The sequence below is a fragment of the Neisseria lactamica genome, assembly GCF_901482445.1.
Lineage (GTDB): Bacteria > Pseudomonadota > Gammaproteobacteria > Burkholderiales > Neisseriaceae > Neisseria > Neisseria lactamica.
In genome coordinates this window covers 1150911-1208581 of sequence record NZ_LR590477.1, presented here as the reverse complement: position 1 = coordinate 1208581, position 57671 = coordinate 1150911, and the positions used below count along the sequence as shown (strand labels likewise).

Genomic DNA, 57671 nt, shown 5'->3' with positions numbered 1-57671 from the left:
ATTGCCCAATAGCGCGAAATGCCTGCCGTGCAGCGATTTCACATTGGCGGAATAGCCTTGGATGGAGCGGAACGGAAAATCGTTTTCCCAGACGGCTTTATCCAGAATTTCGTTCAGCATCGGGCATTCGTAAACAAATTTTTTCAACACCGTTTCCGATTCGCCGGTAAGTTTGTCGGGCGTGCCGACCACGCCGATGGAGCAGCGGTTGTCGCCGAAGGGAATCAGCCAAATCCACACGTCGCGGTGTTGCGGGTGGGTGGTAATCAGGATTTTGTTGCGGTCGAATTTCGGGTTGGTGATGTTGTCGTCGATGTGCGTGAAATGCGCTTGGCGCGGCGGCAGGTGCGAGGGCGTTTCCAAATCCAGCAGGCGCGGCAGCACGCGTCCGTAACCGCTTGCGTCCAAGACGAATTTCGCGGTCAGTTCATAGCGCTTGCCGGTGTCGGTTTCGATGTTCAAGCGGGCAAAATCGCCGCTATTGTCGAACGCGGTTACGCCGTGCCCGAAACGTACTTCAACGCCTTGTTTGGCGGCTTCGCCAATCAGGATTTTATCGAACACGGCGCGGCGCACTTGATAAGTCGTGCCGGGGCCGTCTGAAAATTTATCGGTAAAGTCAAATTCCGTATAACGGCTGCCCCACGAAAACGCCGCGCCGTTTTTCAACTGAAAGCCGGGCTCGGCGCGCACGGCATCGGCAAATCCGGCTTCTTCCAGCATTTCCATACAGTGCGGCAGCAGGCTTTCGCCGATGACGAAGCGCGGAAAGTGCTGTTTTTCCAACACGCAGACTTGATAACCTTTTTTGCGGAGCAGGGCGGATGCGACCGAGCCTGCCGGACCTGCGCCGATTACGGCGACATCGAATTGGGTGGACATTGGGAAATCCTGATGGTTTGAGTGGAAAAGGAAATGATATTGTACAGGCAGCAAATGCCGTCTGAAACTGTTTGCGGAAGAAATTTATCCGGTGTGGGCGGTTGCGCCCAATGCGTCAGTCCGGTTTGAAAAATGCCGTCTGAAACGGGAAATGTTCAGACGGCATTTGATTTTCAGGGCTATTTTACGCCGTAACGCGGTTGGAGCAGGGCGCACGTCCGGTGTTCCCGACGGCTGCGGCGGCTGCGTCCGGCAATTTTTCCGCAAGCCGCGCCCGCATCGTTTGCCGCATTTTCCGGCCGGGTGTTTTTTTCGCGTTGCGCTTTGGCGGATTCGTAGCGGTTGCGTTGTCTCGGTTCGCTTGTTTCGGTTTTTTCCGGTTTTGAGCCTTCCTGTTCCCACCATCGGGGCTCGAAGCCTTCGATGCGTTCGATGAGCAGCTTGTTGCCGGTCAGTTCTTTAATGGCTTCAAACATTTTCTGTTCGGATTCGTCCATCAGGGAAATCGCCACGCCGTCCGCGCCCGCGCGCCCCGTACGCCCGATACGGTGGACGTAGTCTTCGGGCTGGGCGGGCATTTCGTAATTGATGACGAAGGGCAGTTCGGCAATATCCAGCCCACGCGCGGCGATGTCGGTGGCGACGAGGACGCGCAGGCTGCCGTCTTTGAAGGCGTTGAGCGTTTCGAGCCGGCTTTGTTGGGAACGGTCTCCGTGTATCGCCTGTGCGGACAGGTTGCGGCGCACCAGTTCGCGCGTTACGCGGTCGACGCTTTGTTTGGTTTTGCAGAACACGATGACCTGGTTCATATGCAGATCGACAATCAGCCGTTCGAGCAGGTTGCGCTTTTGGAAGGTATCGACCGCGATGATGTGCTGCTCGACGTTGGCGTTGGTGGTGTTTTGCGCGGCGACTTCGACGGTTTCGGGCGCGTTCATGAAGTCTTGCGCCAGTTTGCGTATCGGGGCGGAGAAGGTGGCGGAAAAGAGCAGGGTTTGGCGTTGGCGGGGCAGCATCTGCATGATTTTGCGGATGTCGTCGATAAAACCCATATCCAGCATACGGTCGGCTTCGTCCAAAACGACGATTTCGACTTTGTTCAAATGGATGTTTTTCTGTTTCACGTGGTCGAGCAGCCGTCCGACGGTGGCGACGACGATTTCGCAGCCGGCGCGCAAATCGGCGGTCTGTTTGTCCATATTCATACCGCCGAACAAGACGGTATGCCGCAGCGGCAGATTTTTAATGTAGCCCTGCACGTTTTGGTCGATTTGGTCGGCAAGTTCGCGCGTGGGGGTGAGGACGAGCATACGCACGGGGTGCATCGCGGGCGAGGTGCTGGCGGTGGCGTAACGTTTGAGGCGTTCGAGCGAGGGCAGCATAAAGGCGGCGGTTTTGCCCGTGCCGGTTTGCGCGGCGGCAAGCAGGTCGTGTCCGGCCAGCGCCTTCGGAATGGCTGCGGCCTGAATGGGGGTCGGGGTTTCATAGCCTTGAAGCGCGAGTGCGGAAACCAGTTCCGTACCCAAACCTAAAGAGGAAAATGGGTTGCTCATAATTGTAGTCTTTCTTTCAGACCTTATGCCGTCTGAAGCGGGAAACTGATAGGATGGGGAAAGTATAGTGGATTAACAAAAATCAGGACAAGGCGACGAAGCCGCAGACAGTACAAATAGTACGGAACCGATTCACTTGGTGCTTCAGCACCTTAGAGAATCGTTCTCTTTGAGCTAAGGCGAGGCAACGCCGTACTGGTTTTTGTTAATCCACTATAAACTGCCCTCCTGTGAGTGGCGGGGCAGGGAATCTGTGTGCGGATTATGCCATAAAACGATGCCCGCCCCAATCGCGGATGCAGGCGGAGATTGGAAATTTTGCTTAAAAAATGTACAATGTCGCACTTTTTTGGAACGCGGGCCCATTATGCACATCGGCGGCTATTTTATCGACAACCCCATCGCACTTGCGCCGATGGCGGGCATTACCGACAAACCCTTCCGCCGCCTCTGCCGCGATTTCGGCGCAGGTTGGGCGGTGTGCGAAATGCTGGCCAGCGACCCGACGCTCAGAAATACCAAAAAGACCCTGCACCGCAGCGATTTTGCCGATGAAGGCGGCATCGTTGCCGTGCAGATTGCCGGCAGCGATCCGCAGCAGATGGCTGATGCCGCGCGTTACAACGTCAGCCTCGGGGCGCAGCTTATCGACATCAATATGGGCTGTCCCGCCAAGAAAGTGTGCAACGTCCAAGCCGGCAGCGCGCTGATGCAGAACGAGCCGCTGGTTGCCGCCATTTTGGAGGCGGTGGTCAAAGCGGCGGGCGTACCCGTTACCCTCAAAACCCGTTTGGGCTGGCACGACGACCACAAAAACCTGCCCGTTATCGCCAAAATCGCCGAAGATTGCGGCATCGCCGCCCTTGCCGTCCACGGACGCACGCGCACGCAAATGTACAAAGGCGAAGCGCGTTACGAACTCATCGCCGAAACCAAATGCCGTCTGAACATCCCGGTCTGGGTCAACGGCGACATTACTTCGCCGCAAAAAGCCCAAACCGTCCTCAAACAAACCGCCGCAGACGGCATTATGATAGGGCGCGGTGCGCAAGGCAGGCCGTGGTTCTTCCGCGATTTGAAACATTATGCCGAACACGGTGTTTTGCCGCCTGCCTTGAGTTTGGCAGAATGCGCCGCCGCTATTTTGAACCACATCCGCGCCATACACGCGTTTTACGGCGATAGTGCAGGCGTACGCATCGCACGCAAACACATAGGTTGGTACATCGGCGAAATGCCCGACGGCGAGCAGACGCGCCGCGACATCAACCGATTGGACAGTGCGGCGGCGCAATACGACACACTTGCCGGTTATCTTGAAAGAGTTGCCGGAAAAACCGACGGTTGGGCGTGCGCCTACCGCCAAAATGCCGTCTGAACACCCGATTATCCTTTTGAAAGCGCGATTATGCCCCATACCCTTCCCGATATTTCCCAATGTATCAGACAAAATTTGGAACAATATTTCAAAGACCTGAACGGTACCGAACCTTGCGGCGTGTACGATATGGTCTTGCATCAGGTGGAAAAACCGCTGCTGGTGTGCGTGATGGGGCAATGCGGCGGCAACCAGTCCAAAGCCTCCGTGATGCTGGGGCTGAACCGCAATACCCTGCGTAAGAAGCTGATTCAACACGGTTTGTTGTGAATATGGCTGCAACCGTCCGTATCTTGGGCATCGACCCGGGCAGCCGCGTAACGGGTTTCGGTGTCATCGATGTCAGGGGGCGCGATCATTTTTACGTCGCCTCCGGCTGCATCAAAACGCCTGCCGATGCGCCTCTGGCAGACAGGATTGCCGTGATTGTGCGGCATATCGGCGAAGTCGTTGCCGTTTACAAGCCGCAACAGGCGGCGGTGGAACAGGTGTTCGTCAACGTCAATCCGGCATCGACGCTGATGCTGGGGCAGGCTAGGGGCGCGGCATTGGCGGCATTGGTCAGCCATAAGCTGCCCGTTTCGGAATACACGGCCTTGCAGGTCAAACAGGCGGTAGTCGGCAAGGGCAAGGCGGCGAAAGAACAGGTGCAGCATATGGTGGTGCAGATGCTCGGCTTATCGGGAACGCCGCAGGCGGATGCGGCGGACGGTCTTGCCGTCGCGCTGACCCACGCCTTACGCAACCACGGGCTTGCCGCCAAACTCAATCCTTCGGGGATGCAGGTCAAGCGCGGCAGGTTCCAATAGTTTCAGACGGCATTTGTATTTTGCCGTCTGAAAAGAAAATGTGTATCGAGATGAAATTTATATTTTTTGTACTGTATGTTTTGCAGTTTCTGCCGTTTGCGCTGCTGCACAAACTTGCCGACCTGACGGGTTTGCTTGCCTACCTTTTGGTCAAACCCCGCCGCCGTATCGGCGAAATCAATTTGGCAAAATGCTTTCCCGAGTGGGACGGAAAAAAGCGCGAAACCGTATTGAAGCAGCATTTCAAACATATGGCGAAACTGATGCTTGAATACGGCTTATATTGGTATGCGCCTGCTAAACGCCTGAAATCGCTGGTGCGCTACCACAACAAACATTATTTGGACGACGCGCTGGCGGCAGGGGAAAAAGTCATCATCCTGTATCCGCACTTTACCGCGTTCGAGATGGCGGTGTACGCGCTTAATCAGGATGTTCCGCTGATCAGTATGTATTCCCACCAAAAAAACAAGATATTGGACGAACAGATTTTGAAAGGCCGCAACCGCTATCACAACGTTTTCCTTATCGGGCGCACCGAAGGGCTGCGCGCCCTCGTCAAACAGTTCCGCAAAAGCAGCGCGCCGTTTCTGTATCTGCCCGATCAGGATTTCGGACGCAACGATTCGGTTTTTGTCGATTTCTTCGGTATTCGGACGGCAACGATTACCGGCTTGAGCCGCATTGCCGCGCTTGCAAATGCCAAAGTGATTCCCGCCATCCCCGTCAGGGAGGCGGACAATACGGTTACACTGCAATTCTACCCGGCTTGGAAATCCTTTCCGGGTGAAGATGCGAAAGCCGACGCGCAGCGCATGAACCGTTTTATCGAGGAACGCGTGCGCGAACATCCCGAGCAGTATTTTTGGCTGCACAAGCGTTTTAAAACCCGTCCGGAAGGCAGCCCCGATTTTTACGGATTACACGAAGTAACAAAATAAATCAGGCGTTTCAGAGCGAATCCGCCGATTGTTTTTGGAAATTTGAAATTCTGGTTTTGCAAACAGGATGTTCCGGGCGGCGTTAACGCTTCAGCCGTTTGCAAAAACAATGCTTTTTTAAATTGACAAAAACAAAATCCGGTTTAAAGACTGATGCGTACCCGGTCATACAAAATGTAGTAAATAATGCTTTAATGAAATCATTTTAAATCGAGCTAGAAATGAACCTGGAAGATTATAAAGACATTTTAATAAAATTACTTTTTCATCACAACAACTTAGTCAATGAATATTCTTATTTTATTGGGAATAAAAACTTATTTAAAATAGTATCCCGAACTAAAACGAGTAAGGGCTTTTTTTTCACTATAGAAAAACCATTAAATTTTTTAAGCAAAAAAACTTATTTTGAGTTTAATTTTAAATATTTACACTTGGGGAAAGAATGCTTTGGTTCGTTTATGTGCTGGATAAATACTAATTTGATAGAATTTGAGGGAGTTTTTTTTAACGATTCGCTTCCTGATATTATGATAATAAATAACTTTTTTGAAATAAATGATTAACGATACGCCAATAAAAAGAGGCTTATTCTGCGGACAAAGGGGAGGATGCGGAAAATCCGGTTAATATATTAAAATTCAATCAAAATTAAATTTGTTTAAAAACATAATGTTGCAAACAAGCATCTCATATAAGCCTTTTTCATTAAAAAGGTATTCAGATATTTTATGCTAAAAATCCACATAATATTTAAATTAATATCAAATCATACAAAAATATAAAATTTAATTCTGTTTGTTTATCATTTTAAGCAATAATATAAATCAGGCGTTTTGATTCCCCTATTTTGAAAAATGCTTGGCAAGGTGCGAAAAAAGGCGTACATTCCGCTACACGGAATTACAGACGCAGCGAAACAATGCCGTCTGAAAGGATGTTCCGGCCGGTCTTCGGGCTGTCCGGTGTCTTGCCGGAAACGGCGGGACGAAAGTTTGCCGGCGCAGGGTTGAGCTGCGCAGGTAAAGCCGCAGGCGAAAGCCTGTATTGTTTGTGAAGCGTAAATCTCTGATTTGAGGTATTGGGGCAATCCTGTGGGGGGTTGCCTCTTTTTTTACCTGCCTTTTAATGACACAATAGCCATCCGTCCTTTTTGAATACAAGGTGCAGCGATGAATACGATTTTGGCCTTCGATATTGAAACCGTGCCCGACGTGCAAGGGATACGGACTTTATATCATCTCCCGTCCGATTTGCCCGACGATGAAGTGGTGCTGTTTGCCCAGCAAAAACGCCGAGCCCAGACGGGCGGGGATTTTATGCAGCATCATCTCCATCAGGTTGTGGCGGTTTCGTGCTGTATGCGCTGGGGGCAGGACAAAATCCATATCGGCACAATCGGCGAGGCGGACGACGGCGAAGAAGTGGTTATCGCCAAATTTTTCGAGTTGGTGGAAAAACATACGCCGCAACTGGTCAGTTGGAACGGCGGCGGGTTCGACCTGCCCGTACTGCATTACCGCTCCCTGATATACGGCATCAATGCCGCGCGTTATTGGGATATGGGCGAAGGGGAATTTGGCGACAGCCGCGATTTCAAGTGGAACAACTACATCAGCCGCTATCACCAACGCCACTGCGATTTGATGGATTTGCTCGCGCTTTACCAGCCGAGGGCAAACGTGCCGCTGGACGATATGGCGAAACTGTGCGGTTTTCCGGGCAAGCTGGGTATGGACGGCAGCAAGGTGTGGGAGGCATTCCATACGGGCAGGCTGAAGGAAATCCGCAATTATTGCGAAACCGACGCGGCAAACACTTATCTGATGTACCTGCGTTTCTGCCTCGTCAGCGGCAGGCTGGATGCGGACGAATACGAAATGGAAATCAAACGGATGCGGAATTACCTGTCCGCACAAGCCGGGGAAAAGCCGCATTGGGAAGAGTTTGTCCGCGCGTGGGAATAAAGATTGAAATTCAAACCGGTTGTCCGGCGGCGCGCCCGTGCCGCCGCTGCGGCTTCAGACGGCATACGCGGGATGCTCCCGTGCCGTCTGAAGCCTTTTCCAGTCAAACAAAATAACATTGAAAGAAAAAAATGAGCAAAACCGTGCATTATCTCAAAGACTATCAAACGCCCGCCTACCATATTCTCAAAACCGATTTACATTTTGATATTAACGAACCGCAAACCATTGTGAAGTCGCGTTTGACGGTCGAGCCGCAGAGGGTGGGGGAACCGCTGGTGTTGGACGGTTCGGCGAAACTCTTGTCCGTCAAAATCAACGGGGCGGCGGCGGATTATGTGTTGGAAGGCGAAACGCTGACGATTGCAGACGTGCCGTCCGAACGCTTCACCGTCGAAGTGGAAACCGAAATCCTGCCGGCGGAAAACAAATCGCTGATGGGGCTGTATGCTTCCGGCGGCAATCTGTTTACCCAGTGCGAGCCGGAGGGCTTCCGCAAAATTACGTTCTACATCGACCGTCCAGATGTGATGTCCAAGTTCACAACCACCATCGTCGCAGACAAAAAACGCTATCCCGTTTTGCTCTCCAACGGCAACAAAATCGACGGCGGCGGGTTTTCAGACGGCCGCCATTGGGTGAAATGGGAAGACCCGTTTGCCAAACCGAGTTATCTGTTTGCTTTGGTCGCGGGCGATTTGGCGGTCACGGAAGACTGTTTCACCACAATGGGCGGCAGAAACGTCAAAATCGAGTTTTACACCGCCGAAGCGGACAAGCCCAAGGTCGGCTTTGCCGTGGAATCGCTGAAAAACGCGATGAAATGGGACGAAACGCGCTTCGGTTTGGAATACGACTTGGATATTTTCATGGTCGTCGCCGTGGGCGATTTCAATATGGGTGCGATGGAAAACAAGGGTTTGAACATCTTTAACACCAAGTTCGTCCTCGCCGACAGCCGCACCGCCACCGATACCGATTTCGAAGGCATCGAATCCGTGGTCGGACACGAATATTTCCACAACTGGACGGGCAACCGCGTAACCTGCCGCGACTGGTTCCAGCTTTCGCTGAAGGAAGGGTTGACCGTGTTCCGCGACCAAGAGTTTTCCGGCGACCGCGCCGGCCGCGCCGTGCGCCGTATCGAAAACATCCGCCTGCTGCGCCAGCACCAGTTCCCCGAAGACGCAGGTCCGACCGCACATCCGGTGCGCCCCGCCCGCTATGAGGAGATGAACAATTTTTACACCATGACCGTTTATGAAAAAGGCGCGGAAGTGGTGCGGATGTATCACACCTTGCTCGGCGAAGAGGGCTTCCAAAAAGGTATGAAGCTCTATTTCCAACGCCACGACGGACAGGCCGTGACCTGCGATGATTTCCGCGCGGCGATGGCGGACGCGAACGGCATCAATCTCGACCAGTTCGCCTTGTGGTACAGCCAGGCGGGCACGCCCGTTTTGGAAGCCGAAGGCCGTCTGAAAAACAATGTGTTCGAGTTAACCATCAAACAAACCGTGCCGCCTACGCCCGATATGGCGGACAAGCAACCGATGATGATTCCCGTCAAAATCGGGCTGCTGAACCGCAACGGCGAAGCGGCGGCATTCGATTATCAGGGCAAACGCGCAACCGAAGCCGTATTGCTGCTGACCGAAGCCGAACAGACCTTCACGCTCGAAGGCGTAACCGAAGCCGTCGTTCCCTCGCTGCTGCGAGGGTTCAGCGCGCCGGTGCACCTGAACTATCCATACAGCGACGACGACCTGCTGCTCCTGCTCGCCCATGACAGCGACGCCTTCACGCGCTGGGAAGCCGCCCAAACGCTCTACCGCCGCGCCGTCGCCGCCAACCTTGCCGCGCTTTCAGACGGCATCGGGTTGCCGAAACACGAAAAACTGCTTGCCGCCGTCGAAAAAGTCATTTCAGACGGCCTCTTGGACAACGCCTTCAAAGCCCTGCTTTTGGGCGTGCCGTCCGAAGCCGAGCTGTGGGACGGCGCGGAAAACATCGACCCGCTGCGCTACCATCAGGCGCGCGAAGCCTTGTTGGATACACTTGCCGTCCGCTTCCTGCCGAAATGGCACGAATTGAACCGTCAGGCGGCGAAGCAGGAAAACCAATGCTGCGAATACAGCCCCGAAGCCGCCGGCTGGCGCACGCTGCGCAACGTCTGCCGCGCCTTTGTCCTGCGCGCCGACCCCGCGCACATCGAAACCGTTGCCGAGAAATACGGCGAAATGGCGCAAAACATGACCCACGAATGGGGCATCCTGTCCGCCGTCAACGGCAACGAAAGCGATACGCGCAACCGCCTGCTGGCGCAGTTTGCCGACAAGTTTTCAGACGACGCGCTGGTGATGGACAAATATTTCGCCCTTGTCGGCTCAAGCCGCCGCAGCGACACCCTGCAACAGGTTCAAACCTCCTTGCAGCATCCGAAATTCAGCCTCGAAAACCCCAACAAAGCCCGTTCGCTCATCGGCAGCTTCAGCCGCAACGTCCCGCATTTCCACGCAGAAGACGGCAGCGGCTACCGCTTCATCGCCGACAAAGTCATCGAAATCGACCGCTTCAACCCGCAGGTCGCCGCCCGCTTAGTGCAGGCGTTCAACCTCTGCAACAAGCTCGAGCCGCACCGCAAAAACTTGGTGAAACAAGCATTGCAGCGCATTCGGGCGCAGGAAGGATTGTCGAAAGACGTGGGCGAAATCGTCGGCAAGATTTTGGATTGAGGCCGTCCAATAGAAAAAACGATGCCGTCTGAAAGCCCGTTCCGCTTTTCAGACGGCATTTTTGCCTCTTTTTTGTTTACAAATCCTTAAAATCTCTTTACACTCAAACCCGTTCAAAACAAAACAAATATTCCGTTACACACGCCGCAAAGGAGGATAAACCGTGCATCCATTACGCCGGCTAGCCAAGTTTCTTGTCGTCTGCATTCTCGCAGCAACAACAACCATACAGCCCGCCCTCGCCGCAGAATTGGCGCAAGACCCGTTCATTACCGATAACGCCCAACGGCAGCACTACGAACCCGGAGGCAAATACCACCTCTTCGGCGACCCGCGCGGCAGCGTCTCCGACCGCACCGGCAAAATCAATATCATCCAAGACTATACCCACCGGATGGGCAACCTGCTCATCCAACAGGCGGCAATCCAAGGCAATCTTGGTTACACCGTCCGCTTTTCAGGACACGGATACGAAGAACACGCCCCCTTCGACAACCACGCCGCCGACAGCGCAAGCGAAGAACAAGGCAACGTTGACGACGGCTTTACCGTATACCGGCTCAACTGGGAAGGACACGAACACCATCCTGCCGATGCCTACGACGGGCCCAAAGGCAGCGACTATCCCGACCCCACGGGCGCAAGGGACGAATACACCTATCACGTCAACGGCACAGCCCGCAGTATCAAACTCAATCCGACCGACACCCGCAGCATCCGGCAACGCCTGTCCGACAACTACAACAATCTCGGCAGCAATTTCTCCGACCGCGCCGATGAAGCCAACAAAAAAATGTTCGAGCACAATGCCAAGCTCGACCGCTGGGGCAACAGCATGGAGTTTGTCAACGGTATTGCCGCCGGAGCGCTCAACCCCTTTATCAGCGCGGGCGAAGCCTTGGGCATAGGCGACATACTGTACGGAACGCGCTATGCCATAGACAAAGCCGCGATGCGCAACATCGCCCCCTTGCCCGCCGAGGGCAAATTCGCCGTCATCGGCGGCTTGGGCAGCGTGGCGGGCTTTGAAAAGAATACGCGCGAAGCCGTTGACCGGTGGATACAGGAAAACCCCAATGCCGCCGAAACCATCGAAGCCGTCTTCAACGTTGCCGCCGCCGCCAAAGCCGCGAAGTTGGCAAAGGCGGCAAAACCGGGGAAGGCTGCGGTTAGCGGGGATTTCTCAAAATCCTACACCTGCTCCTTCCACGGCAGCACCTTGGTCAGAACGGCAGACGGCTACAAAGCCATTGCCCATATTCAAGCCGGAGACCGCGTCCTTTCCAAGGACGAGGCAAGCGGGAAAACGGGATACAAACCCGTTACCGCCCGATACGGCAATCCGTATCGGGAAACCGTTTACATTAAAGTTTCAGACGGCATCGGCAACAGCCAAACCCTGATTTCCAACCTCATCCATCCGTTTTACAGTCAAGGAAAGTGGATACAGGCAGGTCGTCTGAAAAAAGGCGACACCCTGCTTTCCGAAAGCGGTGCAAAACAGACAGTTCAAAACATTATCCTCAAACAGCAGCCGCTCAAAGCCTACAATCTGACCGTTGCCGACTGGCATACTTACTTTGTCAAAGGCGATAAGGCGGAAACGGAAGGAGTTTGGGTTCATAATGATTGCCCGAGCAAACCAAAACCAACCAATCATGCCCAACAAAGAAAAGAAGAAGCTAAAAATGATTCCCATCGAAGTGTGGGAGATTCCAATCGTGTCGTTCGAGAAGGAAAGCAATATTTAGATGCCGACACAGGAAATCATGTTTATGTAAAAGGAGATAAAGTGATTATTCTAACTCCTGATGGAAGACAGGTAACTCAATTTAAGAACTCGAAAGCCAATACGTCAAAGAGAGTAAAAAATGGAAAATGGACACCGAAATAATCGATTTCCCTTAGAAAAAAGAATTTTTTATCTGGAGCATTCGGGGCAATATCTGATGATTTGCGCCCTATCAGATTACTCCCAAAATAAACATACTGTCGTTATGGCAAATTTTCTCTATCCAAATGAAAAAATGGATTGGAGAAATTTAGATAATTTATTCAATGAGTTGGTTTTAGAGGAATTACAGTCTTCATTTATGGATTGGTATCCGACTATTGAAGAGGCAATCAACCGCCATTTGAAAGACTTTTCGTAACAAGCATAAATCAACGGTCGTCTGAAACGATATTTGCTTTTCAGACGGCATTTTGATGAATGAAACAGGATATTGAGAACTAAGTTCTTCAAAAATCCTACACCTGCTCCTTCCACGGCAGCACTTTGGTCAAAACGGCAGACGGCTACAAAGCCATCGCACATATCCAAACTGGAGAGTACGTCTTTGCCAAAGATGAAACCAGTGGAAAAACTGGATACAAACCTGTTACCGCCCGATACGGCAATCCGTATCGGGAAACCGTTTACATTGAAGTTTCAGACGGCATCGGCAACAGCCAAACCCTGATTTCCAACCGCATCCACCCGTTTTATTCGGACGGCAAATGGATTAAGGCGGAAGATTTGAAAGCGGGAATCAGGCTGTTATCCGAAAGCGGCAGAACCCAAACCGTCCGCAACATCGTTGTCAAACCAAAACCGCTCAAAGCCTACAATCTGACCGTTGCCGATTGGCATACTTACTTCGTCAAGGGTAATTAGGCGGAAACGGAAGGAGTTTGGGTTCATAATGCGTGTCCGTATGGAAATTTATCGGATAATAAATCTGTTGGCGAAGGAAAAAAATTTACACCAGCTCAAAAGAAAGCAATCATCCAAGAAAACATGAATAGAAACGGAGGGGTAGTGAAGTCTGACCAATCTGGAGAAGTTTTGGTTCGTCCTAAAAAGAGCCAAAAAGGTATCACCCCCCCCATCAAATGAATGGCAGATTGACCATGTGCAAGCAAAAAGTAAAGGAGGTTCAAATAGTTATAAAAATGCACAGGTTTTATCCAGAAGAGAAAATATTAAGAAATCAAATAAATAGGTATCAATATGCAATGGAAATTTGAAGATCCTCAAAATACTGCTGTTATTACCACCAGAAGAATTTTGTCTAAAAAAAACGGAATCTTAGAAGTATGGCATGATGCTGATGATGGAATGTGGCAATTCTTAGATGGCAATGAAATTCATGAAGGAGATGCTGTGATAGTTAGTTTAAAAGAAATTGTCACTATTGATTCCTCAGTCAATCTCTTAAGTAATTTACCTCTTGGTGGTTACGCTTGGAGAAATACTATATCGGAAAAATGGAATTTTGATTAGCAAGCGTAGGTTAGGTTAAAAAAACCAACAATCAAAGGTCGTCTGAAACCGTGTTTAGTTTTTCAAACGACCTTTCCTTCAATTAACATAGAATGTTGGGTCTCGACCCAACCTACACGCTTACTAATCTCAAATATAACCTTATGAAATAATGAGTATTTAAAAGATGGAAACATTAGACGAACGAATAAAAAATTTAGGAAAATCTCTTGAAGATAGAATTGACGCTAATCTAATTGATGCCACACTAGAGTACATTACTTTTTCAGAACGTTTGCTAGCTTTTGAAACGCTATGTGATTATATAGAAGATTTCAATATCCAGCTTACGGAAAAAGAATCCCAAGAAATCTCTTTTATTAATAAGGAATTTGGAATTGAAAGTACATCAGATTAATAAATATTAGGTCGGTTTAAAAACCCGGCAATCAAAAAGTCGTCTGAAACTGTGTTTAATTTACAGACGACCTTTCCTTCATTTGAAACAGGATATTGAAAACTAAGTTCTTCAAAAATCCTACACCTGCTCCTTCCACGGCAGCACCTTGGTCAAAACGGCAGACGGCTACAAAGCCATCGCCCGTATCCGGGCCGGCGAGAGCGTCCTCTCCAAGGACGAGGCAAGCGGAGAAACGGGATACAAACCCGTTACCGCCCGATACGGTAATCCGTATCGGGAAACCGTTTACATTAAAGTTTCAGACGGCATCGGCAACAGCCAAACCCTGATTTCCAACCGCATCCATCCGTTTTACAGTCAAGGAAAGTGGATACAGGCAGGTCGTCTGAAAAAAGGCGACACCCTGCTTTCCGAAAGCGGTGCAAAACAGACAGTTCAAAACATTACCCTCAAACAGCAGCCGCTCAAAGCCTACAATCTGACCGTTGCCGACTGGCATACTTACTTTGTCAAAGGCGATAAGGCGGAGACGGAAGGGGTTTGGGTTCATAATTCCTGTCCTCCCAAAAGAGCTCCCGAATACCATGCAGGAACTGTATCTGAATCTAATTTTTTAAATGCAGCTGAGAAATGGCTAGGGGAAAACTATAAGTCATATCCAAATGGTCGATATGTATCGCAAGACGGAATGCGACAGGTACGATATGGTCATCATGAAACAAATTCATCTACACATCATGGTCATTTTGAATCATATGACAAACCCAATGGACGTGTAATAGAAAATAGTGCAGTAACAATTATTCGGGATTAAAAAATTATGAGTGTAAAAGAATTATTCAAAGTTATCTTAGATAAAAATAAAGATTTTCCTATTAGAACGATTCATCGCACGCCAATAGGGATACTTCCCAAACCTGTTGCTTTAAGTATTGTTCAATATGAAGATGACCAAGGATTTTATTTGTTTTATTTGGATGAGACCGGTCAGGAACAAACGGATACTTATCATGACACATTGGATTCGGCATTTAAACAGGCTGAATTTGAATTTGGAATTAGAAAAGAAGAATGGATACAAAGATCTTAGGTATCAAACGTAAGATGGGTTGAAAAACCCAACAATCAAAAGGTCGTCTGAAACCAAGTTTGGCTTCCAGACAACCTTTCTCCGTACCGGCGGACTATAAATTTACAGTTATCGGGAAATTGAGTTATCTCGCTGATACGGAAAATTCCATGCACGAAGCCGTTGACCGCTAGATTCGAGAAAACCCCAATGCCGCCGAAACCGTCGAAGCCCTGGTCAACATCCTGCCGTTTGCCAAAGTCAAAGGATTGGTGAAGGCGGCGAAACCGGGGAGGGCGGCAAAACCGGGGAGGGCTGCGAAACTAGGGAAGGCAAAGGTTAGCGAGGATTTTGCTGTTGCCAGTCAGGCACGCTATGGTTATGACTTACCGTACCACTCCCGCACCGTCAGAACGGAATTGGAACGGCGTTACGGCAAACAAAATGTCAAATCCTCGACAGTACCGCCGTCAAACGGCAAAAATGTCAAACTGGCAGACCAACGCCACCCGAAGACCAACGTGCCGTTTGACAGCAAAGGATTTCCGAATTTTGAGAAGTATGTGAAATATGATACGAAACTCGATATTCAAGAATTCAGGTCTAAGGGTTCGACAGGGCAAATGAGGCTGGCAACCAAGGATTTGGCGGAAGCCATTAAACGAGGAAAAGTACGTAGTTCTGCTTTTACAACAAAGCAACTAAAGGCAATTGAAAAAGGCAAAGACAAAATCCCCGGTTACACTTGGCATCATCATCAAGATACAGGGAGAATGCAATTAATCCGTGAAAACTTGCATCATGATACCGGACATATCGGTTGGAGAGCGATGAGTAAAGGAAAGTAACTATGTGGAAAATCATAAAAGAGGATAGTAATGATTTAGAATTTGCAATTAAATGCTTATTCTCTCAATCTATTGATTTAAATGAATTCAAGTTATGGATTGAACAAGTAATACGAGATATGCCCATCGAGGACATCCCTTTTTATATTTTTGACTTGGCAGATTTCGATGGGGGAATTGGCGACATTGACAATATTGTAGGTTTTGTTTCGAGTTACAGCCTGCCGAAATCGAAAAAAAATGCCTTGACGGGTATTGCCTTCTTAAGGGGGATAGATGTCTATGATCCGCCCGTTTCAAAAGAAAAAGCATTAAAAGCCTTAAAGAAACATCCTGAAATTTATCAGAAGTTTCAGCATTTCTTTCCGTTTGTAGAACTGCCCCCGCTTTAAACAGTCAAAATGCCGTCTGAAAGCCATTTCCGCTGTTCAGACGGCATCGGTAGCAGCCAAACCCTGATTTCCAACCGCATCCATCCGTTTTATTCGGACGGCAAATAGATTAAAGCGGAAGATTTGAAAGCGGGAAGCGGGCTGTTATTCGAAAGTGGTGCGGAGCAGACTATATGTCCATTTGGAAATGGATAGGCCCGAATAAGAAAAAACCACTAACAAATAACCATATTCCCATTAAAGATTAGGGGATGTCTATGGAAATAAAATTCAATACTTTGGGGGTTATCCTGAATGGGGGCAATCCTGAAGAAAAATTCATAAAAATTATTGATGACCAGGAAAATACCGGTGGATTTCTGATACTGTTATCTTCAAATGACAAATTCTCATCATTTGACAGTTACGATGACTGGGTCGAAAACTTAGAAATATTAAAAGAATACCTGCAAGAATCTCATTGGATAATAAAGTGGGCCGGATAGTCGGCAAACGTAGTCCGTCTGAAACACTTTTACTTTTCAGACGGACTTTCTATCAATGGGAACAAGGCGTTTTGTCTCAACCCGGTCTATGATTATTCGATACAGTGATGGGAAGCTAAGAAAAATATGATTAATCATATTGAAAAATATATAGGCACTATTTCTCATGGCTCGAAAAGCGATTCGGGAAATCGGTACAAATTAAATATCGCAGCTATTCCCTCTTCCCCTGACAGCGATTTAAAAACTTATATTACTTTAGGGTTAAGCAAACATGATCTGAATTATAAAAGCAGATTTGAAATACTTTTTGTATGTTCTTTAAAATATGATGAAAATCAGATTTTTCCATTTTTAAGATGGTTGGCAGAAACCATCATTGAGAACAAAAAAATTCTTCTTCGAGGGCAGGTTATTTATTTGCCCAGAAGCATTGTTGATTCAACAAAAATGGACGCACTGTATGTTTCCGCCCCATTTTATTTCGACGATGATTTCCAAGTCTGTCATGGCGAACACTACAATATTGTTTTCCCTTTGCTTGTCCCGTTGTATAAACAGGAAGCAGAATTGGTGGAAAAAAAGGGTTGGAATGCTTTTGAGCAGTTCTTGCTGGATAATGAAGTTGGCAACCTTTCGGATATGAATAGGAAACCGTTTACTTGGTAAATACCTTCTTCAAACGGTCAATGCCGTCTGAAAAACCTTGTTTCAGGTTTCAGGCGACCTTTGAAAACAGGCTAAAAAGCATGGACTACAACCAAACTGTTTTATCTCATTTGCAAAATTTTTGGAAACATCATGAAATTAAAGGATTTACTTGGGCTTTAGGGAGGATTGTCGAAGAACTTCCCGATTTCCAAGTTTTCCAAGTGATTCCTAATCATGAAGATGAGCCTTGGGTTTATGTCAGCTCCGGGATAGGTTCATTTTTAGGACAGGAGTTTTTTATCGTCAGCCCGTTTGAAACGCCCGAACATATTGAGACCTTGGCGATGCTGGCATCGGCAAGTATGCATTATCCCGATCGATTTCAATTAGGGAAAACTGTCAATATCGGCAGACCGTGGGTTGGACAATCATCCTTCTGGCATTTTCTGATTTCTCTGCCTTATCCTTATGGGCAAGAGTTGGAATATATGGATAATGTCCGATTTTTCTGGTTATTGCCGATTACCCGTCAAGAGAGGCTTTTTCTAGATATTCATTCGGTAGAAGAATTGGAAACGAAATTCGATGAAGCGGGTATTGATTATTTAGATATAAATCGTGCGAGTACTGTCTGACAGGCCGGATAAAAAACCGGCAATCAAAATGCCGTCTGAAACGATATTCGTCTTTCAGACGGCATTTTTGTATTTAAAGCCGGGTAACGCTCAATACGCCTTTGACGTCGCCGAGGCCGGCGAGGACGCGCGGGAGGTCGTTGACTTGTTTGACTTCGAGCGTGAACCTCATGCTGGCTTCCAAGTCGCGGGACTGGGTTTGCACGGCGGTAACGTTGAGTTTGTGGCGGGCGAGCGCGTCGGATACGTCGCGTAAAAGCCCTGCGCGGTCTTGGGCGCGGATTTCGATATCGACGGCGATTACTTGTCCTTCCTGCAACGCCGCCCAGCTTGCGTCCAACACTTTTTCAGGTGCGTGTTCGGCGAGGTGTCGGAAAGAGGGGCAGGTTTTGCGGTGCACTGAAATGCCGCGCTCGCGGGTAACGAAGCCGACAATGTCGTCGGGCGGCGCGGGTTTGCAGCATTTGGCAAGCGTGGTCATCAAGCCGTCTTCACCGTCGATGAGCACGCCGTTTTTGCCGCCTTTTTTGATTTTGGACTGTTTGACGATGGTGGTTTCGCTGACGGGCACGGGCGGCGGTTCGTTCAGCGTGCCGCAGGCTTTTTGGATGGCGCGGTTGGAAATTTCGCCTTGTCCGACGGCGGTATAGAGGTCTTCGGGCTTTTTGTAGCCGAGGTTTTCGGCAAGTTCTTGCAGGTTGGGCTTGGGCGTGAGTTTGGCAAGCTGTTTGTCGAGCTGGACGCGGCCTTCTTCGCGTACGGTGTCGGCGTTTTGCTGACGAATGTAGGCACGGATTTTGCTGATGGCACGGTTGGATTTGACCCAGCCTTCGTAGAGCCAGTTAACGGAAGGATGCCCTTCCTTGGCGGTAATGATTTCAACGCGCTGTCCGTTTTCCAAAGGCGTGGACAGCGGCACGATTTGCCCTTCGACTTTCGCGCCCCGGCAGCGGTCGCCGATGCTGCTGTGCAGGGCGTAGGCGAAGTCGATGGGGGTCGCGCCTGTGGGCAGGGAAAGGACTTTGCCGTGCGGGGTCAAAACGTAAATCGTGTCGTTGAACAGCTCGGTTTTGAAGGCGGCGGCGAGGTCTTCCTTGCCGCTTTCCGCCATGTTTTCGCGCCAGTCCAAGAGTTGGCGCAACCAGGCGATTTTCTGTTCGTAGGCGGAATCGCCTTTGCCGCCCTCTTTGTAACGCCAGTGGGCGGCGACACCGAATTCGTTGAATTGGTGCATATCGAAGGTGCGGATTTGCACCTCCACGCCTTTGTCTTCCGGGCCGACGATGACAGTGTGCAAACTCTTATAGCCGTTGCCCTTGGGGTTGGCGATGTAGTCGTCGAACTCGCCGGGGATGGGCTGCCAGAGGCTGTGGACAATGCCCAGCGTGGTGTAACACTCGGGGACGGTATCGACCAAAATCCGCACGGCGCGGATGTCGAACAAGCCGTCGAAAGTGAGCTTTTTCTTCACCATTTTTTTGTAAATGGAGTAGATGTGTTTCGGACGGCCGGCGACTTCGAAGTGGATATTGTATTTTTTCAGTTCCGTACGCAGGATATTGAGGAAGTTTTCGATGTATTCGAGGCGTTCGGTGCGTTTTTCGTCCAAAAGCAGCGCGATTTCGCGGTATTTTTCGGGTTCTTGATGGCGGAAACCGAGGTCTTCGAGCTGCCATTTGAGCTGCCACACGCCCAAGCGGTTGGCGAGCGGGGCGAAGATGTCGAGGGTTTCTTTGGCGACGGCGCGTTTTTCGGGACTGTCGGGAACGTTGCTTAAAAATTGCAGGGTGCGCGTACGCATTGCCAGTTTGATCAGGACAACGCGGATATCGGTAACCATCGCCAGCAGCATTTTCCGCATAATTTCGGCTTGCCGGGCGCGTTCTTCCGGCGTAGCGAGGCTGTCCACGCGGGCGAAGTGGGTGAGCTTCTGCACTTCGTCCACACCTTTGACCAGCTCGGCAACGGTGCTGTTGCAGCGTTCGGAAACCAAGAGATTCCAGTCGGGGACGTAGCGTCCGATGTCGGCAAGCAGCGTCGCGGCGACGGCATCGGGGAGCAGGTCGAGTTCGTTAACCATCTGCGCCGCGCCGAGGAAGTGGTCGGGCAGCGGCTCGCCGTACGGTGTGGCGGCATCGGCGGGGTAATGTGCTTCCGCCAGCGAACGGGCGGCAAAGACAAGTTTTTTATCGTTGTCCGGCAGCGCGGCGCAGTAGCTATCGAACCATTCGCGCAATTCTTGCGGGGTCGCGCTTTGCGTGTCTTGAATCGGGCTGGTGGCGGTCATGATGGGTCTTTCCGTTCCGCTAAAAACGAGTTTATTGTAACAGCTTATTTATTTACGGTGCATAGGCGGGAAGATATAGTGGATTAAATTTAAACCAGTACGGCGTTGCCTCGCCTTGCCGTACTATCTGTACTGTCTGCGGCTTCGTCGCCTTGTCCTGATTTAAATTTAATCCACTATAAACTTGTTTCGGGCGGAGCGGGGTGTTAAGGTAGCCGGTACCGACAGATTGACGAGGAATATTTTGATGAAACTGTATATTTACGACCATTGCCCGTTTTGCGTGCGTGCGCGGATGGCGGCGGGGCTGTTGGGCGCGGACGTTGAAGAAGTCGTGCTGGCAAACGACGACGAGGCAACGCCGATCGGTATGATCGGTGCGAAACAAGTACCCGTCCTGCAAAAAGAGGACGGTTCGTTTATGGGCGAGAGTTTGGACATTGTGCGCCATTTCGACCGCGAAGGCCGTCTGAAAGACGAAGTCCGCCCCGAAATACAGGCGTGGCTGGACAAGGTGGACGGATACAACAACAAACTGGTGCAGCCGCGCGTAATCAAAATCGGGCTGCCCGAGTTCGCTACTGCCGAAGCGGTTAAATATTTCACGGACAAAAAAGAGAAAAGCATCGGCAGCTTTTCCGCCAATTTGAACAAAACCGCCCAATACCTCGAACGGATAAACGCAGATTTGCAAGAGTTGGAGAATCTGATGGACGGTACTTCAGACGGCATCAACGGCGGAATCGGTATGGAGGATATTTTGGTTTTTCCCGTTTTGAGGAATCTGACCGTGGTGCGCGGCATCGCGTTCCCTCGGAAAACGATGGGTTATTTAATCGGTATGAGTGAAAAATCGGGCGTGCCGCTTTATTTCGACAGGGCATTGTAAAACCAAAAAAAAAGCGGCAGGGCAATATGTCCTGCCGCGTTTTTTGGAACGTTTATGCCGTCTGAAAGCCAGTCAGACGAACATCTGCACAAACGCAATCACCAGCCGCACAATCGGTGCAATAAACGCACCCAATACGCCCGTCAGCATAAGCAGCAGGATAATCCACGTCCCATAGGGTTCGATTTTGCGGAATGCGGCGGAATATTTTGCCGGCAGGAAGGTGTCGATGAAGATGCCGCCGTCCCAAGGCAGGATGGGGATGATGTTGAGCGCGAACAGAATCGCATTGATCAGAATACCGTAGTTTGCCATTTGAGCCAGCGGCATCTGATACGCCCCGCCGACATACGGAGTCAGCACCAAAACCACGCCCCACAGAACAGCCATCGCCAGATTCGACAGCGGACCGGACGCGGCAACGCAACGCCATGCAAGGCGCGGGTTGCGGAAGTTGCGCGAATCGATAGGGATAGGACGCGCCCAGCCGAACAGGAAGGGCGTAAACATCAAAGTAAGCAGCGGCACGATGATTGTGCCGACCGGATCGATATGGGGCAGGGGGTTCAGTGTCAGCCTGCCGTATTGTTCGGCAGTGTTGTCTCCCCAGTAGCGCGCCGTATAGCCGCGCACCACCTCCCTGACGGTAATGGCGAGCAGTACGGGCAGGACGGCAAGCAGGAACACGCCCAAGTCAAAGTTCCGAAACATAATTTTCCTTTATAAAGGTTGGTACGCAGCCGCAACCGGCTGCCGGATAAAGGCGGCAATATATCATTTAACCCGATTTTGTTGGAACGGGAAGACAGGCAGAGCCGCCCCATTTGTCCGCAGGCATCTGAGAATTTATCATAATATATTGTTTCAATATGGATTTTGTGAATATAAAAACAGTATTCATATAAAGGCGAATGATAAAAATAGGTTGCAAATAGGAATTGTTGCTATTATTATGCCCGAATTATGGATAAAGAACGAATTTTAACCCCCGCAGTCGTGTTTTCCGTCGCACTGCTGCATTTGGCAATGGTGGCATTGCTCTGGCAGGCGCACAAGCTGCCTGTGACAGAGTCCGGAAATGTCATCGAATTTGTCGATTTGGGCGACTTTGGCGGAGGGGACGGTACGCCCGAGGGCGCAGGTGCGCCTGCCGCGCCCGAGCCGCAACCCGAACCCGAACCGCCCAAACCTGTCGAGCCGCCCAAACCGGTTTTGAAGCCGGTGGTTACAAAAAAGGCGGATGCGGATATCCGGCAGCCCAAGGAAAAGCCGAAGCCTGAAGAAAAACCGAAGCCCGAGCCTAAGCCGGAAGTGAAGCCGGCACCCAAACCGGTGGAAAAGCCGGCAGAGAAACCGTCTGAAAAACCTGCCGAACATCCCGGCAATGCGCCCGCCAAAGCCGGCGCAGGACAGGACGGCGGGGAAGGTAAAGGCAGCGGTACCAAAGGTGACGGAACAGGGCGCGGTGAAGGCGGCGGCAAAGGCAGCGGCGGAGCCAAAGGCGAACACGGGGAAGGAACCGGCGGCAGCGGCGGCGGAACAGGTGCCGGCGGCAGCAAAGGCAATCCTTTACGCGCCAACGGCAGCATCCCGCGCCCGGCCTATCCCACGCTTTCTATGGAAAATGACGAGCAGGGTACGGTTGTTTTGAGCGTTTTGGTTTCTCCGGGCGGCAGGGTCGAGTCCGTCAAAGTCGTGAAAAGCAGCGGTTTTTCCCGTTTGGACAATGCGGCACGCAAGGCGGCGCAAAACGGGCATTTTCAAGCCAATGCCTGGACGGAGTTTAAAGTCCCCGTCAAGTTTGAATTGAATTAGGCGGTTGCCGCAGCGGTTTGCGGCAGCCTGGATGTTTGATTGGTTTTTTCAGTGTTGGAATCATTATGAATTTGAAATTAGTGTTTGAATCGGGCGATCCCGTCCTGATCGGTGTGTTTGTGTTGATGCTGCTGATGAGTATCGTAACGTGGTGTCTGATTGTCTTGCGCTGCATCAAGCTGTATCAGGCGCGTAAAGGAAACGCCGCCGTCAAACGGCATATGAGTGATACTCTGCCTTTGGGCGACGCGGTCGAAAAAGTGCGAGCCGTCGATGCGCCTTTGTCCAAGCTGGTGCAAGAGGCGTTGCAGTCTTACCGCAACTACCGCCGGAGCGAAGCGTCCGAACTGGCGCAGGCTTTGCCGTTGAACGAGTATTTGGTTATTCAAATCCGCAACAGTATGGCTCAAATTATGCGCCGGTTCGATTACGGGATGACCGCGCTTGCCTCTATCGGCGCGACCGCGCCGTTTATCGGGCTGTTCGGCACGGTTTGGGGGATTTACCACGCCCTGATCAATATCGGACAAAGCGGGCAGATGAGCATTGCGGCAGTTGCCGGCCCGATCGGCGAGGCACTGGTGGCGACGGCGGCGGGTTTGTTTGTGGCGATTCCGGCGGTGTTGGCATACAACTTCCTCAATCGCGGCACGAAAACACTGGCTCAGGATTTGGATGCGATGGCGCACGATTTGCATGTCCGCCTGCTTAATCAAAAGGATAGCTGATTATGGCATTTGGTTCGATGAATTCCGGCGACGATTCGCCGATGTCCGACATCAACGTTACGCCGTTGGTGGACGTGATGCTGGTGTTGCTGATTGTGTTTATGATTACTATGCCGGTGCTGACGCATTCCATCCCTTTGGAACTGCCGACCGCGTCCGAGCAGGCAAACAAGCAGGATAAACAGCCTAAAGATCCCTTGCGCCTGACGATTGATGCAAACGGCGGTTATTATGTCGGCGGAGATTCTGCAAGCAAAGTGGAAATCGGGGAAGTGGAAAGCCGTCTGAAAGCCGCCAAGGAGCAGAATGAAAACGTGATTGTGGCCATTGCGGCAGACAAGGCGGTAGAATACGATTATGTAAACAAAGCGTTGGAGGCCGCCCGTCAGGCAGGGATTACCAAAATCGGTTTTGTAACGGAAACCAAGGCGCAATAAAGTTTGACGCTTGAACGAATGCCGTCTGAAAGTCTTTCAGACGGCATTTTGTGTGCAATGCCGTCTGAAAGTTTAACCGAACAACCAGTTTTCCAACAGGTTCCGGTCTGTGATATGTAGGATAGCAGTATCCGCCGCCGCTGCCTTAACCCACAAGACGGTTTGACGCAATACGCCGGCACGGAAGAAGTGGATATTGATTCTTGCCCCGAAGGGGTATCGGGCCCATTGTGCGGCAAAGTCGGTGCAGGCATAACCGTCTAAAGCAATGATTTTGTCTTGCGGGTACAGTTCCGCAGATTCCGCGTTGCCGCCGTTGAAGACATGGGTCAGGACGATATGGTCGGCGTTTTGTTTGAAGCGTGCGCCGAAATCGCCCGTCGGCGGGATGGGGCAGATGTGTTCCGAATATCCGCCGCCGTGTTGTCGGGGAAGCTGCAGGAAGGTCAGTTTCACGCCTGCGGTTGCCAGGCATTCGGCAAGCGGCAAATCTTCGGTGCTGTACAATGCCGTCTGAAAAAAATCTGTCAAATCCAAGCCGGTAATTTCCTGACAACGGATTTGCCAGTGTTTTTCCGGAATACCCGAGTGTGTGTCCCTCCACTCCCGATAGAGTTTGTCCATTACCGTATCAAGGGAATGTCTGCCGTTGCTTCGGTTGCGTATTATCAGATCAAGGCACAATGCGGCAAGCGCGCCTTTCTGGTAGTAGCTGACGATGGCGTTCGGACTGTTTTCATCCGGTTTGTAAAATTTGTTCCACGCGGTAAAACTCGATTCCGCCAAGGTCTGCCTCAAACGGCCGCGGGTTTGTTGTACGCGCGTAATGCCTTGTGCCAGCAGGTTTAAATAAGATTCGGGCGAGATGGTGCGGCTGCGTGCCAAAAACAAATCGTCGTAATAGGATGTAATGCCTTCGAATGCCCATAGTTGTTCGGTATAGTTTTCTTTGTCGAGGTCATAAGGGACGAATGCGGCAGGTTTGATGGATTTGACGTTCCACGCGTGAAAATATTCGTGGGAGAAAAGTCCGAGCAATGTGGTGTAGGCATCGTCGGCATCGGTTATACGGTACGGGTACGGCGGAAGGCTGTGGCGGTCGGCGAGCAGGGCGGTGCTGTCAGCGTGTTCCAAACCGCCGTAAATATGGTCGCCGACATGGAGCAGGAACAAATATTTCTCAAATGGGGCAGGGGAGGAAAACATTGCCAATTCGGTTTCGCAGATTTTTTGGATGTCCCAAACCAGCCTGTCGCGGTCGAAATCGGGATATATGCCGCTTAAGGCAATCGTGTGCGGAATGCCTGCCACCTCAAAATCTAAAAATTCAATCAAGCCCATCTCGACAGGTCGATCGATCAATTCGGCATAAGATGCCGTCTGAAAGTCGTACCGTCCCGTTTCCGGCAGCGTTGTGGCAACACTCCACCCTTCCGGAATACCCGACAATTCCAAGCGGTGCGGCAGCATTTCTTTCCCCTCGACTTTCAAAAACAGGCACGCCCCGTCAAAAAAACCGCGTTCTGTCGTCAGGAAAGAACCTCGAACCGACAAATCGAATGCATATACGGTGTAGCGGATTTGCCACTCTCCGCGTACGGCGGCGGCATGCCAGCGGTTTTTTGCAATTTGTTCGAGCGGTATGGACGTGCCGTTACAGGATGCATGGATAGAAGTGATGTGGCGGGAAAAATCCCGAATCAGATAACTGCCCGGCACCCAATTCGGAAGGCTTATTTCAACAGGAATATCATTATCTTGCACAAATGTCAGCAGGATGTGCCATTCGTGGTCGAGAGGGGAGGGGATTATTCTGTAATGAATCATAACTATCAAATATATCGTTAAACGGGATAGATTAAATGCCTTTAAAATGCAGCTTAACCTACATCAATAAAGTGCCACAAAAAGGGAAAATTGGAAACAAAAGTAATGGCGGTCGGGTTGTAATACATTATAACAATATGATTTATATAGAATAAAAAATGAATTAAGAAACAGGCTCTCCGGTGTCGGGAATGTAATTCCGCTTGGCGTAATAAGGCAGATATGTTAAATTTAGAAAAAATATGCTTGCCTGGATTGCGCCTTAAACAGGTTGCGGAAGCGGCAGGATAAAAATCTTTATTCCCATAAATTCATGGAGACTCTTATGGACACACAAACTTACAACTACAAAGTGGTGCGCCAGTTCGCCATCATGACTGTAGTTTGGGGAATTGTGGGCATGTTGGTCGGCGTTATCGTTGCCGCCCAGCTTTTCGCTCCCGCCCTCGACTTGTCTAATATCGGACCTTGGTTCCACTTCGGCCGCCTGCGTCCGCTGCACACCAATGCGGTTATTTTCGCATTCGGAGGCTGCGGCCTGATCGGCACATCATACTACGTTGTCCAACGTACCTGTAATACCCGCCTGTTCGGCGGCTGGCTGCCCGCATTTACCTTTTGGGGCTGGCAGGCGGTAATCGTTGCCGCCGCCGTCAGCTTCCCTATGGGTTGGACCCAAGGTAAGGAATATGCCGAACTGGAATGGCCGATTGACATTCTGATTACTTTGGTTTGGGTGGCTTACGCCATCGTATTCTTCGGTACGATTGCCAAACGCAAGGTAAAACACATTTACGTTGCCAACTGGTTCTACGGCGGCTTTATTTTGGCGGTCGCACTTTTGCACATCGTCAATAACATCAGCATCCCGGCAGGTTTGATGAAGTCGTATCCCGTCTATTCCGGTGCGATTGATGCCATGGTTCAATGGTGGTATGGCCATAACGCCGTGGGCTTTTTCCTGACTGCCGGCTTCTTGGGTATGATGTACTATTTCGTTCCCAAACAAGCAGGCCGCCCTGTTTATTCCTACCGCCTGTCCGTCGTTCACTTTTGGGCGTTGATTTTCACCTATATGTGGGCGGGCCCGCACCATCTCCACTACACTGCGCTGCCTGACTGGACGCAATCTTTGGGTATGGTTCTGTCCCTGATTCTGTTCGCACCCTCTTGGGGCGGTATGATCAACGGCATCATGACCTTGTCCGGCGCGTGGGACAAACTGCGTACAGATCCGATTCTGAAATTCCTGATTGTTTCCTTGTCCTTCTACGGTATGTCTACCTTTGAAGGTCCGATGATGTCGATTAAAACGGTCAACGCATTGAGCCACTATACAGACTGGACCGTCGCGCACGTTCATGCGGGTGCGTTGGGCTGGGTAGGCTTCGTAACCATCGGTTCGGTCTATTACATGATTCCCCGCCTCTTCGGCAAAGAACAGATGCACAGTACCAAGCTGGTAGAAGCGCATTTCTGGATTGCCACCATCGGCGTGGTACTGTATATCGCCGCGATGTGGATTGCCGGTGTGATGCAAGGTTTGATGTGGGGTTCTTTGAACGATGACGGTACGCTGACTTATTCGTTCGTCGAATCCGTAAAACGCACTATGCCTTATTACATGATCCGTTTTGCAGGTGGTTTATTGTATCTGAGCGGTATGTGCATTATGGCGTACAACGTGTACCGCACAGCCATCAGCGGTAAGGCGGTCGATGCTGAAATCCCTGCGGTTTCCCAAACACAGCATCACTAAAATACTAAGGAAGATAGGCTACCAAAATGAAATTACAACAATTGGCTGAAGAAAAAATCGGCGTTCTGATTGTGTTCACGCTGCTTGTAGTCAGTGTCGGTCTGTTGATTGAAGTTGTACCCTTGGCCTTTACCAAGGCGGCAACGCAGCCGGCGCCGGGCGTGAAGCCTTACAATGCCCTGCAGGTTGCCGGACGCGATATTTACATCCGTGAGGGCTGTTACAACTGCCACTCGCAAATGATTCGTCCGTTCCGTGCGGAAACCGAGCGTTACGGTCATTACTCTGTTGCCGGAGAGTCGGTTTACGACCATCCGTTCCAATGGGGTTCCAAACGTACCGGTCCTGATTTGGCACGTGTAGGCGGCCGTTATTCCGACGAATGGCACCGTATTCACTTGCTGAATCCGCGTGATGTCGTACCCGAGTCCAATATGCCGGCATTCCCGTGGCTTGCACGCAATAAGGTCGATGTCGATGCAACCGTTGCCAACATGAAGGCTTTGCGTAAGGTCGGGACTCCTTACAGTGATGAGGAAATTGCAAAAGCGCCCGAAGCCTTGGCAAACAAATCCGAGCTGGATGCTGTAGTCGCCTATCTGCAAGGATTGGGGCTGGCTTTGAAAAACGTAAGGTAACATCATGGATATTAACGGTATTCGCGCTCTTTTCACGGTATGGGTCTTTATCTGTTTCCTGTTGGTGCTTTATATTGTCTTCAACAGGAGGAATAAGAAAAACTACGATGATGCCGCAAACAGCATTTTTGATGAAAACCAAGATGCGCAAGATAAGAAAAGCGAAAACCGTTAATATTGTGACAACGGAGCAAAACAATGAACACAACATCCCAATTTACCAGTAATTTCTGGAATATATATATTGCAGCCATCGTCTTATTGAGCTTTATCGCTTTGGCTTGGCTGCTGCTGTCTCAAAATGTTGTCAAACGCCCGAAGAAGGGCGAAGAAGTACAAACCACGGGTCACGAGTGGGACGGTATTGCCGAATACGACAATCCGCTGCCTCGCTGGTGGTTTTGGCTGTATGTTTTGACGTGGCTGTTCGGTATCGGTTATCTGGTTATGTATCCGGGTGTCGGCGACTATAAAGGCCTGCTGAAATGGACCAGCCATAACCAATATGAAAAAGAGGTTAAAAAAGCCGATGAGCAATACGGCAAACTGTATGCCAAGTTTGCGGATATGCCGATTGAAAAAGTGGCAAAAGACCCACAGGCCAAGCAAATCGCCCAAAACCTGTTCAATACCTACTGTATCCAGTGCCACGGCTCTGATGCCAAAGGTTCCAAAGGTTTTCCGAATCTGACCGACAGCGATTGGCTGTGGGGAGGCGATCCCGATAAAATCCACGAGACCATTGAAAAAGGTCGTGTTGCGACCATGCCTGCATGGGGCCCTGCTTTGGGCGAAGAAGGCGTGAAAGACGTTGCCCATTATGTGATGTCCCTTTCAAAACCCAAAGGCCAGTATGATGAGGAACGTGCCGCACGCGGACAAGCCTTGTTCAGCGGTCCGCCTGCCAACTGTTTCACTTGCCACGGCGATAAGGGACAAGGTATCCAAGGTTTGGGTCCGAACCTGACTGATGACGTGTGGTTGTGGGGCGGTACGCAAAAATCCATTATCGAAACCATTACCAACGGACGCAGCAGCCAAATGCCCGCGTGGGGACATTTCTTGGATAAAGACAAACTGCATATTATGACTGCTTATGTATGGGGTCTTTCCAATAAAGACGGCAAAGCTCCGGTGAAAAAAGCCGAGCCTGCACCGACTCCCGCACCGGCGGCAGAACCCGCAGCCTCTGCTCCTGCAGAAGCAGCACAAGCCGCTTCTGAAGCCAAACCTGCCGCAGCAGAACCTAAAGCCGAGGAAAAAGCCGCACCTGCCGCCAAAGTGGACGGCAAACAGGTTTATGAAACCGTTTGTGCCGCCTGCCACGGCAATGCGATTCCGGGGATTCCCCACGTCGGCACGAAAGCCGACTGGGCCGACCGCATCAAAAAAGGTAAGGACACATTGCACAAACACGCAATCGAAGGTTTCAATACGATGCCCGCAAAAGGCGGTCGTGGCGATTTGAGCGATGATGAGGTTAAAGCTGCAGTTGACTATATGGTCAACCAGTCCGGCGGTAAGTTCTAATCTCTGTTTCCCGACTTTGTCGGATGTAGGAATCCGGGTTCGGTATCGAATCCGGATTTTTTATTTTGAACGGAAATCCTGTTTTTGATTTATGCCGTCTGAAAGTGTGGATTTTGATGCTTAAGCGGGCAGACCGACTGATATTTTTGTATGGTTTAAAGAATGGTGCAGTTGGGTGTCGGACAGCATTGTTTGATGCTTTCAGACGGCATATGGATTTGTTTCTTCAAAATTGAATCTTTTTTCATATGTTGCAAAAAATATTGATTTTAGTCATAAAGAATTAGTCTTTATTGTTTATAATCGCGCACATTGACAACAGCCCTATTTTCAAAAGGACGATTAATGGATACACAAATCAAAACTGAAGCCGGCAATCAGACCAACCGGCGTTATCTGACCGTTTGGAGGTGGCATTTTTATGCCGGTTTGTTGGTTATGCCCTTCTTGACCCTGCTTGCCGTTACAGGTTTGGGTATGCTGTTGTTTGCCAATATTACCGGCAAGGAGGGCGAGCGTATTCATATCACCCCTCAGGCAGTGGTGCAGCCCCTCTCTGTTCAGGCAGAAGCGGCACGCAGTGCCGTTAATCCGGAGACTTCGTCCGTCGTCCAATATATTGCACCGCGTGCCGATGATATGGTTGCCGTGTTCCGTGTCAACAATGAGGGCAAGGCAACGATGGTCGCGGTCGATCCTTATACGGCACAAGTGGTCAACACCATGCCGCGCAATCAGGGTTGGTATCACACGATGGATGAAATCCACAGCGATATGATGCTCGGCGCGGCAGGCGATTATCTTCTGGAAACGGCTGCATCGCTGACGATTATCATGATAATCAGTGGTTTGTACCTTTGGTGGGTGAAACGGCGCGGCATCAAGGCGATGCTGCTGCCGCCAAAAGGTAGGGCGCGTTCTTGGTGGCGGAATCTGCACGGCGCGTTTGGAACTTGGGTGTCGTTGATTTTGCTGTTGTTCTGTCTGTCCGGAATTGCTTGGGCAGGTATTTGGGGCGGCAAGTTCGTGCAGGCTTGGAGTCAGTTCCCGGCCGGCAAATGGGGTGTCGAACCGAACCCTGTTTCAGTCGTGCCGACCCACGGCGAGGTATTGAATGACGGCAAGGTTAAAGAAGTGCCGTGGATTTTGGAGCTTACGCCTATGCCTGTCTCAGGGACGACTGCGGGTGAAAACGGCATTAACCCCAGCGAGCCGATGACTTTGGAAACTGTCGACCGTTTCGCGCGGGAAATCGGTTTCAAAGGGCGTTATCAGCTGAATTTGCCCAAAGGCGAGGACGGAGTGTGGACTTTGTCTCAGGATTCTATGAGTTACGATATGATCAGTCCGTTTGCCGACCGCACGGTGCATATCGACCAGTACAGCGGCAAAATCCTTGCCGACATCCGCTTTGACGATTACAACCCGTTCGGCAAATTTATGGCGGCAAGCATTGCGCTGCATATGGGTACTTTGGGCTGGTGGAGCGTGTTGGCGAACGTTTTGTTCTGCCTTGCCGTCATTTTTATCGGTATCAGCGGCTGCGTGATGTGGTGGAAACGCCGTCCGACCGGAGCGGTGGGCATTGTACCGCCGGCGCAAAAAATCAAACTGCCTGTCTGGTGGGCAATGGCATTGCCGCTATTGGCAATCGCATTGCTCTTCCCGACCGCACTGCTTGCCATTGCCGTGATTTGGCTGCTGGATACCTTGCTGCTGTCGCGGATTCCTGTTTTGAGGAGATGGTTTAAATGACCCGATGCCGTCTGAAGCGTTCAGACGGCATTTTGTTTGAAGGCGGGCGGGGGAAAGGCTATATAATCCCGAATACTTGACCACAGCTTCTGTTTGAAATCATGTTTTATTTGTATCAATCCAACCGTCTTGAAACGCTGGCGGCACTGTTTGCCCGCATTCAAAAAGTCAAACCGCTGAAATCGGCTTTACAGCCCGAACAGATTATTGTGCAGAGTCAGGGGATGCGCCGCTACCTCAATACCTGCCTCGCCCGCGATTTGGGCGTGGCGGCGAATTTGTCGTTCAGCCTGCCCGCCGGCCTGACGTGGAAGCTGATGAAAAAACTGATTCCCGGTATTCCGGAACTCAGCCCGTTTGCGCCCGAAGTGATACGCTGGCGGCTGCTGGATTTGTTCCGCAGCGAGGCATTCCGGAATACGGCAGAATTTGAAGATGTGAGGAATGTGCTGCAAGACTATCTGGGCAGCGGCGAATCGGCGGATTATCAGCTTGCGGGACAGCTTGCGGACATATTCGACCAATACCTCGTGTACCGTCCTCAGTGGATAGACGCTTGGCAGCAGGGCAGGCTGATCGGTTTGGGCGACGACGAAATCTGGCAGTCCAAACTGTGGCGTTACCTCGACGACGGCAGGCAGAGCGCGCCGCACCGTGTCGCGTTGTGGGAAAAGCTGTTGGAGTCTTTGAGCAGTGATAAGCTGCCCGAGCGTTATTTCGTGTTCGGCATTTCCACGATGGCGCCGATGTATCTGCAGCTTTTGCACAAGCTGTCCGAACATTGCGATGTGTTCGTGTTCGCACTCAATCCGAGCGGGATGTATTGGGGCAACGTCATCGAAGCGGCGCAAATCCTCAAAGGCGGCGGCGATCCCGATTTGACTCAGGCGGGGCATCCGCTGCTCGCTTCATTGGGCAAGCAGGGGCGCGACTTTTTCGACTTTTTGAACGAAATGGAAATAGAAGAAGAAACGCCGGTATTTGAAGAAGGCGGGCGCGATACGCTTTTGCACGCCCTGCAAACCGATATTCAAAACCTGAAAATGCCGTCTGAAACGGCGGGAAGCGTCAACACGGGCGACGGCTCGATACGCATCGTCTCCGCACACAGCCCTTTGCGCGAATTGCAGATACTCAAAGACAAGCTGTTGAAAATTCTGCATGAACATCCCGATTGGCAGCCGCACGACATCGCCGTATTAACCCCGAATATCGAACCCTATACGCCTTTTATCGAAGCCGTGTTCGGACAGGCGCAGCCCGGCGCGCAGGCATTGCCGTATTCCGTTTCGGACGTGAAAATCAGCCGCCGACAACCGTTTTTTTATGCATTGGAATGCCTGTTCGACTTGTTGGAAAGCCGATTTGAAGTCGATAAAGTGCTCGCGCTTTTGGAAACCGCCCCCGTGTTGCGCCGTTTCGGACTGACTGAGGACGATTTGCCGCTTTTGCACGATATGGTTGCCGATTTGAACGTTCACTGGGGTTTGGACGGAGAAATGCGCGGCGGCACGGATCGGCTGTTCACCTGGAAGCAGGCGGTAGAACGCATGATATTGGGCTGGATGCTGCCCGAAGGCGGCAATCCGATGTGGCAGGATGTCAGCGCGTGGTATGCCGACGTGAACCAAACCGACCTGTTCGGACGTTTTGCCGCCTTTATCGAGACCCTGTCGGATATTGCCCGGATATGGCGGCAGCCCGCGACGGTCGGCGAATGGGTGGCGCGTTGCCGGGATTTGCTTGAAATATTGTTCCAAACCGGGGCCGATGACCAAAAGGCAGTCCAAAACCTCGAAAACGAATGGGTCAAATGGCAGGAAGAGAGTACTCTGGCTGGGTTCGTCGGACAGTTGCCGCCGCACACCGTCATCCGCCACATCCGCCGCTTCCTCGACAGCGAAAGCGAAGCAGGCTTTTTACGCGGCGGCATCACCTTTTGCAGTATGGTGCCGATGCGGAGCCTGCCTTTTAAAGTCATCTGCCTGCTGGGTTTGAACGACGGAGATTTTCCCCGCAATACCAAAGCCGCCGTATTCGACCTGATTGCCAAACATCCTGCCAAAGGCGACCGCGCCCGCCGCGACGACGACCGCTACCTGTTCCTCGAAGCCCTCATCAGCGCGCGCGAGATCCTCTACCTGTCCTACATCGGGCGCGATATCCGCAAAGACGAAGAGCTTGCCCCGTCTTCGCTGTTGGGCGAACTCATCGATACCGTTGCCGCTATGGCGGGCATCGGTAGCCGCCAACTTGCACAAAATTGGATAGAACAGCATCCGCTGCAAGCCTTCTCGCGCCGATATTTCCAAGAAGGCGGACGTTCAGACGGCATATTCGGCACGCGTACCGACTACGCCGCCGCGCTCGGACAAACGCCCGAACCGCCACAACCCTTTTTCGACCAATCCGTAGAAAACGCCGAACCCGTTGCCGAAATCGGACAGGACGAATTTATCCGCTTCTGGCGCAATCCCGTCAAAGTATGGCTTCAGCAGCAGCTTGCGTGGAGCGAACCCCATATCGGCGAAGCTTGGGAGCCTGCCGAACCCTTCGAGCCGCAACACGCCGATCAAATCGCCGAAGCCTACATCGAAGCACGGCGCGAAGGACAAGATTTTTCCCAAACCGCCGCCCGCATCGTTGCGGAAAGCCTGCTGCCGTCGGGAGAGTTGGGCAGACTTTGGCAGCAGGACTTCCAAACCGCTGCCAAACAAATCGACACGGCGGTTTTAAACAGCCCCAAACTGCCACCGCTTTCATACGCCATACCGTTGGACGGACAAATCCTGAAAGGCAGTTTGAGCAATTTATACCAATGCGGACAAGTGTTTTACGACTACGGCAAACCCAATGCGCCGCAACGTATCGCTTTTCTGCTGGAACACCTGATATTTTGCGCCGTTATGCCGTCTGAAGCCGAAACGCGGCAAACCTTTATCGTCCAATCCGGAGAAACCGAAATATTGGCGGAAATCGCGCAAGACAGGGCATTGCAGCTATTGTCGGAATGGATGGCATTTTTCAATATCGGGCAAAACCGCCCGCTGCCGTTTTTTGCCAAAACCTCGCTTGCCGCCGCCGAAGCGTTTGCCCAAAAACAAGATTGGGAAGCTGCCCTGAAAAAAGCCCAAACCGCCTACCACGGCAACAAAGTCAGCAAAGGGCAGAAAGACTATACCGAAGTCGCCCTCGTGTTCGGCAACGCAAGCCAAAACCCGCTCGAACAGCCCCTGTTTGAAAACCTCGTCCGCCTGCTTGCCGACACGCTTGCCGCAGCGGAAAAAAGGGAAGGAGCCGGAGAAGCCTGACGGGATGGAAAGGCAAATGCCGTCTGAAAACAGCAAAAAGGTTTTCAGACGGCATTTTTACCAAGGCTTGATTATTTCCGGCGCAGGTTGGGATGGTTTTCCAAGTTGTCCATCATAATTTCGATGATGCGCGGGGCGGTTTTGCCCAAATCGAAATTTTCTCCGGAAGAGAGCCAACGCCAAATCAGCCCGTCCAACGTCGATTTGATGAAGATGACCGCCGTTTCCTTGTCCAAATCGTCTGCCAAATCCTGATTTTCCACCGCTTCGGTCAAAACGGCGGTAATTTTTTCGCGCCAGATTGCCTGATGCTTGCGGGCAATGGCGATAACGGCGGCGTTTTGCTCCGTGTGTTCGCATTTTAAAAACAGGATGTTGTGGAATTTGTAGTGGATGTCGTTGCTTTGCAGCCGCTCGAAAAAGTGCAGCAGCGTGTGGCGGAATACCGTCCAAGATTCTCCTTCGGCATTTGCGGCATCTTGCGCGATGCAGTTTTCGATGTCGTCGCAGATACGTTGGAACAGCGCGTCGAACAAGTCTTCTTTATTTTTGAAATGCCAATAGAGCGCGCCGCGCGTTACGCCGGCGGCTTGGGCGATTTCGTTGAGCGAGGTGCGCGCAATCCCTTTGCGGTAAAAGGTTTCCAAGGCGGCAAGCATCAGATGTTCTTTGGTTTTTAAGGCTTCGGTTTTGGTTTTTCTCATAATGGCGGTTTCGTTCCGGCGCGGTTTGACGGTTGGGATTATAAAAAAGACTTTGTATCCGTGCAATCGTGTATGTATAATAACACCCCTGAAATTGAGACAGTTTCCCAGTGCCGAAGTGCCGAATCCACCTGCTTTGCAACCCGTTTGAATACAGGGATGCCGAAGCAGGCGGTTTTGTATTTTGAAACGGGAATTTCTGTTAAATCTAAAATCATTTAATAAAATCATACAGATAGGATAAATAATGGCTTTTTATGCTTCTAAGGCGATGCGTGCGGCCGCGTTGGCTGCCTCTGTCGCGTTGGCTGCCTCTGTCGCGTTGGCACTGTCATCTTGCGGCAAAGCAGATGAGGCGGCGCAGGGCGGGCAGCCTGCGGGTCGGGAAGCACCGGCCCCCGTCGTCGGTGTCGTAACCGTCCATCCGCAAACCGTTGCGTTGACCGTCGAGTTGCCGGGACGTTTGGAATCGCTGCGTACCGCCGATGTCCGTGCGCAAGTTGGCGGCATTATCCAAAAACGCCTGTTCCAAGAAGGCAGTTATGTCCGTGCCGGACAGCCGCTGTATCAGATCGACAGTTCCACTTATGAAGCAAGTCTGGAAAGCGCGCGCGCGCAACTGGCAACGGCACAGGCAACGCTTGCCAAAGCGGATGCGGATTTGGCGCGTTACAAACCGCTGGTTGCCGCCGATGCCATCAGTAAACAAGAGTATGATGCTGCGGTAACGGCGAAACGTTCTGCCGAGGCAGGCGTTAAAGCGGCGCAGGCGGCGATCAAATCTGCCGGCATCAGCCTGAACCGTTCGCGCATTACCGCGCCGATTTCCGGCTTTATCGGCCAGTCCAAAGTTTCCGAAGGTACGCTGTTAAATGCGGGCGATACGACCGTGCTGGCAACCATCCGCCAAACCAATCCGATGTATGTGAACGTTACCCAGTCTGCATCCGAAGTGATGAAACTGCGCCAACAGGTTGCCGAGGGCAAGCTGCTGGCGGCGGATGGTGCGATTGCGGTCGGCATCAAATTTGACGACGGCACGGTTTATCCTGAAAAAGGCCGCCTGCTGTTTGCCGATCCGACCGTTGACGAATCGACCGGTCAGATTACCCTGCGCGCCGCCGTACCGAACGATCAGAATATCCTGATGCCTGGCCTGTATGTGCGCGTGCTGATGGATCAAGTGGCGGTGGATAATGCATTCATCGTTCCGCAGCAGGCGGTAACGCGCGGTACGAAAGATACCGTGATGATTGTGAACGCCCAAGGCGGTATGGAACCCCGCGAGGTAACGGTCGCCCAACAGCAGGGTGCGAATTGGATTGTTACATCAGGTCTGAAGGACGGGGACAAGGTGGTTGTGGAAGGCATCAGTATCGCCGGTATGACGGGGGCGAAAAAGGTAACGCCTAAAGAATGGATGCCGTCTGAAAACCAAGCCTCTGCCCCTCAAGCCGGCGTTCAGACGGCATCTGAAGCCAAACCTGCTTCTGAAGCGGAATAAGGAAGGCATCGATGGCTAAATTTTTTATCGACCGCCCCATTTTCGCGTGGGTTATTTCGATTTTCATTATTGCGGCGGGTATTTTCGGCATCAAAAGCCTGCCTGTTTCGCAATATCCGTCTGTTGCCGCCCCGACCATTACTTTGCACGCCACTTATCCGGGTGCGTCCGCGCAGGTAATGGAAGACAGCGTGCTTTCCGTGATCGAGCGGAATATGAACGGCGTGGAAGGTTTGGATTATATGTCCACTTCCGCCGATTCGAGCGGCAGCGGCAGCGTGAGCCTGACCTTTACGCCCGATACCGACGAGAATCTGGCGCAGGTGGAAGTGCAGAACAAGCTTTCCGAAGTATTGAGCACGCTGCCGGCAACCGTCCAGCAATACGGCGTAACCGTATCCAAGGCGCGTTCCAATTTCCTGATGATTGTGATGCTTTCGTCGGATGTGCAGTCAACCGAAGAGATGAACGACTACGCGCAGCGCAATATCGTTCCCGAACTGCAGCGTATCGAAGGCGTGGGGCAGGTGCGCCTGTTCGGCGCGCAACGCGCGATGCGGATTTGGGTCGATCCTAAGAAACTGCAAAACTACAATTTGTCGTTTGCCGATGTCGGTAGCGCGCTGTCGGCACAGAATATCCAAATTTCCGCAGGTTCTATCGGTTCGCTTCCCGCCGTTCGCGGACAGACGGTTACGGCTACCGTAACGGCGCAGGGGCAGTTGGGTACGGCAGAAGAATTCGGCAACGTCATCCTCCGCGCCAATACCGACGGTTCTAATGTTTACCTGAAGGATGTGGCGAGGGTCGGATTGGGTATGGAAGACTATTCTTCCTCAACCCGTCTGAACGGTGTAAATACCACCGGTATGGCGGTGATGCTGTCCAACAGCGGCAATGCGATGGCGACGGCAAAGGCGGTTAAAGAACGTATGGCGGTGTTGGGAAAATACTTTCCGCAGGGTATGGGCTGGAAAACCCCTTACGATACTTCCAAATTCGTCGAAATTTCGATTGAAAAAGTGATTCACACTTTAATCGAAGCGATGGTGCTGGTGTTTGTCGTAATGTATCTCTTCCTGCAAAACATCCGTTATACGCTGATTCCGACCATCGTCGTACCGATTTCCCTGTTGGGCGGTTTCGCCTTCATCTCTTATATGGGTATGTCGATTAACGTATTGACGATGTTTGCGATGGTTTTGGTCATCGGCATCGTGGTCGACGATGCGATTGTGGTCGTCGAAAACGTCGAGCGCATTATGGCGGCGGAAGGTTTGCCGCCTAAAGAAGCCACCAAAAAGGCGATGGGTCAGATTTCCGGCGCGGTTATCGGTATTACCGCCGTATTGATTTCCGTGTTCGTGCCTTTGGCGATGTTCAGCGGCGCGACGGGCAATATCTATAAACAGTTTGCACTGACTATGGCGGCATCAATCGCATTCTCCGCCTTCCTTGCGCTGACCCTTACCCCTGCTTTGTGTGCCACAATGTTGAAGGCAATCCCGAAAGGGCATCACGAAGAGAAAAAAGGTTTCTTCGGTTGGTTCAACAAAAAATTCGACAACTGGACACACGGTTACGAAGGCCGGGTTGCCAAAGTTTTGCGTAAGACTGTGCGAATGATGGTTGTTTATATCGGCTTGGCGGTTGTGGGCGTATTCCTGTTTATGCGCCTGCCGACCTCATTCTTGCCGACCGAAGACCAAGGCTTCGTTATGGTCAGCGTGCAACTGCCTGCGGGTGCGACCAAAGAGCGTACCGATGCGACGCTGGAGCAAGTAACGCAGTTGGCAAAAAGTATTCCTGAAATTGAAAACATCATTACCGTTTCCGGCTTCAGCTTTTCGGGCAGCGGTCAGAATATGGCGATGGGTTTTGCGATGCTTAAGGATTGGGACGAACGTAAAACCCCCGGCAGCGATGCCGTTGCGGTTGCCGGCAAGCTGACGGGTATGATGATGGGGACGCTTAAAGACGGTTTCGGCATCGCCATCGTTCCGCCTCCGATTATGGAGTTGGGCAACGGTTCGGGTCTGACCATCAACCTGCAAGATCGCAACAATACCGGTCATACCGCATTGCTGGCGAAACGCAACGAGCTGATTCAAAAAATGCGTACCAGCGGTTTGTTTAACCCGAGCACCGTCCGTGCCGGCGGTTTGGAAGACGCGCCGCAGTTGAAAATCGACATCAACCGTGCCGCAGCGGCGGCGCAAGGCGTTTCGTTTGCCGACATCCGCACCGCATTGGCAAGCGCGCTGAGTTCGTCTTATGTCAGCGACTTCCCGAACCAAGGCCGTCTGCAGCGCGTGATGGTGCAGGCAGACGGGGATGCCCGTATGCAGCCTGCCGATATTTTGAACCTGACCGTGCCGAACAAATCCGGCATTGCCGTACCGCTTTCCACCATTGCCACCGTTTCTTGGGAAAACGGTACGGAACAGAGCGTCCGTTTCAACGGTTATCCCTCGATGGAGCTGTCCGCTTCGCCCGCAACCGGCGTTTCTACCGGACAGGCTATGGAGGCGGTGCAGAAAATGGTTGACGAATTGGGCGGCGGTTACAGCCTGGAGTGGGGCGGACAGTCGCGCGAAGAGGCAAAAGGCGGTTCGCAAACCCTGATTTTGTACGGTTTGGCGGTTGCAGCCGTATTTTTGGTACTTGCCGCGCTTTATGAAAGCTGGTCGATTCCGCTGGCGGTCATCCTTGTGATTCCGTTGGGTTTGATCGGTGCGGCTGCGGGTGTAACCGGGCGCAATTTGTTTGAAGGACTGTTGGGCAGCGTTCCCTCGTTTGCCAACGACATCTACTTCCAAGTCGGTTTCGTTACCGTGATGGGTTTGAGTGCGAAAAACGCGATTCTGATTATCGAGTTTGCCAAAGACCTTCAAGCACAAGGCAAAAGCGCGGTCGAAGCCGCTTTGGAAGCGGCCCGCCTGCGTTTCCGTCCGATTATTATGACTTCGTTCGCCTTTATTTTGGGCGTGGTTCCCCTGTATATTGCCGGTGGTGCAAGTTCTGCCAGCCAGCGCGCCATCGGTACGACCGTATTCTGGGGGATGCTCATCGGCACACTCTTGTCCGTGTTCCTTGTTCCGCTTTTCTATGTGGTGGTGCGCAAATTCTTCAAAGAAACTGCGCACGAGCATGAAATGGCGGTAAAACACGCTGCCGAAGCGGGCATCACCGGTCCGGACGATAAACAATATTAAGCAAAATGCCGTCTGAACGCTTGGGGCTTCAGACGGCATCGGGACTTTTTTATGGATACTACATTGAAAACCACCTTAACTTCTGTTGCGGCAGCCTTTGCATTGTCTGCCTGCACGATGATTCCCCAATACGGGCAGCCCAAAGTTGAAGTTGCGGAAACGTTCAAAAACGATACCGCCGACAGCGGCATCCGCGCCGTCGATTTGGGTTGGCACGACTATTTTGCCGATCCGCGCCTGCAAAAGCTGATCGACATCGCACTCGAGCGCAATACCAGTTTGCGTACCGCCGTATTGAACAGCGAAATCTACCGCAAACAATATATGATCGAACGCAACAACCTTCTGCCCACGCTTGCCGCCAATGCGAACGGCTCGCGTCAAGGCAGCTTGGACGGCGGAAATGTCAGCAGCAGCTACAATGTCGGACTGGGTGCGGCATCTTACGAACTCGACCTGTTCGGACGCGTCCGCAGCAGCAGCGAGGCAGCACTGCAAGGCTATTTTGCCAGCACCGCCAACCGCGATGCGGCACATTTGAGCCTGATTGCCACCGTTGCCAAAGCCTATTTCAACGAACGTTATGCCGAAGAAGCGATGTCCTTGGCGCAGCGTGTCTTGAAAACGCGCGAAGCAACCTACAAGCTGTCCGAATTGCGTTACAAGGCAGGCGTGATTTCCGCCGTCGCCCTGCGCCAGCAGGAAGCCTTGATTGAATCTGCCAAAGCCGATTATGCCCATGCCGTCCGCAGCCGCGAGCAGGCGCGCAATGCCTTGGCAACCTTGATTAACCAACCGATACCCGACGACCTGCCCGCCGGTTTGCCTCTAGACAAGCAGTTTTTTGTTGAAAAACTGCCGGCCGGTTTGAGTTCCGAAGTATTGCTCGACCGTCCCGACATCCGTGCCGCCGAACACGCGCTCAAACAGGCAAACGCCAATATCGGTGCGGCACGCGCCGCCTTTTTCCCATCCATCCGCCTGACCGGAAGCGTCGGTACGGGTTCTGCCGAATTGGGCGGGCTGTTCAAAAGCGGCACCGGCGTTTGGTCGTTTGCGCCGTCTATTACCCTGCCGATTTTTACCTGGGGTACGAACAAGGCGAACCTTGATGCAGCCAAACTGCGCCAACAGGCACAAATCGTTGCCTATGAAGCCGCCGTCCAATCCGCATTTCAAGACGTGGCAAACGCATTGGCGGCGCGCGAGCAGCTGGATAAAGCCTATGACGCTTTAAGCAAACAAAGCCGCGCCTCTAAAGAAGCGTTGCGCTTGGTCGGCCTGCGTTACAAACACGGCGTATCCGGCGCGCTCGACTTGCTCGATGCGGAACGCAGCAGCTATTCGGCGGAAGGTGCGGCTTTGTCGGCACAACTGACCCGCGCCGAAAACCTTGCCGATTTGTACAAGGCGCTCGGCGGCGGATTAAAACGGGATACCCAAACCGACAAATAACCGCCCGGGCAACCAAATGCCGTCTGAAACGATAAGGTTTCAGACGGCATTTCTTTCTTTAAAACGGTTTCCGGTGCCGGCCTGCCTTTCAAGACGGCAGGCCGTATCCGTTTAGAAGGTATGTTTGACGGTTGCGGTCAGGCTGCGCGGCGTGCCGTAAACATGGATGTCGGGCATGGTGCGGTAGCGTTTGTTGAACACGTTTTCAAAGTCCAAACCGATGCGGGTGGATTTGCCGATTTTGTAATGCGCGGTCAAATCCAGCGTGGCGTATGGGCGTTGGGTCAATGCGGCTGCGGCAGCCGGGTTGATATCTGCGGGATATTCGTCCAGCGTGTGGCTGCGGCTTTGCCAGTTGACGTTTGCGCCCAGGTTCAAACGGTCGGTTAGGTCATACGCGGTAAAGAGTTTGAACAAATGAACCGGATAAGACGGATGCAGTTGCCTGCCTTCGCTGTTTTTGATTTTGGAACGTGCATAAGACGCATTCAGCAGCCATCTGTCGTTCAAGCGGCCGCCGATAGAGAGTTCCACGCCTTTTGTTGTAGTGTTGTCGGCTGCACGGTAGTATTTGTCCTTACCATTCGCGAATTTGCCTGCAACCACGCCCAAATGGTCGCGTTTGTTCATAAAGGCGGATGCGGAAGCATTCAGACGGCCAAACCACGAGGCTTTTAAGCCGAGTTCATATGTTTTGCCGCGTTGCGGTTCGAGCGGTTTGCCGTCTTTGGTCAGGTAACGCACTTGCGGACGGAAGATGGTGGTGTAAGACGCATAAGCGGTCAGATTGCCGGCTATGTCGTAAGTTGCGCCCAAATAAGGAATGAAAACGTTTTGTTTGTGGCTGCTGTAAGCAAATTTGTTGCGCTCAGTGCTGTAACGGTACCGCCAATCTACAAAACGTCCGCCGCCGATTAATGCCAGCCTGTCGGTCAGTTTGAAACGGGTCGAGCCGTAAACCGACAGGTTTTTCATATCGGTAAAACCATCGCGCGAATACGGCATATCGGGTTTGGCGATATTGCCGTCAAATTTACGCAAATCGGGAATCGTCGATTCGCCTTCTTCATAGAAAGACAGGTTTTCTTTGTTGTCCTGATAGCTGATGCCCGCATTAAATTCGTGCGAGCGGCCCAATGCCGGATAGTCGCCGTCCAAAATCAGGGAAAAATTCTGGTCGCGGTATTTGCTGCGGTCGCGGTCTGAAGTGAAAAGCGCGGAGTAGTCGGTATTGATTTCGTATGTACCGGCAATGCCTGAAACGATGTCGCTTTTACCTGCCAGATAGCTGTAATTGCCCGTCAGTTTCCAGCCGTTGTCAAACTCATGGCTGAGGGACGTGAATACTTCGGCGCCGGTGTCTTTGCCGTAAGCCCATTTTGCCGAGGAATTGCTGCGCGGCGAAGCCTCAAACGGTATGAATCCGTCTTTCTTATTGCCTGCTGCCGTCAGATAGCTGAAACGCGAGCTGCCCTTATTGCGGAAACGGTGTATTTCCGTACCGATATTCCATTGGGTCTGAGGGGCGAGGTCGTAGGACAGAATGCCGTAGAACGTATGATTGTGGCGCGATGTGTTCGGTAGGTAATCGCCGCCGTGGTCGCTGACCAAAATAGCGCGACCGCGCAAGGTATTGTCTGCATTTAAAGGCTGATTGGCATCAAGGACGAAGCGGTAGTGTTTCCACGAACCGACACCGGTTTCGACGCTGACGGCAGGCTTGGCAGTCGGTTTTTTGCGTTTCAAAGCAACCGTACCGCCCGGTTCGCCCATACCGCCGTTGGACAAACCGCTTGCGCCGCGCACGACGACGACTTGGTCATACAACGTGCTGTCCAGATTGTTGGTACTGCGGCGGATGGCTTTACCCTCGTAAAGGAATTTGGGCGCGCCGTCCACGGAAATGCTGTCAATCGCCTGACTGCGCGAAATAAATTGGCTGTGGCCGGAGACGTTGTTGCCCATTTTGCTGTGGAACACGCCCGGTGTTTGTTTCAATACGTCCTGCAGGCTGTCCAAGCCTTGGTCTTCGATTTGTTTTGCCGTTACGACAGACAGGGATTGCGGTGTTTCACGCTGGGTCAGCCTGATGCCTGTGGCTGCAGATGAGGCGGGGATGGTGTAGTTGGAAGCCGTTTGTTTCCCCGGTTCTTTGACGTGTATTTCCGGAAGGGCGGCAAGGTCTGCGGCGGAGGCGTGCGCGGCGCATAACAGCATAAGTGCGGATGATACGGCAAGCGCGGTGCGTGAAGTGCGGGGGGGGTATGCATGATTTTTCCTTTTGGTGGTTTGGCGGCGGGATTTGGCAAAATGTTGCCGTTACAACAGCCGTCGTAATCAGTATTTAAGATTGGTTCGGCTGTTATTAAAATATAGATATTAATGCGTTAAAGAGGCGGGTAACAAAAGGCAATGCCGGCAGGTTGTCCGCCTTGTAAGGTATGCCGTCTGAAACGGACTCCGTTTCAGACGGCATTTTAAAATGCAAGCGTTTAGAACTTGGCTTGCAGCCTTAACCAAGCGGTGCGGCCGGGTTCGTTCACGCGGGTGGTTTTGATGCCGGCGGCAGGATCGACAAATCCTCCGCTCCTGCTGACGAATTCGGCATAGGTTTTGTTGAACACATTGTCCACACCAGCTTGCAGGGTGGCGTATTTGTTGAATTTCCAACCTGCATTGACGGAAAGCACGCCGAAGCCTGCGGATGCGCCGATGTCCTGACCGATGATGTTGCCCTGTCCTTTGGCGTAGCGGTTTTGCTTGGCAACCAGTTTCCACAATACGCCCGCGCTGAATTTGCCGTTGTCGAAGGCAAGGGTGTTGTTCCATTCGAGCGGAGGTGTTTGTGCAAGCGGCAGATTGTCGGTCGTGTTTTTACCGCGCGTGTAGGCAAGGTTGCTGCTGATGCTCCAGTTTGGTGCAAACTGCCATTTCACTTCAAGTTCGCCGCCCAGACGGATGGCATCGATATTGCGCGCGCTCAAGTCTGGACCATGATGATGGCCGGCGTGTCCGCCTGCTGCCGGTGTGCCAGAGTGTCCGCCTGCTGCCGGTGTCGTCGGAGTATGGCTGCCGGCGGGCACACCTGTTGCCGGTGCCGTCGGAGTGGGTCCTGTGTGGTGGTGTCCCGTGTGATGGCTAGGTGCCGACGCGCTGCCGGCGGTATGATGCGTCATCGGTTTTGGTTCGACTATGATGAAATCGTCAACCTTGCCTGCAAATACAGAGGCGGAGACGTGCCAATTTCCGCTGTTCCAAATCAGCCCTGCATCAAGTTGGCGGTTGGTTTCTTTTCGGAGTCGGAGGTTTTCCGATTTTTTGCGTTCCCAGTAGTCGGGCGCACGTTGGGCGATGCCTAAACCTGCGTAGTATTTGGTATTGCCTGTTGTTTGCTCGAAACGGAAAAAGCCGGAAGTCAAAGGATATTTGGTTTTTTTGAGGGGATCGGAGTCTGCCTTGGTTTCGTATGTGCCTGTTACTTGGTCGTGCCGCAAACCGGCAATCAGTTTTTGCTTGTCGGTACGTTGCCAAGCCGCTTCGGCAAAGCCGCCCAGTTGGTCAAAACTTTGGGTAGGCTTGAAAGGACTCGAAGCGTAGTTTTCATTGCCGTTGCGTTCGGTATGGCGGTCGCGCATATAGTCGATGCCGGTTTGAAGGTTGACGTTGTCCCAGTCGAATACGGCTTTGAGATTGCCGGTATCGGTGCGGCGTTTGGGGTTATTGGCTTTTTTAATCTGCATACCGGTAGAGGAGTCGCGGATGGTACGCAGGCTGTAGGTGTCCATAACGTGGTCGATTTCGCTGGAACCGTAGCGTGCCTCGATTTCGCTCAACCACGGTGTGATATTGCGTTGGCTGATGCGGATATTCCATGCTTCGCGGTCGAATTTGCTGCCGTCCATCATACGGTCGGCGTAGGCGGCCTTACCGCGGCTGCGTTCGTATGTACCGGCGATGGTGGTGTTTTCGGTCGGGGTAACGCCCAACTGAACCATTTGGCCGTCGCGTTTGAAGTTGGAATGTACGCGGTTGCCTGCTCCGTCTTTATAGTCGTCGGATTCGTTATGTGAGACATTGAGGCGGGCATAACCGTATTTGCCGCCTGCACCGGCTTCAAAGGAGGCATCGCGTCTGCCGCTGCTGCCTAATGTGGTACTGCCGTTGAAGGAGTAGGGTTGTTCGTGGAAGGTCGGATCTTTACGGACGAAATGAACCGAACCGCTGATCAAGCCCATCCCTTGGGTAACGGTTTGCGGACCTTTGGTAACGACAACTTCGTCAAAGGTGCTGGGGTGGATATAAGAAGTGGGCGGGTCCATGCGGTTGGAACAGCCGCCGTAAACGAACTGGTCGTCTGCATTGATGGCAAGGCGCGAGCCGCCCAAACCTCGGAACAATGGATCGCCCGAGCTGCCGCCTTTGCGGATGATGCTCATATTGGGGACGGATTGTAAAAGGTCTGCGCCATCCCCTGCCGGCAGGGGCTGGAGGGTGGCTTTAGGATTGAATTTGACTGTGTTGGCTTTTTGCTGCTGCGTCCCGGTAACGGTAACGGGGGAGAGCTCGGCGGTTTCTTCCGCAACAGGGGCTGCCCATACTTGGCTGAGCGCGGCTGCGAGGGGGAGGAGTAGGAAACGGGAGGTTTTCATATCTGACCTACTTAAATGGAGGGTTGTTGTATTAGTACTAAAGTAGTATATAAAACTAAACTGAACGATGTATCAGAAGTTGCACTTTATTTAACATACATCAATAATGAATGTATCGGCCGGATAAAAAAATGCCGTCTGAAGCGGAAACGGCTTCAGACGGCATTTTGAGAGACGGGTTATTTATTAAAGAAAATCAGCGTCCACGGCAAAACATAGGCCTGCAGGAGGGTCAGGAAGCCGACAAAGCTACAGAAAATCAAACTGTGTTTTACGGTGAAGCGGAACAGGTTGGATTCTTTGCCTTCCAAACCGACCGCCGCACACGCGATGGCGATGGATTGAGGGGAGATCATTTTGCCGGTTACGCCGCCGGTGGTGTTGGCGGCAACGGTCAATTCGGGGGTAACGCCGATTTGGTGCGCCGTACTTGCCTGCAAAGAACCGAATAAGGCGTTTGCGGAAGTGTCCGAACCGGTCAGGAATACGCCCAGCCAGCCGAGGAACGGCGAGAAGAACGGGAACACGGCACCGGTAGCGGCGAGGACGAGTGCCAATGTGGACGACAGTCCTGAATAGTTTGCCACGAATGCGAAACCGAGTACCAAACCGATAGACAGGATGGACAGACGCAGTTCTTTGAGCGTTTCAAAGAACGTGCCGACGGCTTCGGAAGGTTTCATTTTCAGTAAAGCGGCAGAAACGATGGAAGCAAACAGGATTGCCGTACCGACTGCGCCGAGGAAGTCGATTTTGAACACGGCGGCGTATGGGGTCGGTTCGCTGACGATGGGCGCGGCTTTTTGTACCAAGTTGTGCAGCATCGGCCAGTCGAATTTGACGGTGGCAACGCCCAAAGCCTCTTTAACGCCTTTAATCGTCCACACGCTGACGAAAACGGTCAGGATGGCAAAAGGCGACCAGGCTTTGATGATTTGTCCTGCCGTGTATTCGCCCGCTTTGCGTTCGGACGGTTTTTTCATACCGTTGAACGTGAAGATTTCTTCAGGTTGCCATTTTTTCAGGAAAGCAGACAGGCAGATCAGGCTGACCAATGCGGAGGTAACGTCAGGCAACTCGGGGCCGATGAAGTTGGCGGTAATGAATTGGGTTGTGGCAAAGGATACGCCGGCAACCAGAACGGCAGGCCAAGTTTGGCGTATGCCGCGCATACCGTCCATCATGGCAACCAGCCAGAAGGGTACGATGACTGACAGGATAGGAAGTTGGCGGCCGGCGACCTGACCGATGTGGTAAGGATCGAGGTTGGACACTTGTCCGGCAACCAAAACCGGAATGCCCATCGCGCCGAAAGCCACGGGCGCGGTGTTGGCAATCAAACACAAACCTGCGGCGTAGAGCGGATTGAAGCCCAAGCCCACCAGCAAAGCGGCGGTAATCGCCACCGGCGCGCCGAAGCCTGCCGCGCCTTCGAGGAATGCGCCGAAGGAGAAGCCGACTAGCAGCATTTGCAGGCGTTGGTCTTCTGTAATTGAAATAACAGAGGCGCGGATAATATCGAACTGCCCTGTTTTTACGGTAATTTTATATAAGAACACGGCGGTAACGATAATCCAGGCAATCGGCCACAAGCCGTAAGCGAAGCCGTACAGCGCGGAAGAAACCGCCATACCCGCCGGCATCCCGAAGCCGAATACGGCAACGGCAAGCGCAATCAGCAGCGTATAAAGCCCCGCCTGATAGCCTTTGAGCTTCAGGACGGTCAGCGCGGCAAAGAAAAAGACGATGGGTAAGAGTGCGGCGGCGGCAGTCAGATACAGGCTGCCTCCTATCGCCGTGTAGTTTTGAATCCAAGTTTCCATAATTGGGCATCTCCGGAAATATTTTTCTAATCGTCGGCAATAGTGGTCAAACCAATTAAAGCAACGTTGCATTACTTTACGAAACTTTAATATTCAGGTCAATATATTTTTGGGCGGTGCGGCAGGTTTGAAGCGGAGGTTTTTGTTTAAATATAATTAAAACAATAAATTATGCGAATAAAAAATGTAGTTTGATGTAGTTTTTTCCTGTATTTCAGGGGTGGTGCGAGGTAAATGCCGTTGACGGCGGGAACGGCGGGTCATTAGAATCCGCCCTGATTGGTCAGTCCAATTTGATGTTTGATGTATTTTGGAAGGGTTCGGCAAAGAATCTTTTAAAGGAGGGGGTGATGAAACTGATAAGGCCGCAGAAAATCAGCGATCAGGTGTTGTCGGTGCTGGAGGAGCGCATTGCGGAAGGCATTTACGCGGAAGGGGGCAAGATCCCCCCGGAGCGTGTTTTGGCGGAAGAGTTCGGCGTTTCGCGTCCGTCGGTCAGGTCGGCATTGAATATTTTGGTCGCCCGTCAGGTTTTGGAAGCGCGGCAGGGCGACGGCTATTATGTTTCCGTCAAACCGCAGCAGGATTTCCTGAAAAGTTGGCAGGAGCTTTTGGGCAAGCATTCCAATTGGGAGCAGGATGTTTTTGATTTCAGTTGCCATATTGAGGGCTGTATGGCGGCATTGGCGGCAGAACGCCGCACGGATGCCGATTTGAAGCGGATTCGGTTTTGGCTTGAAAAGTTTGAGGAAGCGTGCGGAAGCGGCAATTTGGAACATCAGGGCGAAGCCGATGTCAGCTTTCATCAGACGATTGCGGATGCGGCGCACAATTTGTTGTTCAGCCATTTGTCGGGTGGTTTGTTGAAAATGCTGTACCGGCAGACGCGCAGCAGCCTTATTTACCTGAATCAGGAAGAAGATCCGCGTCCGAAACTGATGGCGCAGCACCGCGTGCTGTATGAGGCGATATCGAACCGCCGGCAGGTCGAGGCTTCGGAGGCGGCAAAGTCCCATTTGAATTATGTGGCGAGCAGCATCTTGAAAGACAGGGAATATCAGAGCCGTAACCGCCACGCGGATACTTTGGCGCAAAACGATTTGAAGCGCGTGCAGGATTGGGCGGTGTGAATGCCGTTCAGACGGCATAGCATATTCAGATGTATCGGTAGTCTCACCCGATTTGAACGGGCGGATAAGGAAATGCCGTCTGAACAGCATTTGCGGTTCAGACGGCATTCGGTTTGCGGGGCGGCGGCGTTTGCTTAGAAGCCTTGCGCCAGCATCGCATCGGCAACTTTGACGAAGCCGGCGATGTTCGCACCGTTGACGTAGTTCACTTTGTCGCCGGCTTTGCCGTATTTCAGGCAGGACTCGTGGATGCTTTGCATAATGCCGAACAGTCGGCTGTCCACTTCTTCGCGCGTCCAAGACAGGCGGATGGCGTTTTGGCTCATTTCCAAGCCCGAAGTTGCCACGCCGCCGGCGTTGGAGGCTTTGCCCGGGGCGTAGAGGATGCCGGCTTTGATAAATTGCTCGACCGCACCCAAAGTTGACGGCATGTTCGCACCTTCCGCAACAACGTAGCAGCCGTTTGCCAACAGGGCTTTGGCGGCTTCTTCGTCCAATTCGTTTTGGGTCGCGCAGGGCAGGGCGATTTCGGCGGCAACGCCCCACGGTTTCTGGTTTTCAAAGTATTGCAAGCCTTGCTCTTTGGCGTAGGTGGCAACCCGTTCGCGGCGGACTTCTTTCAATTCGATCAAGGCGGCGAGTTGCGCTTCGGTCATACCGCTGTCGGAGAAGAGGACGAAGCCGTTGGAGTCGGAAACGGTCAGCACTTTCGCACCCAGTTGGATGGCTTTTTCGGCGGCGTATTGCGCCACGTTGCCGGAGCCTGAAATCAGTACGCGTTTGCCTTCAAAACTATCGTTGCGGGTTTGCAGCATGGCTTGTGCGAAATAGACGCAGCCGTAGCCGGTCGCTTCAGGGCGAATCAGGCTGCCGCCCCATTCCAAACCTTTGCCGGTCAGGACGGAAGTGAATTCATTGCGGATTTTTTTGTATTGTCCGAACAGGTAGCCGATTTCGCGTCCGCCTACGCCGATGTCGCCGGCCGGAACATCGGTGTCCGCGCCGATGTGGCGGTAGAGTTCGGTCATAAAGGCTTGGCAGAAGCGCATTACTTCGGCATCGGATTTGCCTTTGGGGTCGAAGTCGGAACCGCCTTTGCCGCCGCCCATAGGCAGGGTGGTCAAGGCGTTTTTGAAGACTTGTTCAAAAGCGAGGAATTTCAACACGCCCAAATCGACGGTCGGGTGGAAGCGCAGACCGCCTTTGTAAGGACCGATGGCGGAGCTCATTTGAATGCGGTAGCCCCGGTTGACTCGGACTTGTCCTTTATCGTCCTGCCAGGTTACGCGGAACATGACGACGCGTTCGGGTTCGACGATGCGTTCCAGCAGGCTTTGCTGGGTGTATTTCGGATTTTTTGCCAAAAACGGATCGAGGCTCATGAAGACTTCTTCAACCGCCTGATGGAACGGCTCCTGATTGGGGTTGCGTTGTTTGAGGTTGGCAAACAGGGTGTTCAGGTCAGTCATTCGGATACTCCTTTTGGTTGATATTGTACTAATGGGAAAACAAATTTGTAGGTAGCAATATAAACCTATTTTTTTCTGATGCCAAGCCCGATTTGGCACAAATTGTTGACATTATTTTTTCCATATTTTCAATTGTTGATGTTTATTGCCGATAATCAATCAATAATCATAAATTAATTTCGCAAATAAAAATATTATTGGAATTTTATTCTAAGTAATTAAACTAGATTTTTTGATTACAATCAAGGTAATTTTGTTTTTAAGCCCGATTCCCCGTGGGAAAGAATAGAAATTGTCAACAATCCTGCCTGACCGTACTCGCGTTTTTATCGTCAGGCGGGGCGGCCTGCGCGTTTGTTCGGACTCGGGCGTTGGCTGGAAATGTTACAATATGCGCCGTTTAATTTGATGAAAGATGATGATGAAGGCCTATTTGGACTTGATGCGCCACGTCCTCGACAACGGTACGGACAAATCAGACCGTACCGGTACGGGCACGCGCTCCGTATTCGGTTATCAGATGCGTTTTGACTTGGGCAAAGGTTTTCCGCTGCTGACGACCAAAAAGCTGCATCTGCGTTCGATTATCCACGAGCTGCTTTGGTTTCTCAAAGGCGATACCAATATCAAATACCTGAAGGACAATAATGTTTCCATTTGGGACGAATGGGCGGACGAAAACGGCGACTTGGGCCCAGTTTACGGCTACCAATGGCGCAGCTGGCCCGCGCCCGACGGCAGGCATATCGACCAAATTGCCAATGTGGTGGAACAAATTAAGAAAAACCCCGATTCGCGCCGCCTGATTGTGTCGGCGTGGAATCCGGCTTTGGTCGATGAGATGGCCTTGCCGCCTTGCCACGCGCTGTTTCAGTTTTACGTTGCCGACGGCAAACTGTCCTGCCAGCTTTACCAGCGCAGTGCGGATATTTTCCTCGGCGTGCCGTTTAATATTGCCAGCTACGCGCTTTTGACGATGATGATGGCGCAAGTGTGCGGACTGGAAGTAGGCGAGTTTGTCCATACGTTTGGCGACGCGCACCTGTACCGCAATCATTTCGAGCAGGCCGCATTGCAGTTGGAACGCGAACCGCGCGCCTTGCCTGTGATGAAAATCAATCCTGAAGTCAAAGATTTGTTTGCTTTCAAATTTGAAGATTTTGAGTTGGAAGGTTACGACCCTCATCCGCATATCAAGGCGGCAGTGTCGGTTTAGGAGGCGGTATGGGCAGGCATTTCGGGCGCAGGCGTTTTTTGACGGTTGCCGCCGTTGCGGCGGCGGGCGCGGCGGTTTCTTTCCTGCCGAATCCTTTTGCCGCCGATGATGAAAAACGCAATGAAAATGTGTTTTTCTGGAAAGGTGTCGCGCTGGGTTCCGGTGCGGAGCTCCGTCTGTTCGGTGTGGACGACAGACAGGCGGCGGATTTGGTCAATAAGGTTTTGGCGGAAGTGGCGCGTTTGGAAAAAATGTTCAGTCTTTACCGTGAAGACAGTCTGATTAGCCGCCTGAACAGGGACGGTTATCTGACTTCGCCTCCGGCGGATTTCTTGGAACTGTTGAGCATTTGCCGGGAGATGCATACTTTGACCGGCGGGGCATTCGATCCGACAGTGCAGGTTTTGTGGAAACTGTATGCTGATTATTTTTCCGCCCATCCCGATGCGGAAACGCCGCCGCCTCAAAACAGCGTGGATGAAGCCCTGAAGCGGGTCGGCTTCGGCAAAGTCTCGTTTGACGACCGTGAAATCCGTTTTGCCGAAAAGGGTATGGGTTTGTCCTTGAACGGTATCGCGCAAGGCTATATCACAGACAAGGTTGTTGCGCTGCTTAAAGCAAACGGCGTGCCTGCCGCGCTGGTCGATATGGGTGAAATCCGCGGGTTTGATACAAACGGTAAACGGACTTGGAATGTCGGCATCCGCAATCCGGACGACGAAGAAGGCGTGTTGGCAAATATCACGATGAAAGACAAGGCGTTTGCCACTTCGGGCGGCTATGGGACGGTGATGGACAAGGCGGGCAGGTTTACCCATTTGTTCGATCCGCGAACCGGCGTGAGTACGCCTCGTTATAAAAGCATCAGCGTAATGGCGGATGATGCGGCGGTTGCCGATGCCTTGTCGACGGCGTTTTCCGTGATGGATTTGCCGCTGATACGGTCGGTTGCCGAAAGCAGGCGGCTTAAAGTTTGGCTGCTGATGCCGGACAATACTTTGAACGAAATAGGTTGAACCTGAAGCAAAATGCCGTCTGAAAGGCTTTCAGACGGCATTTTGCCGTTGGGCGGGATTTTTAAAGGATGCCCAAAGAATTGACGAAAACGATAATAATGGCAATCGGGGCGAGGTAGCGCAAGGTATTCAGCCACAGCAGCAGCACTGCTCGGGGTACGGTGCTGCCCGCGCCGGTATCTTTTAACACAGACTGCTTGTCCTGAATCCAGGCGGTAAAGATGGAAACACTCAAAGCACCAATCGGCATAATGACGGCGGAAATAACATAGTCCCACAAATCAAAAATGGTTTTGCCGAAAACCTTAAACTCACCCCATACGCCGAAAGACAGCGCGGACGGGATGCCGACAATGAAAATAGCCGTGCCGATAAGCCAAGTGTGCTTTTTGCGTTTGCGCTCGTCTTGGCGGATGGTTGCGGCAATGACCGTTTCCAACATCGAAAACGCCGAAGTCAGCGTGGCAAAAACAACCAAGAGCATAAATACCGCAAACAAAACCGTACCGAACGGCATTTTCATAAACACCGCCGGCAATACGATAAAAATCAATCCCGGCCCCTGGCTCGGTTCGAAACCGAAGGCGAACACCGCCGGAAAAATCACCAAACCTGCCAACAGCGAAACCAAGAGGTTCATCCACATAATCGTATGCCCCGAGCGGAACATATCCTGATCTTTCCCCAAATACGAAGCGTAGGTAATCATAGCGGAAACGCCGATGCTCAGGGCAAAAAACGCCTGTCCCAAAGCCGTAATCATTGTATCGGCTTTAAAGTACGACCAATTCGGTTTGAGCAGGAAAGACACGCCCTCCATTGCACCCGGCAGCGTCAGCGAACGGATTGCCAGCGCAATAAAGAGGATAAACAGCCCCGGCATCAGATAACGGTTTGCCTTTTCAATGCCGTCTGAAATCCCGCCTTTGACCACCCAAACCGTAATCAGCATAAACAGTGCCTGATAGGACAGCGAACCTGCCGGATTGGAAATCGTTGTGCCGAACAGGGCTTCAAAGTCCGCGCCGGTATGAACCGCCCCCGTGAAACTGTGGACGACATAATTTAATACCCATCCGCCGACCACGCTGTAAAACGACAGCAAAATAAAGCAGGCGGCAACGCCCATCCGCCCGACCCAAAGCCACCGCGTACCCGGACGCAGAACCCTGAAGGAATCGACGGCATTTTTACCGCCCGTGCGCCCGATATAAAATTCGGCAAGCTGAACGGGTAGGGCGACCAAGATAGTAAATATCAAAAACAGCAGGAAAAACACCGCGCCGCCGTTGGTGCCCGCCGTATAAGGAAATTTCCAAATCGCGCCCAAACCGATAGCCGAACCTGCCGCAGCAAGGACGAAACCGATTTTGGACGACCAAGAAGTATGGTTACTCATAAAATTTATTAAGAAATGTGAAGATAGTATAGTGGATTAACAAAAATCAGGACAAGGCGACGAAGCCGCAGACAGTACAGATAGTACCGAACCGATTCACTTGGTGCTTCAGCACCTTAGAGAATCGTTCTCTTTGAGCTAAGGCGAGGCAACGCTGTACTGGTTTTTGTTAGTCCACTATACATTGTAACAAAGCACTTGACTCGGCAGCACAAGCCGGGGAAGACGCTGCAAAACTTTGCCAATAGGCTGCGTAATATCGGGGGATATTGGGATTTTCTTATTTTGAAGGATGGATTCGGGGTGTTTCTTTTCAATGAACGAATATAATTTGGCGGTTTGTTGCATCAAAGGCTTTCAGACGGCATATGCCGTCTGAAAGCGGCTTATATTGCATCCAATAATTTGTCGGCGGTATGGTTGATGGTAAAACGGTTGGCGACGCATTGATGCCCTGCCGTTGCCAGTGCGTTTTTTGCTTCGGGGTTTAAGACGAGGCGTTCGATTTCGTCCGCCAAAGATTCAGGTGTCAGCCTATCCAGCAGAATCCCCGATTGATGATGTTCGATAATTTCCTTTTGCGCGCCCAAAGTATTGGAAATCACCGCCGTTCGGCAGTACATCGCCTCGCATAATGACAAACCGAATGCCTCCGGGACGAGGCTGGGCAAAACCACGACATCGCTTTGGCGGTAAAACGAAGCAAGTTTTTCGGTAAACCCTTCAAAAGAAACAAATGGTTCTGCTCCCGAAGCAGATACGTTCCGCTTCAGGCGGCACATATAATCCGGATGTCCGTGCCCTGCCAATTTGAGCCTGATTTGAGGATATTTCTGATGCAGTATCACACAGGCTTCAATCAGGTTTTCCAATCCTTTTTCCGGACTGATCCTGCCGGCGTAGGCGACGGTAAAAAAACGGCTGTCGGGTTTTTCTTGAGAGGGAGGGAACCGGCCGGTATCGATACCGTTATGAACAATCCGGTATTTTTCTTTAAAGGGATTGCCGACGGTTTGCACATCGTAAACCAGATGGGAAACGCAAATAAAGCGGTCGGTGTTTTTCTGTATCAGGCGGTGATAAAAATCGGTTTTGTTGGCGACGACATTATGTTTGACAAATATCAGGCGCACCCCGGTCAGTTTTTTCAAAAGTATGGATAAGGCGGCAATTTTGCCGGTGTGTATCATCAGGTGGGAAATGCGGTTTTTCCGGATAAAGCGGGTAAGTGCGTAGAGCGAAAACAGCCCGTTGAGCGTGTGAAGGCGCGTTGTGAAAACGGAAGAAACTTCGGAAAATCGCCTGTGCATCAATTCATTATTTTTATTGACGGCGGTAAACATCGTGCAGCCCCGAAGTCCCAATGCTTTTGAAACATCATAGACATATTGTTCGCCCCCGCCCCAAATCTTGGCCGATACGATATTTAATATCCTGAATTCTTTTTCCATTTAAAATTTTCCGCCGGATTTGTACAGATAATATAGTTTGACATATTTAATCATCGTGTAATAGCTGTGATTGACGGACATAATCCAACCCATTTTCCCATCGAGAAACCCTTTGTTTAGGATATAAATTTTGAAAAAACCCCAAATCGGGCGGAGGATAATGTCCCTAACGAAACGCACGGGCTTTCCCTGCTCTCGGTATTTCTCGGCTGAAATGGAAGTATATTTGTTGAATTTGTTGAAATATTGTTCCCAGTTGTCGTATGTGTAATGGTACATAAAATGCTTCAGACGGCGTTCGGGGTAGGGGGTTTGTACGGTTTCGTGTACTTTGCCTTGCACCGAACTGTCTTTTTTCGGCATCAGACGGCATACGCTGTCGGGACGCATCGCGCCGTGTGTGGCGGGATGGTTGGGGAAAAGGTTGCGGCGTTCGACAAAATAGGCGGCATAATCGCCGGTTTGGACAATTTTTGAGATTTCATCAGATAGTTCCGGCGTGCAGCGTTCGTCTGCATCAATCAGGAAAACCCATTCTCCGCCTGCCTGTTCGATGGCAAATGTTTTTTGCGCTCCGAAATTCCCGTTCAAATGCCGTCTGAAGACTTTTGCGCCCAAACCCTCGGCAATTTCGGCAGTATTGTCGGTGCTGTGGTCGTCAATAACGATAACTTCTTTATCGAAACGGCAACTTTCAATACATTCCCGAATGTGGTTTGCTTCGTTTTTGGCAACAATCAATACGCTGACTTTTTTCATCATCAAGGTTTCTCAAAGCATTTTGGTTTCACAGGGCGGAAAAAAAGCCCAAACATACGTCCGGGCTTGGGAATTGGTGGGTCCGGTGGGGTTCGAACCCACGACCAAGGGATTATGAGTCCCCTGCTCTAACCCCTGAGCTACAGACCCGTCAAGAGTAGGCGCGTATTGTATAGCATAGCGGTGGGATTGACAAACTTATTTCATCCGATGATTAAGACGCAGTTGCTTCCCCCGAAGGCAAATGACGAGCTGGAGGCAATGCGTTTTTCGGTTTCCCAGCGGCTGCCGCTGCCGGTCAGGTTGATAGCGGGCAGGTCGGGGTCGTTCTGCCCGTCCCAAAGCTGGGGCGGAAGTTTTCCTTCGGGATTGCTTTGCCGGTCGGCAATGCCCCACGCGAACGCGGCTTCGATTGCGCCCGCCGCGCCCAGCGTGTGTCCGGTTTGCGGCTTGGTGGACGTGCAGGGCGTATTGTTGCCGAAAACCGCTGCAACGGCGCGGCTTTCCATACTGTCGTTGTGGTGCGTCCCGGTGCCGTGCAGATTAATCCAGCCGATGTCTTCGGGCGCAAGGTTTGCGTGTTGTAATGCCGTCTGAAAGGCAAGAATTGCGCCTTGAGCGTCGGGGCGCGGCGTGGAAATATGGTAGGCATCGCTGCTTGCGCCATAACCCAGAAGCCGCATACCGCCGGAAAAATCCGCATCGCGCGTCATGATGAATACGGCTGCGCCTTCGCCGATATTGATGCCGTCACGGTTGGCGGAGAAAGGATTGGCAATGTTTGGGGACAAGACTTCCAGTGAGGCGAATCCATTGACGGTCAGCGGCGAGAGTGTGTCTGCGCCGCCGCAGACGACCGCATCGCACATACCGGCGCGAAGCAGGCGTGCGGCAC

Annotated in this window: 50 protein-coding genes, 1 tRNA gene and 3 pseudogenes (2 of these 54 cut by a window edge); 38 read left to right on the top strand and 16 right to left on the bottom strand. The window is 51.8% G+C overall.

Features of this window, described 5'->3' with window-relative positions; genetic code table 11:
- Nucleotides 1–882: the 5' portion of an NAD(P)/FAD-dependent oxidoreductase gene (locus FGL10_RS06320; protein ID WP_004467466.1), read on the bottom strand. It extends 357 nt beyond the left edge of the window; only the first 882 of its 1239 coding nucleotides appear in the window; it begins with the start codon at nt 880–882; the stop codon falls past the left edge of the window.
- A gap of 179 nt (nt 883–1061) precedes the next feature.
- Nucleotides 1062–2435 carry a DEAD/DEAH box helicase gene (locus FGL10_RS06315; protein ID WP_004467465.1) on the bottom strand — a complete coding sequence of 458 codons (1374 nt, stop codon included), beginning with the start codon at nt 2433–2435 and terminating at the stop codon, nt 1062–1064.
- A gap of 367 nt (nt 2436–2802) precedes the next feature.
- On the opposite strand from FGL10_RS06315, the gene dusB reads away from it, so the two are divergent.
- The 22 genes and pseudogenes from dusB to FGL10_RS06205 all read left to right on the top strand — a co-directional run bounded on the left by dusB (nt 2803) and on the right by FGL10_RS06205 (nt 18010).
- On the top strand, nt 2803–3813 hold the full coding sequence (gene dusB / locus FGL10_RS06305; RefSeq protein WP_036470602.1) for a tRNA dihydrouridine synthase DusB: 1011 nt from the start codon (nt 2803–2805) through the stop codon (nt 3811–3813).
- 30 nt (nt 3814–3843) lie between these two features.
- Entirely contained in the window at nt 3844–4083 is a 240-nt protein-coding gene (locus FGL10_RS06300) for a Fis family transcriptional regulator (RefSeq protein ID WP_003711291.1), read from the top strand.
- A gap of 2 nt (nt 4084–4085) precedes the next feature.
- Nucleotides 4086–4622 (top strand): crossover junction endodeoxyribonuclease RuvC, encoded by a 537-nt coding sequence (ruvC, locus tag FGL10_RS06295; protein ID WP_003711289.1) that lies wholly within the window; start codon nt 4086–4088, stop codon nt 4620–4622.
- A 50-nt stretch (nt 4623–4672) separates the two neighbouring features.
- Nucleotides 4673–5563, top strand: a complete 891-nt coding sequence (locus FGL10_RS06290; protein ID WP_171007443.1) for a lipid A biosynthesis lauroyl acyltransferase — start codon at nt 4673–4675, stop codon at nt 5561–5563.
- Nucleotides 5564–5784: 221 nt separating this feature from the next.
- Nucleotides 5785–6129, top strand: coding sequence for a hypothetical protein (locus FGL10_RS06285; RefSeq protein ID WP_002240579.1), 345 nt, complete (start codon nt 5785–5787; stop codon nt 6127–6129).
- 356 nt (nt 6130–6485) lie between these two features.
- Nucleotides 6486–6620 (top strand): hypothetical protein, encoded by a 135-nt coding sequence (locus tag FGL10_RS12785; protein WP_024496860.1) that lies wholly within the window; start codon nt 6486–6488, stop codon nt 6618–6620.
- A gap of 115 nt (nt 6621–6735) precedes the next feature.
- On the top strand, nt 6736–7530 hold the full coding sequence (locus FGL10_RS06275) for a 3'-5' exonuclease (RefSeq protein ID WP_002240578.1): 795 nt from the start codon (nt 6736–6738) through the stop codon (nt 7528–7530).
- Between the two features lie 131 nt (nt 7531–7661).
- On the top strand, nt 7662–10265 hold the full coding sequence (pepN, locus tag FGL10_RS06270) for an aminopeptidase N (RefSeq protein WP_003711280.1): 2604 nt from the start codon (nt 7662–7664) through the stop codon (nt 10263–10265).
- Nucleotides 10266–10428: 163 nt separating this feature from the next.
- Nucleotides 10429–12159, top strand: a complete 1731-nt coding sequence (mafB, locus tag FGL10_RS06265) for a polymorphic toxin MafB class 1 (RefSeq protein WP_036475153.1) — start codon at nt 10429–10431, stop codon at nt 12157–12159.
- Nucleotides 12137–12418: a hypothetical protein gene (locus FGL10_RS06260; protein WP_036469051.1), complete on the top strand. Its 282-nt coding sequence runs from the start codon at nt 12137–12139 to the stop codon at nt 12416–12418. Before mafB ends, FGL10_RS06260 begins: the two co-directional genes overlap by 23 nt.
- A gap of 92 nt (nt 12419–12510) precedes the next feature.
- A pseudogene (locus FGL10_RS12590) lies at nt 12511–12918 on the top strand (HINT domain-containing protein); the annotation flags it as partial.
- A gap of 241 nt (nt 12919–13159) precedes the next feature.
- Complete coding sequence (locus FGL10_RS12585) at nt 13160–13249, top strand: hypothetical protein (RefSeq protein WP_220270192.1); 90 nt, start codon at nt 13160–13162, stop codon at nt 13247–13249.
- An 8-nt stretch (nt 13250–13257) separates the two neighbouring features.
- Nucleotides 13258–13530 carry a hypothetical protein gene (locus FGL10_RS06250; RefSeq protein WP_002231818.1) on the top strand — a complete coding sequence of 91 codons (273 nt, stop codon included), beginning with the start codon at nt 13258–13260 and terminating at the stop codon, nt 13528–13530.
- A 166-nt stretch (nt 13531–13696) separates the two neighbouring features.
- Entirely contained in the window at nt 13697–13927 is a 231-nt protein-coding gene (locus FGL10_RS06245; protein WP_002259831.1) for a MafI family immunity protein, read from the top strand.
- Nucleotides 13928–14075: 148 nt separating this feature from the next.
- Nucleotides 14076–14744, top strand: a complete 669-nt coding sequence (locus tag FGL10_RS06240) for an HINT domain-containing protein (RefSeq protein ID WP_003707027.1) — start codon at nt 14076–14078, stop codon at nt 14742–14744.
- A 6-nt stretch (nt 14745–14750) separates the two neighbouring features.
- Nucleotides 14751–15020 carry a hypothetical protein gene (locus FGL10_RS06235; RefSeq protein WP_003707025.1) on the top strand — a complete coding sequence of 90 codons (270 nt, stop codon included), beginning with the start codon at nt 14751–14753 and terminating at the stop codon, nt 15018–15020.
- A 566-nt stretch (nt 15021–15586) separates the two neighbouring features.
- Entirely contained in the window at nt 15587–15847 is a 261-nt protein-coding gene (locus FGL10_RS12780) for an HNH endonuclease (protein ID WP_373962254.1), read from the top strand.
- 2 nt (nt 15848–15849) lie between these two features.
- A complete protein-coding gene (locus tag FGL10_RS06225) occupies nt 15850–16239 on the top strand; it encodes a hypothetical protein (RefSeq protein ID WP_003707020.1) in 390 nt (129 codons plus the stop codon).
- A gap of 24 nt (nt 16240–16263) precedes the next feature.
- Nucleotides 16264–16413, top strand: a pseudogene (locus FGL10_RS06220) (polymorphic toxin-type HINT domain-containing protein); the annotation flags it as partial.
- An 83-nt stretch (nt 16414–16496) separates the two neighbouring features.
- Complete coding sequence (locus tag FGL10_RS06215; protein ID WP_036469064.1) at nt 16497–16724, top strand: hypothetical protein; 228 nt, start codon at nt 16497–16499, stop codon at nt 16722–16724.
- 126 nt (nt 16725–16850) lie between these two features.
- Nucleotides 16851–17393 carry a suppressor of fused domain protein gene (locus FGL10_RS06210; protein ID WP_003707016.1) on the top strand — a complete coding sequence of 181 codons (543 nt, stop codon included), beginning with the start codon at nt 16851–16853 and terminating at the stop codon, nt 17391–17393.
- Nucleotides 17394–17473: 80 nt separating this feature from the next.
- Entirely contained in the window at nt 17474–18010 is a 537-nt protein-coding gene (locus FGL10_RS06205) for a suppressor of fused domain protein (RefSeq protein WP_036469045.1), read from the top strand.
- Between the two features lie 73 nt (nt 18011–18083).
- On the opposite strand, the gene FGL10_RS06200 is transcribed toward FGL10_RS06205, so the two are convergent.
- Together FGL10_RS06200 and FGL10_RS12055 are read right to left on the bottom strand one after the other, a co-directional pair.
- The gene (locus tag FGL10_RS06200; protein ID WP_003707011.1) at nt 18084–20297 is read right to left on the bottom strand and encodes a RelA/SpoT family protein; all 2214 of its coding nucleotides are present in this window, start codon (nt 20295–20297) and stop codon (nt 18084–18086) included.
- A gap of 70 nt (nt 20298–20367) precedes the next feature.
- Nucleotides 20368–20487, bottom strand: a pseudogene (locus FGL10_RS12055) (IS5/IS1182 family transposase); the annotation flags it as partial.
- A 57-nt stretch (nt 20488–20544) separates the two neighbouring features.
- Between FGL10_RS12055 and FGL10_RS06190 the strand changes: the two are divergent.
- Nucleotides 20545–21186, top strand: a complete 642-nt coding sequence (locus FGL10_RS06190) for a GrxB family glutaredoxin (RefSeq protein ID WP_115119498.1) — start codon at nt 20545–20547, stop codon at nt 21184–21186.
- A gap of 72 nt (nt 21187–21258) precedes the next feature.
- Here the strand turns inward: FGL10_RS06190 and FGL10_RS06185 are convergent, their stop codons facing one another.
- On the bottom strand, nt 21259–21897 hold the full coding sequence (locus FGL10_RS06185) for a site-2 protease family protein (protein ID WP_003707007.1): 639 nt from the start codon (nt 21895–21897) through the stop codon (nt 21259–21261).
- Between the two features lie 252 nt (nt 21898–22149).
- Here FGL10_RS06185 and FGL10_RS06180 point away from each other — a divergent pair, with 252 nt between their 5' ends.
- The 3 genes from FGL10_RS06180 to FGL10_RS06170 all read left to right on the top strand — a co-directional run bounded on the left by FGL10_RS06180 (nt 22150) and on the right by FGL10_RS06170 (nt 24166).
- Nucleotides 22150–23001, top strand: a complete 852-nt coding sequence (locus FGL10_RS06180) for an energy transducer TonB (RefSeq protein WP_003707001.1) — start codon at nt 22150–22152, stop codon at nt 22999–23001.
- Nucleotides 23002–23066: 65 nt separating this feature from the next.
- Nucleotides 23067–23729: a TonB-system energizer ExbB gene (gene exbB / locus FGL10_RS06175; protein ID WP_003706999.1), complete on the top strand. Its 663-nt coding sequence runs from the start codon at nt 23067–23069 to the stop codon at nt 23727–23729.
- Between the two features lie 2 nt (nt 23730–23731).
- Nucleotides 23732–24166, top strand: a complete 435-nt coding sequence (locus FGL10_RS06170; RefSeq protein ID WP_003706998.1) for an ExbD/TolR family protein — start codon at nt 23732–23734, stop codon at nt 24164–24166.
- Between the two features lie 72 nt (nt 24167–24238).
- Here the strand turns inward: FGL10_RS06170 and FGL10_RS06165 are convergent, their stop codons facing one another.
- Nucleotides 24239–25993, bottom strand: coding sequence for a M61 family metallopeptidase (locus FGL10_RS06165; RefSeq protein ID WP_003706997.1), 1755 nt, complete (start codon nt 25991–25993; stop codon nt 24239–24241).
- A gap of 325 nt (nt 25994–26318) precedes the next feature.
- Between FGL10_RS06165 and ccoN the strand changes: the two genes are divergently transcribed.
- From ccoN to recC, 6 genes are all read left to right on the top strand, one after another.
- Nucleotides 26319–27752 (top strand): cytochrome-c oxidase, cbb3-type subunit I, encoded by a 1434-nt coding sequence (gene ccoN / locus FGL10_RS06160; RefSeq protein WP_025457570.1) that lies wholly within the window; start codon nt 26319–26321, stop codon nt 27750–27752.
- Nucleotides 27753–27778: 26 nt separating this feature from the next.
- Nucleotides 27779–28390 carry a cytochrome-c oxidase, cbb3-type subunit II gene (gene ccoO, locus FGL10_RS06155; protein WP_002212596.1) on the top strand — a complete coding sequence of 204 codons (612 nt, stop codon included), beginning with the start codon at nt 27779–27781 and terminating at the stop codon, nt 28388–28390.
- A gap of 4 nt (nt 28391–28394) precedes the next feature.
- Complete coding sequence (locus FGL10_RS06150; RefSeq protein ID WP_003706994.1) at nt 28395–28565, top strand: CcoQ/FixQ family Cbb3-type cytochrome c oxidase assembly chaperone; 171 nt, start codon at nt 28395–28397, stop codon at nt 28563–28565.
- Nucleotides 28566–28588: 23 nt separating this feature from the next.
- Nucleotides 28589–29920 (top strand): cytochrome-c oxidase, cbb3-type subunit III, encoded by a 1332-nt coding sequence (ccoP, locus tag FGL10_RS06145; protein WP_003706993.1) that lies wholly within the window; start codon nt 28589–28591, stop codon nt 29918–29920.
- Nucleotides 29921–30265: 345 nt separating this feature from the next.
- Nucleotides 30266–31675, top strand: coding sequence for a PepSY-associated TM helix domain-containing protein (locus FGL10_RS06135; RefSeq protein WP_003706991.1), 1410 nt, complete (start codon nt 30266–30268; stop codon nt 31673–31675).
- Nucleotides 31676–31776: 101 nt separating this feature from the next.
- Nucleotides 31777–34986 (top strand): exodeoxyribonuclease V subunit gamma, encoded by a 3210-nt coding sequence (recC, locus tag FGL10_RS06130; RefSeq protein ID WP_003706990.1) that lies wholly within the window; start codon nt 31777–31779, stop codon nt 34984–34986.
- Nucleotides 34987–35057: 71 nt separating this feature from the next.
- Here the strand turns inward: recC and mtrR are convergent, their stop codons facing one another.
- Complete coding sequence (mtrR, locus tag FGL10_RS06125; protein ID WP_003706989.1) at nt 35058–35690, bottom strand: multidrug efflux system transcriptional repressor MtrR; 633 nt, start codon at nt 35688–35690, stop codon at nt 35058–35060.
- Nucleotides 35691–35937: 247 nt separating this feature from the next.
- On the opposite strand from mtrR, the gene mtrC reads away from it, so the two are divergent.
- From mtrC to mtrE, 3 genes are read left to right on the top strand one after another with little or no spacing between them, the layout of a single operon-like run.
- Nucleotides 35938–37194 carry a multidrug efflux RND transporter periplasmic adaptor subunit MtrC gene (mtrC, locus tag FGL10_RS06120; protein WP_003706988.1) on the top strand — a complete coding sequence of 419 codons (1257 nt, stop codon included), beginning with the start codon at nt 35938–35940 and terminating at the stop codon, nt 37192–37194.
- A gap of 11 nt (nt 37195–37205) precedes the next feature.
- Complete coding sequence (gene mtrD / locus FGL10_RS06115) at nt 37206–40409, top strand: multidrug efflux RND transporter permease subunit MtrD (protein ID WP_003706987.1); 3204 nt, start codon at nt 37206–37208, stop codon at nt 40407–40409.
- Between the two features lie 51 nt (nt 40410–40460).
- Nucleotides 40461–41864, top strand: a complete 1404-nt coding sequence (gene mtrE, locus FGL10_RS06110; protein ID WP_003706985.1) for a multidrug efflux transporter outer membrane subunit MtrE — start codon at nt 40461–40463, stop codon at nt 41862–41864.
- A 111-nt stretch (nt 41865–41975) separates the two neighbouring features.
- On the opposite strand, the gene FGL10_RS06105 is transcribed toward mtrE, so the two are convergent.
- The 3 genes from FGL10_RS06105 to FGL10_RS06095 all read right to left on the bottom strand — a co-directional run bounded on the left by FGL10_RS06105 (nt 41976) and on the right by FGL10_RS06095 (nt 48336).
- Entirely contained in the window at nt 41976–44081 is a 2106-nt protein-coding gene (locus FGL10_RS06105; protein WP_003706983.1) for a TonB-dependent siderophore receptor, read from the bottom strand.
- A gap of 275 nt (nt 44082–44356) precedes the next feature.
- Nucleotides 44357–46513 (bottom strand): TonB-dependent receptor domain-containing protein, encoded by a 2157-nt coding sequence (locus FGL10_RS06100; protein ID WP_003706979.1) that lies wholly within the window; start codon nt 46511–46513, stop codon nt 44357–44359.
- A 179-nt stretch (nt 46514–46692) separates the two neighbouring features.
- Nucleotides 46693–48336, bottom strand: coding sequence for a lactate permease LctP family transporter (locus FGL10_RS06095; protein ID WP_003706974.1), 1644 nt, complete (start codon nt 48334–48336; stop codon nt 46693–46695).
- 350 nt (nt 48337–48686) lie between these two features.
- On the opposite strand from FGL10_RS06095, the gene FGL10_RS06090 reads away from it, so the two are divergent.
- Nucleotides 48687–49466, top strand: coding sequence for a FadR/GntR family transcriptional regulator (locus FGL10_RS06090; protein ID WP_036469035.1), 780 nt, complete (start codon nt 48687–48689; stop codon nt 49464–49466).
- Nucleotides 49467–49600: 134 nt separating this feature from the next.
- On the opposite strand, the gene gdhA is transcribed toward FGL10_RS06090, so the two are convergent.
- Nucleotides 49601–50935, bottom strand: a complete 1335-nt coding sequence (gene gdhA, locus FGL10_RS06085; protein WP_036469033.1) for an NADP-specific glutamate dehydrogenase — start codon at nt 50933–50935, stop codon at nt 49601–49603.
- A gap of 421 nt (nt 50936–51356) precedes the next feature.
- On the opposite strand from gdhA, the gene FGL10_RS06080 reads away from it, so the two are divergent.
- Nucleotides 51357–52151, top strand: coding sequence for a thymidylate synthase (locus FGL10_RS06080; protein ID WP_036469060.1), 795 nt, complete (start codon nt 51357–51359; stop codon nt 52149–52151).
- 8 nt (nt 52152–52159) lie between these two features.
- Entirely contained in the window at nt 52160–53167 is a 1008-nt protein-coding gene (locus FGL10_RS06075) for an FAD:protein FMN transferase (protein ID WP_003706960.1), read from the top strand.
- 61 nt (nt 53168–53228) lie between these two features.
- Here the strand turns inward: FGL10_RS06075 and FGL10_RS06070 are convergent, their stop codons facing one another.
- The 5 genes from FGL10_RS06070 to FGL10_RS06045 form a co-directional block, all read right to left on the bottom strand.
- Nucleotides 53229–54566 carry a sodium-dependent transporter gene (locus FGL10_RS06070; RefSeq protein ID WP_036475151.1) on the bottom strand — a complete coding sequence of 446 codons (1338 nt, stop codon included), beginning with the start codon at nt 54564–54566 and terminating at the stop codon, nt 53229–53231.
- Between the two features lie 386 nt (nt 54567–54952).
- Nucleotides 54953–56017, bottom strand: coding sequence for a glycosyltransferase family 4 protein (locus FGL10_RS06060; RefSeq protein WP_003706951.1), 1065 nt, complete (start codon nt 56015–56017; stop codon nt 54953–54955).
- Nucleotides 56018–56776 (bottom strand): glycosyltransferase family 2 protein, encoded by a 759-nt coding sequence (locus FGL10_RS06055; protein WP_138251476.1) that lies wholly within the window; start codon nt 56774–56776, stop codon nt 56018–56020.
- A gap of 74 nt (nt 56777–56850) precedes the next feature.
- Nucleotides 56851–56926 (bottom strand) — tRNA-Ile (locus FGL10_RS06050).
- A 53-nt stretch (nt 56927–56979) separates the two neighbouring features.
- Nucleotides 56980–57671 carry the 3' portion of a beta-ketoacyl-ACP synthase gene (locus FGL10_RS06045; RefSeq protein WP_003706948.1) on the bottom strand. It continues 511 nt past the right edge of the window, so 692 of the gene's 1203 nt are visible here — the last part of the coding sequence; its start codon lies off the right edge, out of view; its stop codon occupies nt 56980–56982.

Coding starts and splice junctions, on each gene's coding strand:
- FGL10_RS06315 (WP_004467465.1), bottom strand. CDS start 2,435: ATGAGCAACCCATTTTCCTCTTTAGGTTTGGGTACGGAACTGGTTTCC.
- dusB (WP_036470602.1), top strand. CDS start 2,803: ATGCACATCGGCGGCTATTTTATCGACAACCCCATCGCACTTGCGCCG.
- FGL10_RS06300 (WP_003711291.1), top strand. CDS start 3,844: ATGCCCCATACCCTTCCCGATATTTCCCAATGTATCAGACAAAATTTG.
- ruvC (WP_003711289.1), top strand. CDS start 4,086: ATGGCTGCAACCGTCCGTATCTTGGGCATCGACCCGGGCAGCCGCGTA.
- FGL10_RS06290 (WP_171007443.1), top strand. CDS start 4,673: ATGAAATTTATATTTTTTGTACTGTATGTTTTGCAGTTTCTGCCGTTT.
- FGL10_RS06285 (WP_002240579.1), top strand. CDS start 5,785: ATGAACCTGGAAGATTATAAAGACATTTTAATAAAATTACTTTTTCAT.
- FGL10_RS12785 (WP_024496860.1), top strand. CDS start 6,486: ATGCCGTCTGAAAGGATGTTCCGGCCGGTCTTCGGGCTGTCCGGTGTC.
- FGL10_RS06275 (WP_002240578.1), top strand. CDS start 6,736: ATGAATACGATTTTGGCCTTCGATATTGAAACCGTGCCCGACGTGCAA.
- pepN (WP_003711280.1), top strand. CDS start 7,662: ATGAGCAAAACCGTGCATTATCTCAAAGACTATCAAACGCCCGCCTAC.
- FGL10_RS06260 (WP_036469051.1), top strand. CDS start 12,137: ATGGAAAATGGACACCGAAATAATCGATTTCCCTTAGAAAAAAGAATT.
- FGL10_RS06250 (WP_002231818.1), top strand. CDS start 13,258: ATGCAATGGAAATTTGAAGATCCTCAAAATACTGCTGTTATTACCACC.
- FGL10_RS06245 (WP_002259831.1), top strand. CDS start 13,697: ATGGAAACATTAGACGAACGAATAAAAAATTTAGGAAAATCTCTTGAA.
- FGL10_RS06235 (WP_003707025.1), top strand. CDS start 14,751: ATGAGTGTAAAAGAATTATTCAAAGTTATCTTAGATAAAAATAAAGAT.
- FGL10_RS06225 (WP_003707020.1), top strand. CDS start 15,850: ATGTGGAAAATCATAAAAGAGGATAGTAATGATTTAGAATTTGCAATT.
- FGL10_RS06215 (WP_036469064.1), top strand. CDS start 16,497: ATGGAAATAAAATTCAATACTTTGGGGGTTATCCTGAATGGGGGCAAT.
- FGL10_RS06210 (WP_003707016.1), top strand. CDS start 16,851: ATGATTAATCATATTGAAAAATATATAGGCACTATTTCTCATGGCTCG.
- FGL10_RS06205 (WP_036469045.1), top strand. CDS start 17,474: ATGGACTACAACCAAACTGTTTTATCTCATTTGCAAAATTTTTGGAAA.
- FGL10_RS06200 (WP_003707011.1), bottom strand. CDS start 20,297: ATGACCGCCACCAGCCCGATTCAAGACACGCAAAGCGCGACCCCGCAA.
- FGL10_RS06190 (WP_115119498.1), top strand. CDS start 20,545: ATGAAACTGTATATTTACGACCATTGCCCGTTTTGCGTGCGTGCGCGG.
- FGL10_RS06185 (WP_003707007.1), bottom strand. CDS start 21,897: ATGTTTCGGAACTTTGACTTGGGCGTGTTCCTGCTTGCCGTCCTGCCC.
- FGL10_RS06180 (WP_003707001.1), top strand. CDS start 22,150: ATGGATAAAGAACGAATTTTAACCCCCGCAGTCGTGTTTTCCGTCGCA.
- exbB (WP_003706999.1), top strand. CDS start 23,067: ATGAATTTGAAATTAGTGTTTGAATCGGGCGATCCCGTCCTGATCGGT.
- FGL10_RS06170 (WP_003706998.1), top strand. CDS start 23,732: ATGGCATTTGGTTCGATGAATTCCGGCGACGATTCGCCGATGTCCGAC.
- FGL10_RS06165 (WP_003706997.1), bottom strand. CDS start 25,993: ATGATTCATTACAGAATAATCCCCTCCCCTCTCGACCACGAATGGCAC.
- ccoN (WP_025457570.1), top strand. CDS start 26,319: ATGGACACACAAACTTACAACTACAAAGTGGTGCGCCAGTTCGCCATC.
- ccoO (WP_002212596.1), top strand. CDS start 27,779: ATGAAATTACAACAATTGGCTGAAGAAAAAATCGGCGTTCTGATTGTG.
- FGL10_RS06150 (WP_003706994.1), top strand. CDS start 28,395: ATGGATATTAACGGTATTCGCGCTCTTTTCACGGTATGGGTCTTTATC.
- ccoP (WP_003706993.1), top strand. CDS start 28,589: ATGAACACAACATCCCAATTTACCAGTAATTTCTGGAATATATATATT.
- FGL10_RS06135 (WP_003706991.1), top strand. CDS start 30,266: ATGGATACACAAATCAAAACTGAAGCCGGCAATCAGACCAACCGGCGT.
- recC (WP_003706990.1), top strand. CDS start 31,777: ATGTTTTATTTGTATCAATCCAACCGTCTTGAAACGCTGGCGGCACTG.
- mtrR (WP_003706989.1), bottom strand. CDS start 35,690: ATGAGAAAAACCAAAACCGAAGCCTTAAAAACCAAAGAACATCTGATG.
- mtrC (WP_003706988.1), top strand. CDS start 35,938: ATGGCTTTTTATGCTTCTAAGGCGATGCGTGCGGCCGCGTTGGCTGCC.
- mtrD (WP_003706987.1), top strand. CDS start 37,206: ATGGCTAAATTTTTTATCGACCGCCCCATTTTCGCGTGGGTTATTTCG.
- mtrE (WP_003706985.1), top strand. CDS start 40,461: ATGGATACTACATTGAAAACCACCTTAACTTCTGTTGCGGCAGCCTTT.
- FGL10_RS06105 (WP_003706983.1), bottom strand. CDS start 44,081: ATGCTGTTATGCGCCGCGCACGCCTCCGCCGCAGACCTTGCCGCCCTT.
- FGL10_RS06100 (WP_003706979.1), bottom strand. CDS start 46,513: ATGAAAACCTCCCGTTTCCTACTCCTCCCCCTCGCAGCCGCGCTCAGC.
- FGL10_RS06095 (WP_003706974.1), bottom strand. CDS start 48,336: ATGGAAACTTGGATTCAAAACTACACGGCGATAGGAGGCAGCCTGTAT.
- FGL10_RS06090 (WP_036469035.1), top strand. CDS start 48,687: ATGAAACTGATAAGGCCGCAGAAAATCAGCGATCAGGTGTTGTCGGTG.
- gdhA (WP_036469033.1), bottom strand. CDS start 50,935: ATGACTGACCTGAACACCCTGTTTGCCAACCTCAAACAACGCAACCCC.
- FGL10_RS06080 (WP_036469060.1), top strand. CDS start 51,357: ATGAAGGCCTATTTGGACTTGATGCGCCACGTCCTCGACAACGGTACG.
- FGL10_RS06075 (WP_003706960.1), top strand. CDS start 52,160: ATGGGCAGGCATTTCGGGCGCAGGCGTTTTTTGACGGTTGCCGCCGTT.
- FGL10_RS06070 (WP_036475151.1), bottom strand. CDS start 54,566: ATGAGTAACCATACTTCTTGGTCGTCCAAAATCGGTTTCGTCCTTGCT.
- FGL10_RS06060 (WP_003706951.1), bottom strand. CDS start 56,017: ATGGAAAAAGAATTCAGGATATTAAATATCGTATCGGCCAAGATTTGG.
- FGL10_RS06055 (WP_138251476.1), bottom strand. CDS start 56,776: ATGAAAAAAGTCAGCGTATTGATTGTTGCCAAAAACGAAGCAAACCAC.